The sequence below is a fragment of the Bradyrhizobium sp. 197 genome (genome assembly GCF_023073375.1).
GTDB lineage: Bacteria > Pseudomonadota > Alphaproteobacteria > Rhizobiales > Xanthobacteraceae > Bradyrhizobium.
Genome location: NZ_JADPJJ010000002.1, coordinates 53,627 through 111,297 on the forward strand (window position 1 = coordinate 53,627; position 57,671 = coordinate 111,297).

General features: G+C 64.5%; 44 protein-coding genes and 1 pseudogene (2 of these 45 running past the window's edge). 18 read left to right on the plus strand and 27 right to left on the minus strand.

What is annotated here, in order from left to right:
• Positions 1-419, minus strand: the 5' portion of a protein-coding gene (locus tag IVB27_RS00490; protein ID WP_247440532.1) for a transglycosylase SLT domain-containing protein. It extends 376 nt beyond the left edge of the window; 419 of the gene's 795 nt are visible here — the first part of the coding sequence; it begins with the start codon at positions 417-419; its stop codon lies beyond the left edge, outside the window.
• A 204-nt stretch (positions 420-623) separates the two neighbouring features.
• Here IVB27_RS00490 and IVB27_RS00495 point away from each other — a divergent pair, with 204 nt between their 5' ends.
• On the plus strand, positions 624-1,631 hold the full coding sequence (locus IVB27_RS00495) for an acyl-CoA desaturase (RefSeq protein ID WP_247440534.1): 1,008 nt from the start codon (positions 624-626) through the stop codon (positions 1,629-1,631).
• Between the two features lie 32 nt (positions 1,632-1,663).
• Here IVB27_RS00495 and IVB27_RS00500 read toward each other — a convergent pair whose 3' ends face one another.
• The 4 genes from IVB27_RS00500 to IVB27_RS00515 all read right to left on the minus strand — a co-directional run bounded on the left by IVB27_RS00500 (position 1,664) and on the right by IVB27_RS00515 (position 9,467).
• Positions 1,664-2,692, minus strand: a complete 1,029-nt coding sequence (locus IVB27_RS00500; protein ID WP_247440536.1) for a hypothetical protein — start codon at positions 2,690-2,692, stop codon at positions 1,664-1,666.
• 166 nt (positions 2,693-2,858) lie between these two features.
• Positions 2,859-3,374 carry a ParB N-terminal domain-containing protein gene (locus IVB27_RS00505; protein ID WP_247440537.1) on the minus strand — a complete coding sequence of 172 codons (516 nt, stop codon included), beginning with the start codon at positions 3,372-3,374 and terminating at the stop codon, positions 2,859-2,861.
• 172 nt (positions 3,375-3,546) lie between these two features.
• On the minus strand, positions 3,547-5,349 hold the full coding sequence (locus IVB27_RS00510; RefSeq protein WP_247440539.1) for a helix-turn-helix domain-containing protein: 1,803 nt from the start codon (positions 5,347-5,349) through the stop codon (positions 3,547-3,549).
• A 356-nt stretch (positions 5,350-5,705) separates the two neighbouring features.
• Positions 5,706-9,467: a vitamin B12-dependent ribonucleotide reductase gene (locus IVB27_RS00515; protein ID WP_247440630.1), complete on the minus strand. Its 3,762-nt coding sequence runs from the start codon at positions 9,465-9,467 to the stop codon at positions 5,706-5,708.
• 755 nt (positions 9,468-10,222) lie between these two features.
• Between IVB27_RS00515 and IVB27_RS00520 the strand changes: the two genes are divergently transcribed.
• Positions 10,223-11,119: a DMT family transporter gene (locus IVB27_RS00520; RefSeq protein WP_247440541.1), complete on the plus strand. Its 897-nt coding sequence runs from the start codon at positions 10,223-10,225 to the stop codon at positions 11,117-11,119.
• A gap of 1 nt (position 11,120) precedes the next feature.
• On the opposite strand, the gene IVB27_RS00525 is transcribed toward IVB27_RS00520, so the two are convergent.
• The 3 genes from IVB27_RS00525 to IVB27_RS00535 all read right to left on the minus strand — a co-directional run bounded on the left by IVB27_RS00525 (position 11,121) and on the right by IVB27_RS00535 (position 14,711).
• Complete coding sequence (locus IVB27_RS00525; protein ID WP_247440542.1) at positions 11,121-13,379, minus strand: CHASE3 domain-containing protein; 2,259 nt, start codon at positions 13,377-13,379, stop codon at positions 11,121-11,123.
• Positions 13,376-13,792 carry a response regulator gene (locus tag IVB27_RS00530; protein ID WP_247440632.1) on the minus strand — a complete coding sequence of 139 codons (417 nt, stop codon included), beginning with the start codon at positions 13,790-13,792 and terminating at the stop codon, positions 13,376-13,378. Before IVB27_RS00530 ends, IVB27_RS00525 begins: the two co-directional genes overlap by 4 nt.
• Before the next feature lie 232 nt (positions 13,793-14,024).
• On the minus strand, positions 14,025-14,711 hold the full coding sequence (locus tag IVB27_RS00535; protein ID WP_247440544.1) for a BA14K family protein: 687 nt from the start codon (positions 14,709-14,711) through the stop codon (positions 14,025-14,027).
• Between the two features lie 248 nt (positions 14,712-14,959).
• On the opposite strand from IVB27_RS00535, the gene IVB27_RS00540 reads away from it, so the two are divergent.
• Positions 14,960-15,367 (plus strand): NADH:ubiquinone oxidoreductase subunit NDUFA12, encoded by a 408-nt coding sequence (locus IVB27_RS00540; protein WP_247440546.1) that lies wholly within the window; start codon positions 14,960-14,962, stop codon positions 15,365-15,367.
• Positions 15,368-15,848: 481 nt separating this feature from the next.
• On the opposite strand, the gene IVB27_RS00545 is transcribed toward IVB27_RS00540, so the two are convergent.
• Positions 15,849-16,535, minus strand: a complete 687-nt coding sequence (locus tag IVB27_RS00545) for a DJ-1/PfpI family protein (RefSeq protein WP_247440547.1) — start codon at positions 16,533-16,535, stop codon at positions 15,849-15,851.
• A 92-nt stretch (positions 16,536-16,627) separates the two neighbouring features.
• Between IVB27_RS00545 and IVB27_RS00550 the strand changes: the two genes are divergently transcribed.
• Together IVB27_RS00550 and IVB27_RS00555 are read left to right on the plus strand one after the other, a co-directional pair.
• Positions 16,628-17,566, plus strand: coding sequence for a GlxA family transcriptional regulator (locus IVB27_RS00550; protein WP_247440549.1), 939 nt, complete (start codon positions 16,628-16,630; stop codon positions 17,564-17,566).
• 139 nt (positions 17,567-17,705) lie between these two features.
• Positions 17,706-18,098 (plus strand): response regulator, encoded by a 393-nt coding sequence (locus IVB27_RS00555; RefSeq protein WP_345946794.1) that lies wholly within the window; start codon positions 17,706-17,708, stop codon positions 18,096-18,098.
• A gap of 90 nt (positions 18,099-18,188) precedes the next feature.
• On the opposite strand, the gene IVB27_RS00560 is transcribed toward IVB27_RS00555, so the two are convergent.
• Together IVB27_RS00560 and lipP1 are read right to left on the minus strand one after the other, a co-directional pair.
• Complete coding sequence (locus tag IVB27_RS00560) at positions 18,189-19,217, minus strand: bile acid:sodium symporter family protein (RefSeq protein WP_247440551.1); 1,029 nt, start codon at positions 19,215-19,217, stop codon at positions 18,189-18,191.
• 13 nt (positions 19,218-19,230) lie between these two features.
• Positions 19,231-20,178 carry a LipP1 family hormone-sensitive lipase gene (gene lipP1 / locus IVB27_RS00565; RefSeq protein ID WP_247440554.1) on the minus strand — a complete coding sequence of 316 codons (948 nt, stop codon included), beginning with the start codon at positions 20,176-20,178 and terminating at the stop codon, positions 19,231-19,233.
• 217 nt (positions 20,179-20,395) lie between these two features.
• On the opposite strand from lipP1, the gene IVB27_RS00570 reads away from it, so the two are divergent.
• Positions 20,396-21,442 (plus strand): DUF2155 domain-containing protein, encoded by a 1,047-nt coding sequence (locus IVB27_RS00570; RefSeq protein WP_247347204.1) that lies wholly within the window; start codon positions 20,396-20,398, stop codon positions 21,440-21,442.
• A gap of 36 nt (positions 21,443-21,478) precedes the next feature.
• Here the strand turns inward: IVB27_RS00570 and aat are convergent, their stop codons facing one another.
• From aat to IVB27_RS00620, 10 genes are all read right to left on the minus strand, one after another.
• Positions 21,479-22,159 (minus strand): leucyl/phenylalanyl-tRNA--protein transferase, encoded by a 681-nt coding sequence (gene aat / locus IVB27_RS00575; protein WP_247347203.1) that lies wholly within the window; start codon positions 22,157-22,159, stop codon positions 21,479-21,481.
• Between the two features lie 50 nt (positions 22,160-22,209).
• A complete protein-coding gene (locus IVB27_RS00580) occupies positions 22,210-23,313 on the minus strand; it encodes a sensor histidine kinase (RefSeq protein ID WP_247440556.1) in 1,104 nt (367 codons plus the stop codon).
• The gene (locus IVB27_RS00585) at positions 23,310-23,750 is read right to left on the minus strand and encodes a response regulator (RefSeq protein ID WP_247347201.1); all 441 of its coding nucleotides are present in this window, start codon (positions 23,748-23,750) and stop codon (positions 23,310-23,312) included. Before IVB27_RS00585 ends, IVB27_RS00580 begins: the two co-directional genes overlap by 4 nt.
• Positions 23,747-25,264 carry a sensor histidine kinase gene (locus IVB27_RS00590; RefSeq protein ID WP_247440558.1) on the minus strand — a complete coding sequence of 506 codons (1,518 nt, stop codon included), beginning with the start codon at positions 25,262-25,264 and terminating at the stop codon, positions 23,747-23,749. Before IVB27_RS00590 ends, IVB27_RS00585 begins: the two co-directional genes overlap by 4 nt.
• A 104-nt stretch (positions 25,265-25,368) precedes the next feature.
• Positions 25,369-26,727 carry an acetyl-CoA carboxylase biotin carboxylase subunit gene (gene accC, locus IVB27_RS00595; RefSeq protein WP_247440560.1) on the minus strand — a complete coding sequence of 453 codons (1,359 nt, stop codon included), beginning with the start codon at positions 26,725-26,727 and terminating at the stop codon, positions 25,369-25,371.
• 57 nt (positions 26,728-26,784) lie between these two features.
• Positions 26,785-27,273: an acetyl-CoA carboxylase biotin carboxyl carrier protein gene (gene accB / locus IVB27_RS00600; protein WP_247347195.1), complete on the minus strand. Its 489-nt coding sequence runs from the start codon at positions 27,271-27,273 to the stop codon at positions 26,785-26,787.
• Positions 27,274-27,310: 37 nt separating this feature from the next.
• Positions 27,311-27,778 (minus strand): type II 3-dehydroquinate dehydratase, encoded by a 468-nt coding sequence (aroQ, locus tag IVB27_RS00605; protein WP_247347194.1) that lies wholly within the window; start codon positions 27,776-27,778, stop codon positions 27,311-27,313.
• Between the two features lie 259 nt (positions 27,779-28,037).
• Positions 28,038-28,847 (minus strand): DUF1236 domain-containing protein, encoded by an 810-nt coding sequence (locus IVB27_RS00610; protein ID WP_247347193.1) that lies wholly within the window; start codon positions 28,845-28,847, stop codon positions 28,038-28,040.
• A gap of 219 nt (positions 28,848-29,066) precedes the next feature.
• Positions 29,067-29,834: a DsbA family protein gene (locus IVB27_RS00615; protein ID WP_247440561.1), complete on the minus strand. Its 768-nt coding sequence runs from the start codon at positions 29,832-29,834 to the stop codon at positions 29,067-29,069.
• A 97-nt stretch (positions 29,835-29,931) separates the two neighbouring features.
• Positions 29,932-31,335, minus strand: a complete 1,404-nt coding sequence (locus tag IVB27_RS00620; protein WP_247347191.1) for a M48 family metalloprotease — start codon at positions 31,333-31,335, stop codon at positions 29,932-29,934.
• A 219-nt stretch (positions 31,336-31,554) separates the two neighbouring features.
• Here IVB27_RS00620 and IVB27_RS00625 point away from each other — a divergent pair, with 219 nt between their 5' ends.
• From IVB27_RS00625 to IVB27_RS00635, 3 genes are all read left to right on the plus strand, one after another.
• A complete protein-coding gene (locus IVB27_RS00625) occupies positions 31,555-32,742 on the plus strand; it encodes a pyridoxal phosphate-dependent aminotransferase (RefSeq protein ID WP_247440562.1) in 1,188 nt (395 codons plus the stop codon).
• A gap of 103 nt (positions 32,743-32,845) precedes the next feature.
• Positions 32,846-33,400, plus strand: a complete 555-nt coding sequence (locus IVB27_RS00630) for a biotin transporter BioY (RefSeq protein WP_247440636.1) — start codon at positions 32,846-32,848, stop codon at positions 33,398-33,400.
• 82 nt (positions 33,401-33,482) lie between these two features.
• Complete coding sequence (locus tag IVB27_RS00635; protein ID WP_247440563.1) at positions 33,483-34,817, plus strand: dicarboxylate/amino acid:cation symporter; 1,335 nt, start codon at positions 33,483-33,485, stop codon at positions 34,815-34,817.
• A gap of 35 nt (positions 34,818-34,852) precedes the next feature.
• Here the strand turns inward: IVB27_RS00635 and IVB27_RS00640 are convergent, their stop codons facing one another.
• Positions 34,853-35,731 carry an SDR family oxidoreductase gene (locus tag IVB27_RS00640; protein ID WP_247440564.1) on the minus strand — a complete coding sequence of 293 codons (879 nt, stop codon included), beginning with the start codon at positions 35,729-35,731 and terminating at the stop codon, positions 34,853-34,855.
• A gap of 103 nt (positions 35,732-35,834) precedes the next feature.
• Here IVB27_RS00640 and IVB27_RS00645 point away from each other — a divergent pair, with 103 nt between their 5' ends.
• Positions 35,835-36,671 (plus strand): helix-turn-helix transcriptional regulator, encoded by an 837-nt coding sequence (locus tag IVB27_RS00645; protein WP_247440565.1) that lies wholly within the window; start codon positions 35,835-35,837, stop codon positions 36,669-36,671.
• Between the two features lie 99 nt (positions 36,672-36,770).
• On the opposite strand, the gene IVB27_RS00650 is transcribed toward IVB27_RS00645, so the two are convergent.
• A complete protein-coding gene (locus IVB27_RS00650) occupies positions 36,771-38,003 on the minus strand; it encodes an NAD(P)/FAD-dependent oxidoreductase (RefSeq protein WP_247440567.1) in 1,233 nt (410 codons plus the stop codon).
• Between the two features lie 65 nt (positions 38,004-38,068).
• Positions 38,069-40,423 (minus strand): Rne/Rng family ribonuclease, encoded by a 2,355-nt coding sequence (locus IVB27_RS00655; RefSeq protein ID WP_345946795.1) that lies wholly within the window; start codon positions 40,421-40,423, stop codon positions 38,069-38,071.
• Here IVB27_RS00655 and IVB27_RS43155 point away from each other — a divergent pair.
• The 7 genes and pseudogenes from IVB27_RS43155 (at position 40,370) to IVB27_RS00685 (ending at position 50,391) form a co-directional block, all read left to right on the plus strand.
• Positions 40,370-41,206: a hypothetical protein gene (locus tag IVB27_RS43155; RefSeq protein WP_345946796.1), complete on the plus strand. Its 837-nt coding sequence runs from the start codon at positions 40,370-40,372 to the stop codon at positions 41,204-41,206. The genes IVB27_RS00655 and IVB27_RS43155 overlap by 54 nt on opposite strands.
• 615 nt (positions 41,207-41,821) lie before the next feature.
• On the plus strand, positions 41,822-43,117 hold the full coding sequence (locus IVB27_RS00660; RefSeq protein WP_247440570.1) for an N-acetylmuramoyl-L-alanine amidase: 1,296 nt from the start codon (positions 41,822-41,824) through the stop codon (positions 43,115-43,117).
• A 255-nt stretch (positions 43,118-43,372) separates the two neighbouring features.
• Positions 43,373-45,874, plus strand: coding sequence for a penicillin-binding protein 1A (locus IVB27_RS00665; RefSeq protein WP_247347175.1), 2,502 nt, complete (start codon positions 43,373-43,375; stop codon positions 45,872-45,874).
• Between the two features lie 113 nt (positions 45,875-45,987).
• A protein-coding gene (gene prfB / locus IVB27_RS00670) for a peptide chain release factor 2 (protein WP_247440572.1) occupies positions 45,988-47,119 on the plus strand; the annotation gives its coding sequence in 2 pieces (ribosomal slippage) (positions 45,988-46,056 and positions 46,058-47,119; 1,131 coding nt in all).
• A pseudogene (locus IVB27_RS00675) lies at positions 47,119-48,001 on the plus strand (NAD(P)-dependent oxidoreductase). Before prfB ends, IVB27_RS00675 begins: the two are co-directional and overlap by 1 nt.
• Positions 48,002-48,137: 136 nt before the next feature.
• The gene (locus IVB27_RS00680) at positions 48,138-49,049 is read left to right on the plus strand and encodes a DMT family transporter (RefSeq protein ID WP_247440574.1); all 912 of its coding nucleotides are present in this window, start codon (positions 48,138-48,140) and stop codon (positions 49,047-49,049) included.
• Positions 49,050-49,155: 106 nt separating this feature from the next.
• The gene (locus IVB27_RS00685; protein WP_247440575.1) at positions 49,156-50,391 is read left to right on the plus strand and encodes an ABC transporter substrate-binding protein; all 1,236 of its coding nucleotides are present in this window, start codon (positions 49,156-49,158) and stop codon (positions 50,389-50,391) included.
• 53 nt (positions 50,392-50,444) lie between these two features.
• On the opposite strand, the gene IVB27_RS00690 is transcribed toward IVB27_RS00685, so the two are convergent.
• Positions 50,445-51,806 carry a M23 family metallopeptidase gene (locus tag IVB27_RS00690; protein WP_247440577.1) on the minus strand — a complete coding sequence of 454 codons (1,362 nt, stop codon included), beginning with the start codon at positions 51,804-51,806 and terminating at the stop codon, positions 50,445-50,447.
• A 110-nt stretch (positions 51,807-51,916) separates the two neighbouring features.
• Complete coding sequence (locus IVB27_RS00695; RefSeq protein WP_247440638.1) at positions 51,917-52,609, minus strand: peroxiredoxin; 693 nt, start codon at positions 52,607-52,609, stop codon at positions 51,917-51,919.
• Positions 52,610-52,813: 204 nt separating this feature from the next.
• On the opposite strand from IVB27_RS00695, the gene IVB27_RS00700 reads away from it, so the two are divergent.
• Positions 52,814-56,611, plus strand: coding sequence for a YhdP family protein (locus tag IVB27_RS00700; RefSeq protein ID WP_247440639.1), 3,798 nt, complete (start codon positions 52,814-52,816; stop codon positions 56,609-56,611).
• Between the two features lie 53 nt (positions 56,612-56,664).
• On the opposite strand, the gene IVB27_RS00705 is transcribed toward IVB27_RS00700, so the two are convergent.
• A protein-coding gene (locus IVB27_RS00705) for a methyl-accepting chemotaxis protein (RefSeq protein WP_247440578.1) crosses the window boundary here: on the minus strand, positions 56,665-57,671 show its 3' portion. Its footprint extends 688 nt past the window's final position; only the last 1,007 of its 1,695 coding nucleotides appear in the window; its start codon lies beyond the right edge, outside the window — the gene reads right to left on this strand; the stop codon is at positions 56,665-56,667.

Genomic DNA, 57,671 nt, shown 5'->3' on the forward strand with positions numbered 1-57,671 from the left:
ATCTGGAAAAGGCCGACGGCGCTGGAGGCGGGCCGGTAGATCGCGAGGGGATTAAAACTCCATCGCCAGCGCCAGTAGGTGCGCGCCACCGGATTGCCTGAACTCTCGACCTGCGCCAGCGCGGCCAGCAATTCGGGCGTGATCGTCGCGGTGGAATGCTTGCGGAACAGCGGCCCGTATTGGCGCCAGGTCTCTGATGGATCCTTGTCGAGGGCATTGCCGACAAGGACGAATAGCTCGGTCGGCTTGCGCATTGTTTGATAGGCGAGGTTCACCAGCACGACGACCGCAAGCAGCATCGCCACGCCGCCCGCGATCCGAACCATTCGCGGTGCGCGCGCGAATGTCTTTCGTGCCCACCGCGCGCCGCGCCGGAACTTGCGAATGCGAGGGAGGAGGCGCTTGCTTTTTCTGGGCATCGGTCTCGTGGGAGTGCATTGCGGAGACTGTGTACCTGGTTAACGCTGTCACCAGGCCTTGAAATCCGGCTTCTTTTCCTTCTGATCGCGTCTTTTCAGATGTCGGCTCCGTCTCCTACGGGAGCTCGAATCCTTGATGGAAGTAACCCGAGGTTGTACGCTGCGCCGCAGCAGGGTTAATTTTGTGTGAATGGATCGGCTGGGATGACCGTAATTGAAAGCGTGGTGTCGGCGGAAAGCGCGGACCGGAAAATGCCACCGGGCGTGCTTGTCGACGGTCCGGTGGTCGACGCCAAGTTTCGCGATTCCTACATCTCGTTCGTCATCATGATCGGAGGTTCGCTCGCGGCGCTGGTCTGGGCCTTCTGGCAAGGCATCGGCCGGGTGGAGATTGCGGTCTTCGCCGGCACGTTCGCGCTGTCCACGGTCGGGATCGGCTTCATGCATCGCTACTTCGTCCACCGCAGCTTCCGCTGCGGTCCGGTGATGCGGACGTTATTCGCGGCCATCGCCACGATGGCGGTGCAGGGCTCGATCCTGAAATGGGTGAGCAATCATCGCCGGCATCATCTTCACTCCGACAAGCCCGGCGACGTCCACAGCCCTTACTATGACGGCGACGGCAACCGCTATGTCACCTTCGCCAAGGGGATGATGCATGCGCAAGGCGGCTGGGTGTGGGACCAGGCCACTACCGACGCCGGATACTACGCCAAGGATATTCTGGCCGACCCGATCGCCATGTTCTTCACCAGGACACGCTGGTACTGGTACGCGCTCTCGGCGGTGATCATTCCGGGCGCGATCGGCTACGCGTTCGGCGGCGTGCACGCGATGACCGGCTGCATCCTGTTCTCAGGTCTGTTCCGCAGCTACCTCATGACGATGGCGACCTCGCTGGTCAACTCGGTCTGCCATAGCGACGGCCGCTACGGCTACCGCCGCTTCGCGCTCGAGGATGGCACGACCAACGAGCTGGTGACCACGATCCTCACCTTCGGTGAAGGTCTCCACAACAACCATCACCGGTTTCCGCGCGACGCCTATCTTTCGCACGCCTGGTACGAGATCGACATCAACGGCCTGATCATTCTGGGGCTCGGGAAACTCGGCCTCGTGCACGACATCTTTGCGGCCGGAAGCCGGACGCTTCGCTCTGGAGATTCCGACGGCGGAAAACGTCCGATACCAGACACGGAAGCTATGGTCTGACTCCGCGCCGTCGGCTCATCCGCCCTGCGGGCTCACCAATCCGGATCGCCGTAGTAGGGATCGACCATATAGGGCGGTGGCATCCAGGGCCCTCGCGACGGCCTGGGCCGCCGAGGTGCGGCCGCTTGGACGTGCGGCCGTGCAGGCGCAGCGGTATCGTTGTTCATCACGCTCCGCGCGGCGGACTTCGCGGATGCAGATGCGGATGACGTCGTCAGTTGCGTTTGCAGCGCCTGGACCTGTGCGGCGAGGCGCGCATTGTCCGCCGCATCCTTCTCCTGCGCCGCCTTGAGGTGTTGAATGGTGTCGGCCTGCTCGCGCAGTGTCTGCTCGTTGCGGCTTTTCAGTTGCTCGAGCTTTCCGTTGATGCTCGCAAGCTCGTTGGTGATGGTCTTGAGCGATTGCGCGAGATCAGACGACGACGGGTCAGGCGTTGTGGCGCCAGTTCTTGAAGCGTCGGATCTTGAAGCGTCAAACCCTGCAGCGCTCTCCGTGTCCTGGCCGACCGACGGCGCGGGCACCGTGCCGGGCTCATCCGCGGCAGCCAGCTGCACCGCCGGCGGTTGCGTCGGACTTTCAACCGCGGAGGCTTGCGGAGGCCTGGCGGCCGGCGGAGCCCATCGCGCCATGATCGACCTGGTCATCGACTTGGCCTCATCGCGATAGTGCGAAGCGAAGGCGGCACCGAGAATGCCGATCGCCAGCACGAGGCCGACCAAGACGCGCAGCATGGGCCGATTTCTTTTCAGGCCGTGATCGCGAACCTTGCTATCCGGCGCCGGCGCCGCGGCCTTGGGGGTCTTGTCCTCGGAAGTCTTGTCCCCAGGAGCCTCGACAGCCTCAGCCGCCGCGCCTGCTCGCGAGGACCGCGGGCCTTCGTTGCCGCGTTCCATTCCGGAAACCATCCGGTCCAGCCGGGCAAGGTCTTCCTCGGCGCTCTTGATCTTGTCGTAGGCCCGCGCCAGCCCGCCATCGGCGCGCACCGCGTCCGGCTTGGGGGCGTCAGGCTTCTGGTCATCAGGCTTCTGGTGATCAGGTTTGGGGTCGTTCGCTTCGGGCACCGATGCGCTCTCGATCCAGTCGGGCGTCAATGGGAGTGCGGCAGTCCGATCGTTGGAACGATAGGTCGCGCCGCTGCACCACACAACGCGCATGCGGAGGAGAAATTATGGCGGCTCATAGGTTCGGGGGCCGGCTCTGCCGCGATCGTAATTGTGGTGGCGGCCATCAATAGCGGCTGCCGCTGCACTTTTGCTGCGTGATCCAGTCCGACAATGTTTTCGGTCTGGATTTCTCGGTCCGGCCCGGTGGTGCCTTTGGATTGTCGCGGATGCCTTTGGTCGGACGGGTGCGCGGCGCATCCGTTGCGTGGACGCTCCTCAAGGCAGTCGTCGATGCCTCAGCGGCTTCCTTCTCCAGGCGCAACTGCTTCAATCGCGCCATCTTGAGGCGCTCTGCCTCGACTTCGGGTCGTTCGGCGAGCCCTGGCTTGTGTTGAGCAAGCTCGGCCGGGACCAGGACACCGAGAATGGTCGTCTCGCCGAGCGCCTTGCAGGCTTCGAGCCGATGCAGTCCCTCGACCAGAACGAGGCGGTCTCCGTCGCGCCGAATGGAAATGGGGGCCTGTTGTCCGATGTCCAGAATACTTTCCGCAATCTCCCCGACGATCTCGGGCTTGATGGCTTTCTTCTGCTTCGTGGGAACGAAGATCTTTTCGATCGGGAAGCTTTCCGGCTTGGGCATAACTCGACTCCGCTTCTACCGGGTCCGTCGGAACCCATGCCGGTGGTGTCCTGAGTTTAGGAGGGAAGGGCGCGAGCGCAAAGGCAATTCAGCTCGTAGGATGGGTTGAGCTCTTGCGAAACCCATCAACAGTCTTGGTGGAACGATGGGTTTCGCAAGTGCTCAACCCATCCTACGGGCTATTGTGTGGGAGAGGTTGACGGTTCTCGGACGCCTCTTGTGGATTCCGAAGATCGTTCAAGCGAGCCTTCGCTGCCTTTTTTGCAGATTTGACCTTGTTGAGATGATCCTTGTTGTCTTCAACCTTGTAACCCGGAATGGCGAATTCGTAGTATTTCAGGGCCATCTCAAGATCGGAAATTGCTGTATCTTTCTCGGCTACCTCAGCGTGAAGAAAGAATGCCAAGCCAATACAAAATTGGGCATCGGATGTGTAGGCGCCTCCTTCCTCCGAGATCGCCAACACTACCTCGTGTGCCTGAATTGACCGGGTCAGATAGATTTCTCTCCGGCTGTCTGTAATGAACCTTGCCTGATCGAGCAGGACCCGACCTAGCGACATTTGTGTTCGCATTGTATGTGGATGAAGCAGCGTCTCTGGATAAGCTTCTAAGGATGCCCTAAAGGCCGCTATCGACTGTATCCTTAGGAAGCGAGCTGACGCCGGATCCGTAGTCTGAACTTCTTCGGCACTTTCGGCAAGCGCGGCACCCAAATTGTAATGGCAAGCAGACCACAGATCGATTTGGCCTTCTTGGGCGCTTAATTCGAGCGCCCGGCGAAGCGATTTCTTTGCTAGCTCTGCGAATGCCTTGCGGTCGCTACCATCACTTGAACGAGAGAGCTGCGAGTAAGCGGCTGACAGACTGCTTTGCAGGTAAGTGTGAGATCGCGCATTATCGACCCGGGCATCTTGGGCGGCGTGCTCATAAGTTCGTATAGCCGAGCGCAGGTCGTCTATTGCGTTTTCGCGATTGCTTTCGGCGCGTGCAAGATAACAATTTCCAACGAGAATTTGTAAATTGGAATAGTCCTCATTCTCGATATCGCTATCCGCGTACTCGATCGCTTCTTTGGAAGTCTGTATTGCAGCATCATAAAGGGATGCGTCATTTATAGCGCGAGCTTGAACTTGTTGCAGTGTTGCTAGCCGATATTTGGCCACCACCCATTCTGCTTTATGCTCTTCTAGAATAGTAAGTCCAATTGCTCTTTCAGCCAGCAAAATGGCATGCTCAAAATTCGGCGATAACGTTCTTCTCTCGTACTCGTAAATTTGACCGGCAGACAATTCCAGAATTGAGGCGACGCGGCGCTTGTCGAAACCATAAAAATACTCCGCCGCCTTATAGTAGTGGTCAGCTGCAGCAGATCGCTGGCTATTAAAGAGGGCTGCGTCTCCCCGAGCAAAGCGTATATCTGATTGGGCCTCGACTTCCTCAAGAGTTCGCTCTTCCTGCTGAATATCTTCTGCTGCCGCAAGGAGTTCATCTGCCTTGTCAAAGCTGCCCGCTTCAATCTCGCTGTTGGCTGCCGCTATTTGATTGTGAATGGCCTCTGTCAGTCCATCAATCTTCCTCAGGCGAGCTTGAAGGACTTTCAGCTCTTCAGCTTTGCTCTTCAAATAGTTGAACAACTCGCCGTCCGAAGCATTTGGATTTTCATGACCAAAACGCAACGAAAGGTTTTCTATTAATTGTCGAGAGAGGCCGATTTCAGCCGCCTCTTGGCTGGTGAAGAGCTTGTTGAGCCGACAGGCTGCAAGTTCGTCTTCGCGGATATCGAGCGCTACGACCAGCGCGTCGATTGTTTTCGCGTGGGGGCGATTTACCGTACCCGTTTCCAGGTCGTTAATCCGGCGTACCTTGCTCTCATCGTCAAATGCGCGGATTGCAAGTTCTTTTTGGGTTAGTCCCTCTTGGCCCCGTTTTTTTCGGACGAGCTCACCAAAAGCCTGTCCATATGTCCGATCCATCCGAGCCCCTCTAAATCGTCGTCCTTCAGCTTATGAATCCGCGCTATTCGGCAGTCCCCAAAGAGCTCGCATCGCTAAAAAACAGATGTCGCCATTTGGCGGGTTGCGAGAAATCGGAGGTGTAACGGCATGCAATTAAGGGTTGATATAATATACTTAGGCATGGGGATTGCCTACCTTTTCGCCATCCTTGGTTTGGAAAAGAACGTGGTTTTTGGGCCCTTGGCTACCAGCTATCTTCTTCTCGCCACCAGACACAGAGGTTGGAAATGCTAAGAAAAGGGCGGCCTCTCGGCCGCCCTTCGTGGATGCACGGGACAAGCCCGGCATGACAATCGTTGCAATGCTCTACGCCCTCACGAACACCCCGTCGTGCTGCCACAGGTATCGCACTTCATACACGTCCCATTCCGCACCAGCGTGAAGTTGCCGCACTCGCCGCACATTTCGCCTTCGTAGCCTTTTGCTTTCGCTTCCGCGCGGCGCTCGGCCTTGCTGGGGAGTGCGACTTGCGCGCTGCCGGACTTGCTCCACTGGAGGGCTTCGAGCTTCTCCGTGGGAGACAAATCGTGGCTGGCTTCCTGCTTCAGCGCGACCGCGCCTTCCAGGGCATCGCGGGCGGTGGCGCCGTGGGAGGCGAGCGAGGTGACCTTGCTGCCGCCGGCGGGCGCGCTGTCATTGCCGGATGCGACCGCGGCGGAGCCGCTGCGCATCACGAACAAATTGTCGGTGCGCGAGCGGGTGAGGCCGCGCGAGACCAGCCTGGTCGCCTGGTGGTTCGCCTCCTCCGGCTCCTTGCCTTCCTCGACGCCCTTGCCCAGCGCGTCGAAGTTCGACTCGGTCGGATCGACATGGGCGAGGTCGAAGCGCGACATGTAGCTTACCGCCAGCTCGCGGAAGACGTAGTCGAGGATCGAGGTCGCGTACTTGATGCTGTCGTTGCCCTGCACGGGGCCCGCGGGCTCGAAGCGGGTGAAGGTGAAGGCGTCGACATATTCTTCGAGCGGCACGCCGTATTGCAGGCCCAGCGACACCGCGATGGCGAAGTTGTTGATGAAGGAGCGCAAGGCCGCGCCTTCCTTGTGCATGTCGATGAAGATCTCGCCGATCCGGCCGTCGTCATATTCGCCGGTACGGAGATAGACCTTGTGGCCGCCGACGACCGCCTTCTGGGTGTAGCCCTTGCGGCGATCCGGCATCTTCTCGCGCTCGCGCATCACGATGATGCGCTCGACCAGCTTCTCGACGATCTTTTCCGAGACCTGGGCGGTCCGCGCCGCCATCGGCTTGTCGTAGAGATTCTCGACCGCATCGTCCTCGTCCTCATCGTCGCTGATGAGCTGGGAGTTGAGCGGCTGGGAGAGCTTCGAGCCGTCGCGATAGAGCGCGTTGGCCTTCAGCGCCAGCTTCCACGACAGCATGTAGGCGGACTTGCAATCCTCCACCGTGGCGTCGTTCGGCATGTTGATGGTCTTGGAGATCGCACCCGAGATGAAGGGCTGCGCCGCGGCCATCATGCGGATGTGGCTCTCGACCGAGAGATAGCGCTTGCCGACCTTGCCGCAGGGATTGGCGCAGTCGAACACCGCGTAATGCTCAGCCTTGAGGTGCGGAGCACCTTCCACCGTCATCGCGCCGCAGATGTGGACGTTGGCCGCCTCGATCTCGCGCTTGGTGAAGCCAACGGCCTGGAGCAGGTCGAAGCCGGGTGCTGCGATTGCCTCGGCACCGATGCCGAGCTGGTCGCGGATGAAGTCTTCGCCAAAGGTCCACTTGTTGAAGGCGAACTTGATGTCAAAGGCGGTCGGCAGGGCCTTTTCGACCTTGGCGATCGCCTCATCCGTAAAACCCTTGGACTTCAGCGTCGAGACGTTGATGCCCGGCGCGTTGGAGAGCGAGCCGTGGCCGACGGCGTAGGCCTCGATCTCGGCGATATCAGCTTCGCGATAGCCGAGCGTGCGCAGCGCCGCGGGAACCGCGCGGTTGATGATCTTGAAGTAGCCGCCGCCGGCGAGCTTCTTGAACTTGACCAGCGCGAAGTCGGGCTCGATGCCGGTGGTGTCGCAATCCATGACCAGGCCGATCGTGCCGGTCGGCGCGACCACCGTGGTCTGGGCGTTGCGATAGCCGTGCTTCTCGCCGAGTTCGAGCGCCCCATCCCAGGCCGCTTGCGCATGCGTGACGAGGTCGGCCTGCGGGCAGGAGACCAGGTCCATCGGCACCGGGTTGACGCTGAGCGCCTCGTAGCCGGAGGTCTCGCCATGCGCGGCGCGGCGGTGGTTGCGGATCACGCGCAGCATGTGCGCGGCGTTCTTCTTGTAGCCGGGGAAGGTGCCGAGCTCGGCCGCCATTTCCGCAGAAGTCTTGTAGGTGATGCCGGTCATCACGGCGGTCAGCGCGCCGCAGAGCGCGCGGCCTTCCTTGCTGTCATAGGAGAGACCCATGGTCATCAGCAGGCCGCCGATATTGGCGAAGCCGAGACCGAGCGTGCGGAACTCATAGGAGAGCTCGGCGATCGCCTTCGACGGGAACTGCGCCATCATCACGGAGATTTCGAGCACGACGGTCCAGAGCCGGCAGAGGTGCTCGTAGCCCTCGACGTCGAACCGCTTCGTGGTGGCGTCGTAGAACGTCAGCAGGTTGGCGGACGCCAGGTTGCACGCGGTGTCGTCCAGGAACATGTATTCCGAGCACGGATTGGAGGCGCGGATGTCGCCGGACGCCTTGCAGGTGTGCCAGTCGTTCATGGTGGTGTTGAAGTGCAGGCCCGGGTCGGCCGACGCCCAGGCGGCGTAGCCGATCTTTTCCCAGAGATCGCGCGCCTTCAGGGTCTTGGTCACCTTCTTGGTGGTGCGGCCGATGAGATTCCAGTCGCCGTCGGTTTCGACCGCGCGCAGGAAATCGTCCTTGAGCGAGACCGAATTGTTGGAGTTCTGGCCGGACACCGTGAGATAGGCTTCCGAATCCCAGTCGGTGTCGTAGACGTCGAACTGGATGTCCTTGTAGCCCTGCTTGGCGAACTGGATGACGCGCTTGATGTAATTGTCAGGCACGAGCGAGCGGCGCGCGAGCTTGATCTCGCGGCGCAGGGCAGGGTTCTTCTCGGGGTCGAAGCAATCGTCGCCCGAACCTTCGCAGTTCACGCAGGCCTTGAGCACCAGCTTGAGGTGCTTCTGGTTGATCTTGGATCCCGTGACGAGAGCTGCGACCTTCTGCTCCTCCTTCACCTTCCAGTCGATATAGGTCTCGATGTCGGGATGGTCGGCATCGACCACGACCATCTTGGCCGCGCGGCGCGTGGTGCCGCCCGACTTGATCGCGCCCGCCGCGCGGTCGCCGATCTTGAGGAAGCTCATCAAGCCGGACGAGCGGCCGCCGCCGGAGAGGCGTTCGCCTTCGCCGCGCAGGCGCGAGAAGTTGGAGCCGGTGCCGGAGCCGTACTTGAACAGGCGCGCCTCGCGGACCCAGAGGTCCATGATGCCGCCCTCGTTGACGAGGTCGTCACCGACGCCCTGGATGAAGCAGGCGTGCGGCTGCGGATGCTCGTAGGAGGATTTCGACCGGGTCAGCTTGCCGGTGAAGGGGTCGACGTAATAATGGCCCTGGCCGGGGCCGTCGATGCCATAGGCCCAATGAAGCCCGGTGTTGAACCATTGCGGCGAGTTCGGCGCGACCATCTGCATGGTCAGCATGTAGCGGAGCTCGTCGTAGAAGGTCTGGGCGTCTGCGTCGGAGGAGAAGTAGTTGCCCTTCCAGCCCCAATAGGTCCAGCAGCCGGCGAGACGGTCGAACACCTGCTTGGCCGAGAGCTCGCTGACGAAGCGCTCTTTCTCGGGCAGGAGGGCGAGCGCCTCGGTGTCGGGCACGGAGCGCCACAGGAACGAGGGGACGGACTCTTCCTCGACCTTCTTCAGGCGCGCGGCAACGCCGGCCTTGCGAAAGTACTTCTGGGCGAGGACGTCGGAGGCGACCTGCGACCACTCGGTCGGGACCTCGACGCCGTCCAATTTAAACACGACCGAGCCGTCGGGATTCCTGATCTCCGACGTGGTCTGCCGGAATTCGATTCCCGCGTAGGGTGACTGTCCTACCGTGGTGTGGCGCCGCTCAATCCGCATGGTCTTGCCCCGTCCTATTTTTAGCCGGACCGCCTCCGCAAGGCGACCGGATCGATATTTCATTTCGCGAATCCCCGAAGGCGTTTCCGCCCCAAGGCTTCGCAGTTCAGCCGGTGGACCCGGCCCTTTTTCTCCCGGCGATGGTGAGGTGCGTGCACCTCTCACCGGCCGGCATGTCCGGATCCATCCGCCCCCAAGGGGATGAGCCTGACATGCGTTCAACGCCCCACAACGCCACTTCAACCAATTGCCATGCGAGCCTGTTGCCGGCCCGTTCTGGCGCCCTGGGAGACCGCTATCGCGGGCAGACAAGCCCTCATCCCGCTGCCTTTGGCTGGCTTGGCGGAGTGCTGTTTTGCAGACCCTTCGGGGAGTGCCGGCGGGACGCAAACACACTCGCGCCGAACGGATCGAAAACTAAGACTCTCCATTGCGCCCGTCAAGAACTAGTGCGAGTTCCTGAATCAAATACTAAATATGGTGGATTGTCGGGGATAACAGGGGGCAAGCCCGCACCTGTTCTTGAGCCAAGTATCGGTGAGTCCTCAGGGATTCCCAACCGAAAAAATTTGCATCCGGTGGTGCTGCGGAGGCTTCACCCCGCTGTTCACAGGGCAGGTATATTTTTGAGGACCGGGCTTGCCTCAACGGGACTCACGTGGGGTTACGGACGGTGAGGGCAGGCATGCCCGCCGGGGTGGTGGTGGAGCGCGCGAATCCGCGCCAAGCTGACCTCGATTTTGCCGGACACCCACATGCTTGATTCGACGCGACCGGGCTTGCGACCACGCATCGCCCCGGCCGGCCTGATGTTCCTCGCCATCACCTCGGTGGGCTGGGGCTTCAACTGGCCGGTGACGAAATTCCTGCTTTCCGAGCTGCCGCCGCTGACGCTGCGCGGGGTGACGGGGGTGCTGGGCGCAGTGCTGCTCGCAGCCCTCGCGCTGATCCGCCGGCAGAGTCTGAGGGTCGAGCCTGCGATCTGGCCGCGCCTGGTGACCGCCGCAATCCTCAACGTCACCGGCTGGATGGTGCTGATGGGCCTGGCGCTGCTCTGGCTGCCGGCCAGCGAGGCGGCGCTGATCGCCTACACCATGCCGGTCTGGGCCTCGCTGATCGCCTGGCCGGTGCTGGGCGAGCGGCCGACCTTGTTGCGCACCATCGGCCTGGTGATGGCCTTTGCCGGGCTTGCCTCGATCATGGGCGGCAACGGCGTTGCCGCCAGCGCGGAAAAGCTGCCGGGCATCATCATGGCGCTGTGCGGCGCGATCGGCTTCGCTGTCGGCACGGTGTTTTCCAAAAGGTACCCCATCCATCTGCCGCCGATCACGGCCGCGGCCTGGCAGATCGGGATCGGCTGCCTGCCGATCTCGATCATCGGCCTCGTCATCGAGACGACGCATCTGGAGCAGGTGACGCCGGTCGGCTGGTGGCTGCTGGTCTATTCGACCGTGGTGCAGTTCTGCATCGCCTATGTCAGCTGGTTCGCAGCCCTCGCGCGCCTGCCGGCCTCGGTCGCCGCGATCGGGACGATGGCGGTGCCGGTGATCGGCGTGGTGGCGTCGGCGCTGGCGCTGGGGGAGCCGATGGGAGCGGGGCAGATCGCCGCGCTGATCTTCACGCTGGCAGCCGTGGTGCTGGCGACGCGCTAGTTTAGCTTGCAGTCATCCCGCTGCCGTTCAGCGCTTTCCTGATCATCTCGGCGAGCTGGTTGCGGCGGTAGGGTTTTGTCAGCAGTATCACGCCGTCGTCGAGCTTGCCGTGGTGGACGATGGCGTTGTCGGTATAGCCGGAGGTGTAGAGCACCTTCAGGCCGGGGCGCCGTTTTGCCACTTCCTCGGCGAGCACGCGCCCGCTCATGCCGCCGGGGATGACGACGTCGGTGAACAAGAGATCGAACGGCTGGCCGGTCTCGATCAGCTCCAGCGCTGTCTTGCTGTCGGACGCCGCCACCGTCTTGTAGCCGAGGCTCTGAAGCTGCGCGGTGACGAAGTTGCGCACCAGCGGATCGTCCTCGACCACGAAAATGGTCTCGGCGCCGCCTTCGGCTTGCGGCGTCGCGGCGGCGACCACATCCGTCATGCCTTCGCCCGGCGGCAGATAGAGCTTGATCGTGGTGCCGTGGCCTTCCTCGCTGTAGATCTTGATGTGGCCGCCGGATTGCTTGACGAAGCCGTAGACCATGGAGAGGCCGAGGCCGCTTCCCTTGCCGACCTCCTTGGTGGTGAAGAACGGCTCGAACGCCTGCTGCTGGACCTCGGCCGGCATGCCGGTGCCGGTGTCGCTGACGGCGAGCATCACGTAAGGGCCGGGGCGCACATCCGGATTGTTCTGGGCATAGGCCTCGTCGAGCACGACCCGATGGGCCTCGAACAGCAGCTTGCCCCCGTTCGGCATGGCATCGCGGGCGTTGATCGCCATGTTGAGCACGGCATTGGTGAGCCGGGACGGATCGATGTGCGATGTCATCGGCCCCTTTTCCAGCACGGTCTCGATCTGGATCTGCTCGCCGAGGGTGGGGCGCAGGAGTTTTGCGATATCCGCGACCGCAGCGTTGATCTCGACGTTGCGCGGCTGGAGCGGCTGCCTGCGCGCAAAGGCAAGCAGATGCTGGATCAACTCGGCGCAGCGCTCGGCGGCCTCGTCGATCAGCCGCGCCGTGCGCTGGAGCTCGGGCTGGGCCTTCAGGCTCGCCACCAGCGTCTCGGTGTTGCCGGAGATGACGGTCAGCATGTTGTTGAAGTCGTGCGCGACGCCGCCGGTCAGCTTGCCGATGGCATCCAGCTTCTGCGACTGATACAGCTGCCGCTCGGTCTCGCGCGACATGGTCGCGTCGTGATACACCAGCACCGCGCCGGAAATCCTGCCTTGACCGTCCAGCATCGGCCGGCCGCTGATCATGAGATGGCGGGGTGAATTGCTGCTGTGCGGGCGGACGATCATCTCCATGTCTTCGAACTGCTCGCCGCGCAGCACGCGCGCCGACGGCAGCTCGTCGGGCTTGAGCGGGGTGACGCCGTCGCCCTGAAATACGTCGGACAGCGTGCGCAGATTGCGCAGGTTCATGCCGGTCCGGTGCAGCAATATGCGCTCCGCGGCCGGATTGGACAGAAGGACATTGCCCTCGGCATCGATGACCAGCACCGCCTCCGCCATGCTGCGGAAGGTGCTCTGAAGCACGTTGACCGACAGGCGCAGCTCGTCATGCGCGGTGACCAGATGCTCGGTGCGCTCGGCCACCGCGGCCTCGAGTTGCTGATTGGCGGCCGTGGTCTCCAATAGCGTGCTCTTGAGCGCGCCCTGGGTGCGCTGGCTCTCGCGCATCACCATCACGACCAGCAGCATGATCACGAGCGCGCCGGCGATATCGATGCCGAGCAGCACGATGCCGGTGCGGCGCGAATCCTGCGAGCGCGCGGCGAGCAATTGCTCTTCGCCCGCGCTCAGACGATCGAGGTTGCCCATCACCGTGTCCATCAGGCCGCGGCCCTCGCCCTTGCCCTGGAGCGTGGCAATGCCGGATTGGTCGTTGCCGGCGCGCAGGCGCATGGCCTCGGCGGCGATCTCCATCCGGCGCAGCGCCAGCGGCTCGGTGCCCTCCAGCAGCATGACCTGATCGGGATTGTCGCGCACGCCGCGCTTGAGATCGGCAAGTGCCGGCGCGATCTGGGCGTGTGCCGCCTGGAACTCCTCGCTGAAGCTCGGGCTGCCGTAGATTTCGTAGCCGCGTGCGGCACTCTCGGCGCGGCGCATCAGCAGGCGCAGATCGGAGATCTTCTTCAGCACCTCGATGGTGTGATTGACCCAGGCCGCATCGGACCGTGACTTGACGTCGAGGCCGATCGAGGCTGCGGTGATGATCAGGAGGATGGCAAGTCCAGTACCGAGAATGATGCGCTGCGTTGGGATCAAGGGGCTTCTTTCTTGTCCTTCGGCTGTGCACTTTCGCCCCCGAGGCATTCCCGGATGGTGGTCAGCAGCGCGTCCGGCGTGAACGGCTTGCGCAGGCAGCGTGTTGCGCCGAGCTCCAGCGCCATGCGGAGGAAATCAGGAGAGGGCGACGCGGATGACGCGAAGGCGTAGCCGGACATCGCGATCAGCGGTACCGCCGGCGCGCGCTCGTGAAAGATGCGGACGGACTCGAAGCCGCGCATGTGCGGCATGAAGATGTCAACCAGCATCACGTCGAAATTCTGTGTTTCGAGCGCAGCCAAACCCGTCTCTCCGCCGTCGGTCAACGTGACGTCGAAGCCCTGACGTTGGAGGAGGACCTCGATGGTCGCGCCGACCATCGGATCGTCATCGACCACGAGAATACGCGGCATGACATTTTCCAGTAATCGAAATCCCCATAGCCAAATTGATACAGGTGAATCGCGCGTCGGGTCAATTTTGGATTGGGTCAGGGTAGGTATGCACGGTGCGGTGATTAAAGGTCCGCGCGCCTCATCGTGGCGGACAGCGACCACGATGCGCTCGAAACAGTTGAGGTGCTCGACATGCGCGAAAAAGGCGCCGCATCGCTGCGGCGCCTCTCTTCAAGCGTTGTCGGTGTGCTTACGGGCAGGGATGACGCTGGCCGTCATAGCCGAGATAGGTGCCGGACGCCGGATCGTAGGATTTGTAGCGCTGTGCGCAATAGGCTGCGGAGTCGCCGCCGCTGTCGGGGACCACCGCCACTGACGGCTCATCATAATAGCTGTCGTCGCCATAGTAGTAGGGATCGTTGTAATAGCCGCCGCCGTAATAGGCGTACGAGCCAAGGCCGCCGATCGCAGCACCCGCCGCGACACCGGGCCAGAAGCCGCCGCCGCGATGGCGCCAGCCGCCGCCATGCCAACGGCCGCCGCCGCCATTCCAGTTGTGGCCCCCGGCTGCTGCGAAGCCGCGGCCGCCGCCGGTGAAAGCAGCGCCGCCACCCGGACGCACAGTTGTACCCGCCGCGAAGTTACCGCCGCCGCCGCCGATCCGCGCGCCGCCAAAGCTGCCGCCGCCCATTCGCGCGCCGCCGCCGCCGCCGCCAAAGTGTGCGCCACCACCGCCGCCACCAAAGTGTGCGCCACCACCGCCGCCACCAAAGTGTGCGCCGCCGCCGCCGCCACCAAAGTGTGCGCCGCCACCGCCGCCACCGATGTGTGCGCCGCCTCCGACCACCGCAGCCCGACTTTGTGCAAAGCTCGGCGTCGCCAACGGGATAACCAATGCCACTGCCGCAGCGGCGCTCAAGACTTTCAGACTTTTCATGATCAAAACTCCTTTTCCCGGAAGCAAACCCAATGAAGGGGCTGTAGTTCCTGGGATCACGGCGGTTTGCGTGCGCGGCAAGGGTCTCATGGGAACGCTGTATCCGGCATGAACGGATCGCGTCCGATTTGCGGCAGCGTCCGTGCCCGGAGCCGCATCCCGCAGCGGGGGGCGCCGCCGCACCCGCCGAACTGGACATTTCGCCGTCCGGATGGCATCAGGACCCGACGAAGCAGGGCCCTTGCCGTATGAAACAATTCTTCCTCAAGTTCTTCACCTGGTGGAATGGCCAGACTTTTGGCACCCAACTCTGGACCAGGCGGTACGGGGAGCTGGTCGGCCAGGACGAGCAGGGCAACCTCTATTATCGCACCCGCGGCGGGGTGATCGACCCGACGCTCGGCTTCGAGCGGCGCTGGGTGATCTACAACGGTTATGCCGAAGCAAGCCGGATCCCGCCGTCCTGGCACGGCTGGATGCATCATACCGTCGACGTGCCGCCGACGCAGGAGAACTATCAGCCGCGCGAGTGGGAAAAGCCGCACCAGCCGAATCTCACCGGCACGGCCAACGCCTACCGCCCCTCGGGTTCGACGCTCGCCAGCGGCAAGCGGCCGAAGGCGACCGGCGACTATCAGCCCTGGACGCCTGGCTAGGCTTCCGATTCCCGTCCGATTCCTTCGTGGGAGTGGATGCACCCGCATCCGCCTCACCCTGCTGTGGACAACGCGAACAGCGGGGATGATTCCTGCGCGCTCGTTGCAGCCATGCGAGCGACGCGGCTCAATGGCGCATCTTACGGAGATGGGAGACCATCGCGTTCGGTTCGGGCAACAGTTCGCGACTGTCCCGAGATGCAGCGGCCGCCGACCAGGACTCGATCGGGAGATAGGCCCCCGGTCTGGAAGCTCCGAAATCGCCCGATGAAATGTGCAGCCGCCGTAAGGCAGGAAAGGCCGCTTGGGAAACCGAGCGGCCTTTTTCTGGTGTGACGAGTTGCGTGTCCCGGACGCGCTGCAGCGTGTAACGCTGCAGCGCTGAGCCTGGACCCATGTAGCAGCGACACGTGTGGTTTCCTGGGGCCCGGCTCTGCGGAGCGTCACTGCATGCCGCACCGCGTCCGGGACACGAGAGGGGCTACATCACCCGTTCGGCGGCGCGCTTCACCGCTTCCAGGCGGCGGGCCTGGTTTGGGGCGCCGCGCTCTTTCAGCAAGGCCAGCACTTCGGCGGGCGCGGTATCGGGCGAGCCTGCATTGAACGGCGGAGCGGGATTGTATTCGAGCTGAAGCTGGATCGCTTCCGCCGTGGTGCGATCGACCAGGATCGACACCAGGGTCAGCGCGAAATCGATTCCCGCGGTGACGCCGCCGCCGGTGATGCGGTTGCGGTCGATGCAGACGCGCGTCTTGGTCGGCGTTGCGCCGAACTGGCCTAGCATCTCCATCGCGCTCCAATGGGTGGCGGCGCGGTAGCCCTTCAAGAGGCCGGCAGCGCCCAGCGCCAGAGATCCCGTGCAGACCGAGGTGACGTATTTGGCGCCTTCGGCCTGCCGGCGCAGGAAATCCAGCACCTCCTCGTCATTGAGCAGATCGTTGGTGCCGCCGCCGCCGGGCACGCAGATCACGTCGAGCTGCGGGCAATCGGCGAAAGTCGTGGTTGGCGTCAGCGTCAGCACGGAATCGCTCGGCACCGGCTCGATCCGCTTCCAGATCAAATGCAGTTTTACGCCTGGGACCGACGAGAACACCTGCAAGGGGCCGGTGAAGTCGAGCTGAGTGACGCGCGGGAACACCAGAAGTCCGATCTGGAGCGGTGTCGACATGAGAGCCTCCAACTATGTGCTTGACGTCGGCAAATTGGCATGATGCCGTCCTGTCCAAAATGGCATTTTTCCCTCACTTTCGGACATCACCGATGATCGGCATCCTGATCTTCCCGGATTTCCAGTTGCTCGATGCGGCCGGCCCGATCTCGGTGTTCGAGATCGCGGCACGTGCCACCGGCAAAGCACCCGCGATCCGGGTGCTCGCGTTGAACCCAGGGCCTGTGCGCAGCTCGTCCGGAGTTGAAATGATGGCGCGCGATTTCAAGTCGGCGAATGCGATCACGACCCTGGTCGTGGCGGGCGGCGCAGGCGTCACGGATGCGGCGCGGTGCGAGGTCACGCGCGGCTTCGTGCAGCGGCTGGCACGGCGCGGCGTGCGGGTCGCCAGCGTCTGCTCGGGCGCCTATGTGCTGGCCGAGGCGGGCCTGCTCGACGGCCGCCGCGCCACCACGCATTGGGGCCGCACGCGAGATTTCGTCGCGCGCTATCCCAAGGTGAAGTTCGAGCCGGACCAGATTTTCACCCGTGACGGCAATGTGTGGACGTCCGCCGGCATCACCGCAGGTATCGATCTCGCGCTCGCGATGGTGACCGAAGACCATGGCGAGGAGATCGCGCAGGCAACCGCGCGGCAGCTCGTGCTGTATCATCGCCGCAGCGGCGGCCAGTCGCAATTCTCCTCGCTGCTGGAGTTGAAGACGCCGAACGGCCGGTTCGGTGCATTGCTGTCCTGGGCGCGCGAGAACCTCGATGCGCGCTTGACGGTCGAAGATCTCGCCGACCGCGCCGGCATGAGCGCGCGGCATTTTGCCCGCGCCTTTGCCGCCGAGACCGGCACGACACCCTCCAAGGCCATCGAGCGCTTGCGGATCGAGGTGGCGCGCGAACGCGTGCAGTCCTCGCGCGAGGCGATCGAGCTCGTCGCAGAGGCGACCGGCTTCCGCGACCCCGAGCGCATGCGGCGCGCCTTCATCCGCGCCTTCGGCCAACCGCCGCAGGCGCTGCGGCGTGCGGCAAGGGCCAACTAGTTTCGCCGGAAGCTGGAGTTCGTGGCGGGCGGCTGCGCCCCATCCCGGCAGTACCTTGTGTGCATTTTTGCACAGATCAGGGAACCAAAGCTCCCGCTTCGGCTTGATGTGCGCCACCCGAAGTGGATGGAGGTAAGCGGTGAATACTGAGTTGCTCGTCATCATGGTTGTGGAAGACGATCCGCTTATCCAGACAATCGTAGAAGAGGCATTAGCCGAGGGTGGCTTCCACCCGGAGGTTGCTTCATCCGGGGAGGAAGCGCTCACACTTCTCCAAAACGAAGAAAGCAAATATCTGGCCCTGATCACCGACGTGAACCTCAGCGGTGCTCTCACCGGCTGGGACGTTGCCAGGCGCGCAAGAGAACTCAATCCCCACATTCCCGTGGTCTACATGACCGGTGCCGCCGCCGATGATTGGCCGTCCCTTGGCGTTCCTCACAGTATGCTCCTGCAAAAACCCTTCGCCCCGGCACAGGTCGTGACCGCGACCTCACAACTCCTCAACCAAGTTCCGCCAACACACGAGTAAGGTCGCAGTGACACGTCAGTAGCGCGCCGCGCTCGGCTTCACGGGCGCCGGCAGTTTCCATATTCTCTGGCAACGCCGTGCGGCCGTGCATCAGCTGATAATTTTCATCTCATCGCCAGGTCGTGGTCTCTTTTTTGCAGTTGCAGGAGTCGCCCGCGCTGTCAGCCGCCGCGCGATCGGCGTCAGCATGTATGGCGCCATGTGAATTGGAAACTGCGTCATCGCGAAATAGAGCCATGTGGTGGGCGGCAGCGCGCCGGCGGTCGCGGCCAGCATCAGGCCCAGATTGCGCTGTGACACCATCAGCCCGAGCGCCAGCGCGCGCTCATAGCCGATGCGGCGGAACAGCAGCGTGGTGATCGCGAGCAGCGTGAAATAGATCGTGAAGGACAGCAGCGCCAAGCCGATAGTGAACACCGGCTGGGCCACGAGGTCGCTCGCAACGTCGCCCATGATCGCGGCCGCGAAAATCAGCAGGATGACGATGTTGAAGCCGTCGATCGGCCGCCTGTGGCGCTGGATCGCGGCCGCGCCGAAGACCCAGCGGATCACGGTCGCTGCAAGCAGCGATGCCGCGAGGATGCCGATCAGTTTCAGGCCGAGCGTGGCCGGCGTGACGCTGAGCATGTCGCCGAGGAACAGGCTCGCGAACAGCGACGCGGTGAACGGCACCAGCGCGGTCGCGGTCACCAGCGTGACCAGAACGAGCGTGGCATCGAGGCCCATCAGTGCGGCCAGCGCCGGCGAGGCCATCATCGGCGAAGCCATGCTCTGGAGCATCAAGGCCAGCGCAAGGCCGGGCGAGCGCGCGGTGAGACCGGTGACATGGACGATCAGTCCGACGATCACAGGCACGCCGATCACGGTCCAGGCGGTCGCGGTCGCGACCAGCGCCGGCCGGCGCAAATGGCCGGAGAGCGCGGCGAGATCGACCCGCATGAAGGAGATGCAGAGCAGGACGAAAATCGCCTCGGTGACGTAAGGGCGCAGCAACGCCCCGAGCGGCGGCACCGCGAGCGCGATGAAGACGACGGCAGCCACAGCGCGGGTGCCCTGGCCGCCGAGCCATGTCAGCCCGCGCAGCGGGAAGGCGAAGAGGTTTTGAAAGACGAATGGCATGCGGGAGGCGGCGTCAGCCCAATCCCTTCAGCCACGCGCCGATCTCGCTCACGGCGACATTGGCCTCGCGCAGCAATTTGCCCATCGTGAAGAAGCCGTGGAATTGGCCGGGATAGTGCGTGGTGGCGACGGGCACGCCGGCTTGCCTGAGGCGCTCGGCATATTCGTCGCCTTCGTCGCGCAGCGGATCGGCGCCGGCGGTCAGCACATAGGTCGGCGGCAGGCCGCCAAGGTTTTGCGCGCGCGCCGGCGAGGCGCGCCAATCGTCGACGTCGGCGGCGCCATTGAGATAATGGTCGCGGAACCAGCGGATTACCGAATGCGTCAGCAGCACGCTGGTCTCGGGCTCGCTGTGCGAGCCGTGCGTCATGGCGAAATCGACGGCAGGGTAAATCAACACCTGGCCCGCGATCGCGGGGCCGTTGCCGTCTCGCGCAGCAAGCGCGACGACTGCGGCGAGATTGCCGCCGGCGCTGTCGCCGCCGATCGACAGGCGCGCGGCGTCGACGCCGAGCTCGCGGGCGTTGGCGGCGATCCATTTGGTCGCGGCGATCGCGTCATCGGCTGCGGCGGGAAATTTGTGTTCGGGCGCGAGGCGGTAGTCGACCGAAATCACGATCAGCGCCGCTTCGACCGCGAGCTGGCGGCAGACGACGTCGTGGGAGTCGAGATCGCCGATCACCCAGCCGCCGCCATGGAAGAACACCAGCGCCGGGGACAAGCCGTCATGCCGGCGCGGGTCTTTCGGAACGTAGATGCGGACCGGGATCGTTCCGTGCGGTGCCGGGATCGCCAGCGGCGTGACGCGCGCAAGTTCCGGTGGCTCGGGATTGGTCGCAAAGCGCGCCTGCGTGTAATAGGCGCGCGCTTCCGGAGCGGTCAGGGTCTCGTAGGCGGGGCGGCCCGCCTCCTGAAAGGCCGTGTAGACGGCGGCGGCGTCGGGATCGAGCACAACAGGCATGGGGAAGCGACCTTACGGGTTTCCAGCGATCGTTGGATGTCGTTTTCGGGGAGCGGTGCCGCCTCTTCGGGGACGCCGCCGGCAAGGGGCGTTCGGACTATCCCATCCGGGGGCCGATCTGGCCAGACCGGGCCGGGAAGGGCAGGGATGCCGCCCTTCCCCCGCCGTATTCGCCGTGTTAACCGGATGGCCTGCGAGCGGCGGTATCCCCTGTAGAATGTCCAGCAAGCCCGATTCGCTGTTGAAGCCGCGCGAGATGTTTCGAACCTTTACCCTGACAGGTCTTGCGGCGCTTCTGGCCGCCACCGCACTGACGGCTGCGACGCCGGCTCAGGCGCAAATCGGCACGATCTTTTCCGATCCGCCGCCGCTGCGACCGCCCGGCAACATTCCGCGTGGCCAGCCTCAGCCGCAGCAGCAGATCCCCGATGACGATGAAGAGGTGCCGGAGCTGCCGCCGCAGGGCCGTGTGCTGCCGTCCCGCCCGATGCCGCCGCCGGGCCGGCAGGGTAATGTGATGCCGGGGCCGGTCGAGACCCAACCCCTGGCGCCGCCCCCTGGCTCGGCCGCCGCTCCGCCAAACCAGCCGCCGTCCGTTGCGGTCGCTCCGCCCAATCCGCAAGGCGCCCTGCAGCCGGGCGCGCCCGGTCAGCGCCAGCCGCAGCAGAAGGGCGGACCGGGTGGTACTGTGCCGCAGACGCCGGCGACCCTGCAGCCGGGCGACGAGGTCGTCACCGAACCGCCGGCCCAGAAGATCGTGAACAAGAAAGCGACTTTCTCCGGCCTCGACAAAATCACCGGCCGCATCATCAATTTCGACGAGGATATCGGCGAGACCGTGCAGTTCGGCGCGCTGCGCGTCAAAACCGACGCCTGCTACACGCGGCCGGCGACGGAGGCCGCCAACACCGACGCCTTCGTCGAGGTCGACGAGATCACCTTGCAGGGCGAGGTGAAGCGCATCTTCTCGGGCTGGATGTACGCGGCAAGTCCGGGCCTGCACGGCGTCGAGCACCCGATCTACGACATCTGGCTCACCGACTGCAAAGAGCCGCAGCAGACCATCGCGACCGCGGCGCCGGATCCCGGCACCAAGCCGGCTGCGCCGCCGCCGCCCGCGCAGAAGAAGTCCGCGCCCAAGCAGGTGCAGCAGCGTCCGCCGCAGCCGTTGCCGCCGATTCAGCAGCAGCAACCGGCACCGCCGCCACCTCCGCCGCCCGAGCAGCGGCCGGGTCTGTTCGGTATCCCGGGGTTTGGCCGCTAGGCCAAATCCCCCGGATTCGGCCGGTGATATCCCTGATTATTGCCGTGAGGCGATGATCTCGAGCGCGCGTGCGCCCGGGATCGCTTCACCGGCGGAGAGCTTCAGGAAATCGCCAGGCTCGCCCGCGAGCGCCTTGTCGAGCAGCGCGGTGTAGCGCCGCCGCGAAATCTCGGCCGCACCAAAACTCTTCAAATGCTCGGTGACGTATTGGGTGTCGAGCAGTTCGAAGCCGCCATGGATCAGCCGCGCGACCAGATGCACCAGCGCGACCTTCGAGGCATCGCGCGCGCTGTGGAACATGCTCTCGCCGAAAAAGGCCCGCCCCAGGCTGACGCCGTAAAGCCCGCCGACGAGGTCCTCGCCCTGCCAGGCCTCGACGCTGTGGCAATGGCCAAGCTCGTACAGGCCGCCATAGAGGTCGCGGATGCGCTTGTTGATCCAGGTGTCCTCGCGCCCGGCCTGCGGCGCGGCGCAGCCCGCGATCGTGGCCTTGAACGCAGTGTTGACGGTCACGCGGAACGAATCCGAACGCACGGTGCGCGCGAGCCGCGAGGCCACGCGAAATCCCTCGAGCGGGATGACGCCGCGCAACTCCGGCTCGACCCAGAACAGGGTCGGATCGTCGGCGCTTTCGGCCATCGGAAAGATGCCGCAGGCATAGGCGCGCAGCAGTACGGCTGGCGTGATTTCAGACGGGGCAGAGTCGCGCGAAGTCATGGCTCGCGACAATAGCAGGATCGCAATGCGGTTGCGATGGGCGGTGCGGGTCAGCTCGCTGCGGCAGTATTGGGCTTGACGGGGCCCGCGGGCACACGGCGGAACCTCAACATGATGCGGGTTCCGGAATGGGTGGGGTCGCTCTCGACCGAAGCGTCGAGCTTGGTGGCCATGGCTGCGACGATGCGCTGGCCCATGCCGGTGGAGCGCGGATCGGCCTTGACGTTGTCGCCGACGCCGTCATCCCTGATCGCCAGCAGCAGATCGTCGCCCTGCGAGGTCAGCTCGACATGGATCGGGCCGGCGCCGTCAGGATAGGCGTATTTCACCGCGTTCATCACCAGCTCGTTGACGATGATGCCGACGGCGACCGCACGGTCCGGATCGATCTCGACCGGTTCGGCCTTCAGCGTCAGGCGCGACATCCGGTCGCCTTCGGCCGAGCGGCGGAGATCCTCGAGCAGCGAGTCCAGATACTGGTTCAGCACCACGCTCTTCAGGTCTTGCGAGGTGTAGAGGCGGCGGTGCACCTGCGCGACCGCGGCGACGCGGCCCATCGCATTGGTCAACGCCGCCTTGACCTCGTCCTGCGCGGCGGAGCTTGCCTGTAGATGCAGCAGCGAGGCGATGATCTGGAGCGAGTTGCCGACGCGGTGGTTGACCTCGCGCAGCAGCAGTTCGCGTTCGGCGGCCAGCGCTGCGTAGCGGTCGCGCGAGGCATGGATCTCGGCTTCGGCCTCCTCGCGCGCCTTCTGCAATTCGGCCTGGCGCAGCGCGCCCTCGGCCGCGACGTGAAGCAGGGGGATGAAGTCGCCCTTGACGTCCTTGACGAGATAATCGGCCGCGCCCGCCTTCAGCGCCGTCACCGCGATGCTGGAATCCTGCGAGGCCGTGACGAACACCACGGGGGGTGCGCCGGGGATCGCCATGATCTGCTCCAGCGTCTCCAGCCCGTCGAGGCCGGGCATGTACTGGTCGAGCGCGACGACGTCGATGCCGCCGGTCGTCCCCGCGCGGCGGATGAGCTCGAGGCCTTCCTCACCGCTTGCGGCATGAAGGACCTTGTAGCCGCGCCGTGTCAGGCCGCGATCGACCAGGCGCGCCAGCGCGCCGTCGTCGTCGATGTAGAGCAGTGTTGGCGTGCGCTGGTTCATGAGGCGGCGGACGGGACCTGGATGACCGAGAAGAACAAGCCGAGCTGCCGGATGGCATTGGCGAAATTCTCGTAGTTCACGGGCTTGGTGATGTAAACGTTGCAGCCGAGCTCGTAGCAGCGCTTGATTTCCTGGGAATCGTCGGTGGTGGTCAGCACCACCACGGGCGAGGCCTTCAGATATTTGTTCTCCTTGATCTGCTTCAGGATGTCGATCCCGGTCATGTCGGGGAGGTTGAGATCGAGCAAGATCAGGAGTGCATTGCCCTTCTGCACGAGCCCGCTGCCGTCGGCCCCGAACAGGTGCTTCACCGCGTCCGTACCGTTGGCGAAGGAGATGATCTCGTTGTTGACGCCGGAGCGGCGGATGTTCCGCTCGATCAGTCGCGCATGTCCCTCGTCGTCCTCGATCATGATGATGCTGACGGGTTGAGTCATTGATCCGCGTTCCGGTTGCTGGCGTTCCAGGAGATGGGCAGCGTGATGGTGAAGCTACTGCCCGTATTCAGTTCCGATGATACCGACATGGTGCCGCCAAGGCGACGCACAAGTGCACGCACATGCGCGAGACCGATGCCCTGACCGGGCTTGTCCTGGGTTCCCGCGCGGCGAAACAGGTCGAATATCCGCTGGTGATCCTTCGGATCAATCCCGCGGCCGTTATCGCTGATCTCGAAGATAGCGTAGCCGAGCTTGGTACGCCCGCGGATTCTGATCTCGCCGGGGACGCCGGGCTTGAGATATTTGATGGCGTTGTCGATCAGATTGGAGAAGATCTGCTCCAGCGCGAGGCGGTCGCTGACCAGATCCGGCAGGGACGCGATGTGGATCTCGGCCTGCGCTTCGGCGGCCTGATGCGCCAGCGTCGACACGATCGCTTCGATCAGCCTGCGCGTGTCGATCTTTTCCGGCTGGAACTCACGCCGGCCCTCGCGGGTGAGATTGAGGATCGCCGAGATCAGGCGGTCCATCTTGGCGATCGACGACTTAATGAAGCTCAGCGCTTCGGAGAAATCCGCTGAAAGCTGCGTGTCGGGGCCTTCGAGCGCGATCTCGCCACCAGTCAGCGGCGGCCCGTTGGCCGGAACATGGGTGAGGCCGCCGATACGGCGGAAAATGTCGCCGCCGAGCTCTTCGAGTTCGCTGGTGAAGCCCATGATGTTGACGAGTGGCGAGCGCAGATCGTGGCTGACGATATAGGCAAAGCGCTGGATCTCGTCGTTGGCTTCGCGCAGATCGGCCGTGCGTTCGTCGACGATGGTCTCCAGATTGACATTGGCATCGCGCAGGCGCGCCTCGGCGTCGTCACGGGCGCGGGCCGAGCGTCGCACCAGCCAGATCGAGATCAGGGCCAGCAGCACGACGAGGCCGGAGCCAATGCCGGTCATCGACGCGGCGAGGGACTGGCTGCGGTCCGAGTTGACCGTTCGGAGCCGGAACAGCCGTTCTTCTTCCAAAATCATTCCCGACGCGACTTCGGCGATCGCGGCCGTGGCGTCGGTGGAGGCGAGCTTGCGGACCAGCGCTGCGGCCTTCTCGGGCTCATTCTGGCGGACGAAATCCATCTCCTCCACGAACTGGCCGAGCCGGGTCTCGATCGCCGCGCTCAGCCTCTCGATGCTTTCGCGTTGCGCCGGATTGTCGCCCGTCAGGCGCGTGAGCTTGTCGAGAGCCGGGATGATTGCTGCCACGGCCTTGTCATGGTCGGCCTGGAAATCCGCCGCTTGCGTCAGAAGGTATCCGCGGGCTGCGCTCTCGGCACGCCGGATTTCCAGCAGAAGCGTGTTGATCTGGTTCTCCGCCTCGATGGTGTGAACCACCCATTTGCTGTCGTCTCTCGCCTTGTTGACGAGGTAGACCGAGCCGGCGCTGATCACGGTCAGCACCACAAGGCCCGCCGAGAACAGCAGGATCTGCCAAAATGCGCGCCGTCGCTGCGCTTCAGCGATCACGACGGTCTCGCCTGATCAGGTTTAGCGGAATTCAAAACGCCCCCTCGGAACTGTCCCCGCCGACCAGAACGCGATTGGGGGGAAAGGGTTCCGTGGGAGGCGGATTATTGCCGGCCGGGTTCCGTCTTGCCGGCGAGGTACTGTTCCAGCCAATGGATGTGGTAGTCGCCGTTGATGATGTCGTCTTCGCGGACCAGCGCGCGGAATAGCGGCAGGGTGGTCTCGATGCCCTCGACCACCATCTCGTCCAGCGCCCGGCGCAGTCGCATCAGGCACTCGCCGCGGGTCTTGCCGTGCACGATCAGCTTGCCGACGAGCGAGTCGTAATAAGGCGGGATCGTGTAGCCCTGATAGACCGCGGAATCGATGCGCACACCGAGCCCCCCGGGTGGGTGATATTGCGTGATGCGGCCCGGCGAAGGGCGGAAGGTCTCCGGATTCTCGGCGTTGATGCGGCACTCGATCGCGTGGCCGATGACCTGAACCTCTTCCTGCCTCGCCGGCAGGTCGCCGCCGGCGGCGATGCGGATCTGCTCGAGCACGAGGTCGATGTCGGTGATGCTCTCGGTGACGGGATGCTCGACCTGGATGCGAGTGTTCATCTCGATGAAGTAGAACTCGCCGTCCTCGAACAGGAATTCGATGGTGCCGACGCCGAGATATTTCATCTCGCGCATCGCCTTGGCGCAGGTCTCGCCGATCTTGGCGCGCGCTGCCGCGGCCAGCACGGGCGAGGGGCCTTCCTCCCAGACCTTCTGGTGGCGCCGCTGCAGCGAGCAGTCGCGTTCGCCGAGATGGATCGCACCGCCGCGGCCGTCGCCGAGGATCTGGATTTCGATGTGGCGCGGCTTCTGGAGATATTTTTCGAGGTAGACGGAGGCATCGCCAAAGGCGGATTTGGCCTCGTTGGCGGCCGTCGACAGCGCCATCTGAAGGTCGCCCTCGCTCTGCGCCACCTTCATGCCGCGGCCGCCGCCGCCGGCTGCGGCCTTCACGAGCACCGGGAAGCCGATCTTCCTGGCGATTGCCATCGCGTCGTCGTTGGGGCCGACACCTCCGTCGGAACCGGGCACCACGGGAATGCCGAGCTTCCTGGCAGTCCTCTTGGCTTCGATCTTGTCGCCCATCAGGCGGATGTGCTCGGCCTTCGGGCCGATGAAATGCAGATTATGCTCGGAGAGGATCTCCGCGAAGCGCGCGTTCTCCGAGAGGAAACCGTAGCCGGGATGCACGGCATCGGCGCCGGTGATCTCGCAGGCCGCGAGCAGCGCGGGCACGTTGAGGTAGCTGTCCTTGGACGCCGGTGGCCCGATGCACACGCTCTCGTCCGACAGGCGCACATGCATGGCATCGGCATCGGCGGTGGAGTGCACGGCGACGGTCGCGATCCCGAGCTCCTTGCAGGCGCGCAGGATGCGAAGGGCGATCTCGCCGCGATTGGCTATGAGGATCTTGTCGAACATGGTGTCCTTAAGGGACTGGCGCGCGGGAAGCGGCGAGGGCTTTGTTGGCCTCGACCGTCACTCAATGATGACGAGCGGCTCGCCGTACTCGACCGGCTGGCCGTCTTCGATCACGATCTGCGTCACCGTGCCGGCGCGCGGCGAGGGGATCTGGTTCATGGTCTTCATGGCTTCGATGATCAGCAGCGTCTGGCCGACCGCGACCTTGCTGCCGACCTCGATGAACGGCTTGGCGCCGGGCTCCGGCGCCCAATAGGCGGTGCCGACCATCGGCGAGGTCACGGCGCCGGGATGCTTCGACAGGTCGGCAGCGGCTGGCGCGGTGACAGCTGCGGCCGCCTGGAGGGCGGCGGGGGCGGCTGCCATCTGCATCGGCATGGTCGCAGCGACGCTGACGTTGCGGGCGACGCGCAGGCGCAGGCCGGAACGCTCGATCTCGATCTCGGTGAGGCTGGTCTCATCGAGCAGCAAAGCGAGCTCGCGGACGAGGGCGGAATCCTCGCTGGAAAACTTTGCGGCTGCTTTGTCGTCTGGCTGGCGCGCCATGTTGTTTGATCCGAATGTTCTGTGTGAAGAGGGAGCGTCAGGCTTTGGGCGTGATGCCGAGCTTCGCGGCAAGGCCCTGGATGGCGAGGCGGTAGCCCTCGATGCCGAAACCGCAGAGCGAGGCGAAGGCCGCGCGCGCGGTGTAGGAGTGGTGACGGAAGCTCTCGCGGGCGTGGATGTTGGTCACGTGCACTTCGACCGTCGGGATCTGCACCGCGAGCAGCGCGTCGTGCAGCGCGATCGAGGTGTGTGAATAGCCGCCGGCATTGATGATGATGCCCTTCATCTTGCGCCCATGCGCCTCGTGGATGAAGTCGATCAGCTCACCTTCGCGGTTGGACTGCCGGCAGTCGGCCTTGAGGCCGAACGTCGCCGCCGTCTCCCGGCACAGCGCCTCGACGTCGGCCAGCGTCGCATGGCCGTACTTCTCGGGCTCCCGCGTCCCCAACATGTTGAGGTTCGGCCCGTTCAGAACAAGGATCGTGTCGGTTGCTGGTTCGGCCATTCCAATCCCGCAAGAGGTGCTTCGGCGTGGCGGGGGTTATAGGTAACAAAGCGCGTGAGGGGAAGCCTTGAAGGACCTCCCAGGGGGCTTCAGATACCTCATCCGGGGTGCAAAAACCTGTGCGGAAGCTACGGAAATTGCTTGTTAACCAGTCCAAAGCATGGCTGCCGGGAGGGCCCATGGGCAGAAGCCAGCCAATAGAGCAGAAGCCCCTGCCGATCGCTCGGCAAGGGCTCACTTTGGGCTTCAGCGAAGTGGCTTAGCCTTCGATGATGTACACGATCTCACGCGTCTGGGGACGGACGATGACGTACTTGCCGTGCACCAAGATCACATCGTAGCCGCGCCATTCCGGATAGATTTCCACGATCTGGGGCGGCAGCGGGTGGAATCGGACGGACGCCGGGACGGCCGTGCCGACCGAAATGTTGAAGTTGACGTTCGTGGTCTCTTCGATCTTGGTCGACTTGATGGCCGTCGAGATCTGGCTCCGCTTCTCGGGAGGCGGTGCGGAGGCGGTGGCGGAGGCGTTACCGGTCGTGGTCTGCGACTTGCTGTCCGCGCCCTTGGTCTCCGCGCCCTTGGTCTGGGCGTTCATGTTGCCGCTCTTGGTGTCCGTCTCCGTGCTCTTGGACTTATCCATCTGGGATTTGTCGGTCTGCGATTTGTCCATGGTGCTCTTGGACTTGTCCTGCTGGGACTTGTCCTGCGCGCGTTCGTCGGTGCGCTGGCCCTTGGTCGCGCCGGCCTTGTCCTCAGCCGCGTTCTTGTTCATCTCGCGGCCCGAATGCTCGTCCTTGGTCGCACCCGAGGACTTCTCCTCCGCGGACGTGCCGGACTTCATGCTGCTGGAGCCGCCGGCCTGGCCAACGGTGCCCTTCTCCTGGGTCGACTCGCGGCCCATCGAACCGCCGCGCTCGGCGGCGCCGCCGGAAGGCTGCGAATGCTGCATCTGCGCACCACCGGCGCCACCACCGCTGTCGCGGTTCGTGGTGCCCTGTGCGTTTGCCAGACCCGTGCCCGCGACCAGCGCGAGCGCGGCAACCGAGATCATAAAGCGGTTAGACATAGAATTCTCCTCACGTGTCTCTTTGCGTCATTGCCCGCGCCGACAACGAAAGGAGATTTGAGTTGTTCCGGAACATCGGGGGTTCCGGGGCATTTGTTTCCTAAACGCGAGATGAACGCGTACGTCGGATTCGCGCCACGTTCGCGATGAAAGCAGTGCCAACAAAAAAAGCCGGCTCATCAGCCGGCCTTTTCTCATCGTGTCGTTGTAAATGCGCGCTCAGCAAGTCGCCTTGCCGCAGCGGGCAATGCCGATCTTTTCCTTGAGGCCCTCGACACCGACGGCGCCAACAACGATCTGCTTGCCGATCACATAGCTCGGCGTGCCATTCATGCCCATCGCTTCCGCGAGCTTGAAGTTCTCCTCGATGGTGGTGCGCACCTCGGCGCTGCCGATGTCCTTCTCGATCTTGGCGGTGTCGAGACCGGCTTCCTTGGCCGCCTGAAGCGCGCGCGCCTTGTCGGCCGCGCCACGGCCGCCGAGCAGCTTCTGATGGAAATCGAGATATTTCTTGCCGGAGGGATCCTGCATGCGCACCGCGACCGCGACCTGGGCTGCTTCGACCGAGCCCTGGCTCAGCACCGGAAACTCCTTCAGCACGACCTTCAGCTTCGGATCGGCCTTCATGAGGTCGAGCATGTCGCCCATGGCGCGCTTGCAGTAGCCGCAATTGTAGTCGAAGAACTCGACGAAGGTGACGTCGCCGTCCTTGTTGCCGAGCACGACCTGGCGCGGCGAGTTGAAGATCGCATCGGAATTCTGCGCGATGCTGGCCTCGTGCTTCTGCGTCTCGGCCGTGGCTTGGCGCTTGGTGAGCTCGGTCATCGCCTCCTCGAGCACCTCGGGATGAGTGACGAGGTAGTTCTTGAGGATCGCCTCGATGTCGGTGCGCTGGGCATCGGAGAAGCTGTCGGCCGACGCGGGCGAGGCCGCGCCGAACAGGGCGAGCGCGAACAGCGCGGGAGCAAGCAGGCGCAGCGAAGGCATAGGCAAATCCTCTTATCCAAAGCAGGTTTCGGAAAACGTCCCGGCTGACTTAAGCTCGGTGTCGTGACGTGGTGGTGTAAGGCGTAGCTTGGTCGATTTAGTTGCGCGACGGTTTTGACGCCACGATGTCGTCGGCCTTGACCCATCCGGGCGTGCCGACGGCGAAACGGGTTTTCGCGCGCGTCGCAAGCTCGCGGGCGGTCTTGTTGTCGCCGCGCAGATAAGCGGCCTGTGCCGACGCCAGATCCGCCTCGGCATAGTCTCCCTTCCGGCCATAGGCCATCGCGAGCTGCATGTAGCCGAGCTGGGCCTCCGGTTCCCGTGCCACCGCGCTCCTGAGAATCCGAACGGCGTCATCGGTGTAGGCTTTATTATCGGACCCAACCAGCGCCTGCCCAAGTAACATCTCGATGAGGGGCGCGTTGTTCGAGAGTGCGACAGCCTTGCGCAGGGCGGGAATCGCCTCGGCCGGCTTGCCACCTTCCAGCAGGGCCTGGCCGCGCACCTCGTAAAAATACGCATTGTTGGGCTGGACCTGGATCAACGCGTCGATCTGGGCGAGCGCGCTGCGCAAATCCCCGTGGAGATAGGTGCTGATGGCGCGGGCATAGCGCGCCGGCATGCTGTCGTTCGTCTGGGGATAGCGGCGGTAGACCGTCTCGGGCCGCTCCATGAAGGCGGAGATCTTGGCGCGCACCATGTCGTGGCGGAGCTGGAGCGCGGGATCGTCCTTCTTGTCCCAATAGGGGCTGGCGCTGGCGAATTGCTGGAGTGCAGCGACGCGCTCTGCGGGCATCGGGTGCGACTGGAGATAGGGATCGGTGCCGCGTGCCGCGAACAGGCTCTCGCTGGTGAAGCGCTTGAAGGTCTCGTACATGCCCTTCGGCGACTGCTGGGTCGCAGTCAGGAATTTCACGCCGGCGCGGTCGGCGTTCTCCTCCTGCTGACGCTGATAGGACAGCAGCGTACGGCGGATCATCTCCTGCGGTCCGGCGATCGCCGCCGCGCCGGCATTGGCCAGCCCATTGTTGCCGGCGCTGCCGCTGCCGCGTGTGCTGCCTGCGACCATCGCACCGGCGCCGAGCAGCATCGCGATGATCATCTGGGTCTGGGCGTTGGCGAGCTGCTCGCGCAGCTTGGACAGATGGCCGCCGGCCAGATGCCCGGTCTCGTGCGCGAGCACGCCGATGATCTGGTTCGGCGTCTCCGACTGAAGGATCGCACCGTAATTGACGAAGATGCGGCGACCATCGGCGACGAACGCGTTGAACGAGCCCTCGTTGACGATCACCATCTGGATGTTCTGCTTCTCCAGACCGGCGACGCGCAGGATCGGGCGCGTGTATTCGCGCAGGAGCTGTTCGGTCTCGGTGTCGCGCAGCACCGGCGGCCCCTTCATCTGCGCCTGCGCGGCCGGCAACGGCAGCAGCGCAATCGCAGCCGCCGTGACGAGGGCGGTGAGAACGGTGGCCTTCTTGCGCAATGCGATCTGGAGCAACATCAAGCGGTCTGGGTCAAACGGACTTGTTCAAGCAGCCTTGGTCAAGCATTCTTGGTCAAGGAGCTTCGTGATTGGTTTTGTCGATTGGCGGCGGACCGGATACGCGATATGCCCTTGTGCGCCTTACCCCTTATGAGCCGTACAATGCGGCCAGTCTGGGGCGCAAGCGCCCCGTTTCCGGACGGGACGGACCAGTCCGCCAGCGAATAGCAGAAATCGATGAACGATGGGACATTGAGGAACCGGTTGGGGCAGTGGCTCGAGCCCTCCCGCCGCAGCGATGTTCCCCCGTTCATGGTCATGGACGTCATGGCCGCGGCGGCCCGAATCGAGGCGGCCGGGGGCCACGTCATCCACATGGAGGTCGGCCAGCCCGCCGCCGGCGCGCCGAAGACCGCGATTGCGGCCGCCCATGCGGCGCTCGATGCGGGTCGGATCGATTATACCTCCGCGCTCGGCATCCCCAGCCTGCGCGAGCGCATCGCGCGACACTATCGCGACGCCTATGGCTGTGACGTCAGCCCCGAGCGGGTCGTGGTGACCACGGGCTCCTCCGGCGGGTTCATTTTGGCTTTCCTGGCGATGTTCGAGCCCGGCGACCGCGTCGCCGTGACGGTGCCGGGCTATCCGCCATACCGTCATATCCTCACCGCGCTCGGCTGCGAGCCGGTGCTGATCGAGACCACGAACGAGACGCGCCATGCGCTGACCGGCGAGGCCTTGCTGGCCGCCCACCGCAAGGCGCCGCTGAAGGGCGTGCTGGTCGGCAGCCCCGCCAATCCGACCGGGACGATGATGTCCCGCGAGGCGCTCGCTGGCCTGATCGCGGCGACGGAAGACGCGGGCATCCGCTTCATCTCGGATGAGATCTATCACGGGCTCGACTATGCGTTTCCCGCGGTGACGGCGGCAGCGCTGTCGGACCACGCACTCGTGATCAACTCGTTCTCGAAGTATTTTTGCATGACGGGCTGGCGCGTTGGCTGGATGGTCGTGCCCGAAACTCTGGTGCGGCCGATCGAGCGTCTCCAGCAGAACTTGTCGATCTCGGTGCCGTCGCTGTCGCAGATCGCGGCCGAGGCTGCCTTCGACGGCGCGGCCGAGATGGAGGAGATCAAGCACGGCTATCAGGAAAACCGGCGCATCCTGATCGAGGGATTGCCCAAGGCCGGCCTGACCAGGTTTCTGCCGGCCGACGGCGCATTCTATCTCTATGCGGACGTCTCGGACTTCACCTCCGACAGTTTCGAGTTCGCCAAGCAGATGCTGGAGCAGGCGCACGTCGCGGTCACGCCGGGCCTCGACTTCGATCCCATCCACGGTCGTTCATTCATACGGCTCTCTTATGCGCGTTCGGCAGAGGAGATGCGGGAAGCAGTTGACCGGATCGCTCACTGGCTTAAATAGCCGCGAGTTTTCGACAGCCTTCTTCGACAGCCTCCGGAGTTCAATTTTGTCTGACCGTTCCGTCCCGTCCACCGCCACTTCTCATTCTTCTCTCGCCGCATTGATGTGGCCGACCCGGCCGGGTGAAGCCGTCGGCGCACTTCGCGCTCTCGTGCTGATTGCACTCGGCACCGGCTTGATGGCGCTGTCCGCCAAGGTGAACCTGCCGCTGCCTTACGTGCCCATGACATTGCAGACGCTGGTCGTGTTGATGATCGGTGCCGCTTATGGCTGGCGGCTTGGCAGCGCAACCATGGTCGCCTACCTCGCTGAGGGCGCGATGGGCCTGCCGGTATTCGCCGGTCCGGTCGGTGGAATTGCACCGCTGGTCGGCCCGACCGCGGGCTATCTGTTCGGCTTCATTGGCGCTGCCTTCGTCACCGGCTGGCTCGCCGAGCGCGGTTGGGATCGCAGTGTGGTGCTGCTGTTTGCGGCCATGGCCGTTGGCCACATCCTCATTCTGGCCGCGGGCTTTGGCTGGCTGGCCTTCGGCCTCGGCCTGGGCGCCGCCAAGGCGTGGCAGGTCGGCCTGCTGCCGTTCGTTGCGGCCTCGCTGGTCAAGAACGCGCTTGGCGCGACGTTGATGCCGGCGATACGCCGGGTCGTCGATCGCCGGTAAAACGCGCAATAGCGAGCAGTTCCAATTGACAGGGCCGGCCAAGTTGATCTTGGCTGGCTGTGAGTTGAGGGGGAGTGAAACAATGACGACGACAACGATGGCGGGGGCGCCGGTCGCGCCGCCCGCCGCCAAGCCGTGGTACAAGGTTCTCTATGTCCAGGTGCTGATCGCGATCGTGCTCGGCGCCCTCGTCGGCTGGCTTTGGCCGTCAATCGCCACCAACGAATGGGTCAAGGCGCTCGGCGACGGCTTCATCAAACTGATCAAGATGGTGATCGCGCCGATCATCTTCTGCACCGTTGTCTCGGGCATCGCGCATATCCAGGACGCCAAGAAGGTCGGCCGCATCGGCGTCAAGGCGCTGGTCTATTTCGAGATCGTCTCGACCTTCGCGCTGGTGATTGGACTTATCATCGGCAATCTGGTGAAGCCGGGTGCGGGCTTCGGCAGCGCCGCGGCCAACGCGCAGGCCGTCGCCAACTACGCCAAGCAGGCCGAAGGCCAGAGGTCGGTCGACTTCGTGCTGCATATCATTCCGGACACCGTCGTCGGCGCCTTCGCGCAAGGCGAGATCCTGCAGGTGCTGCTGTTCTCGGTGCTGTTCGGCTTCGCCATCATGGGGCTCGGCGAGCGCGGTCACACCATCCGCAGCTTCATCGACGACGCCGCGCATGCGGTGTTCGGAGTCATCTCCATCGTGATGCGCGCGGCGCCGATTGGCGCCTTCGGCGCGATGGCCTACACCATCGGCAAGTTCGGCACCGGGGCGATCCTCAACCTGGTCGGCCTGATCGCGACGTTCTACCTGACCGCGGCGCTGTTCGTGTTCGTCGTGCTCGGTACCATCGCGCGCTTCGCGGGCTTCTCCATCTTCAAGTTCCTCGCCTACATCAAGGACGAGCTGCTGATTGTGCTCGGCACCTCGTCCTCGGAAAGCGCGTTGCCGTCCTTGATGGAAAAGCTCGAGCGCCTCGGCTGCTCGAAGTCAGTGGTCGGCCTCGTGGTGCCCACGGGCTATTCGTTCAATCTCGACGGCACCAACATCTACATGACGCTGGCGACGCTGTTCATCGCGCAGGCGCTGGGTTTCGATCTCACCTTCGGCCAGCAGCTGACCATCCTGGTGGTGGCGATGCTGACCTCGAAGGGGGCCTCCGGTATCACCGGCGCGGGCTTCATCACGCTGGCGGCAACGCTCGCCGTGGTCGATCCGCGCCTCGTGCCGGGCATGGCGATCGTGCTCGGCATCGACAAGTTCATGAGCGAGTGCCGCGCGCTGACCAATCTGTGCGGCAACGGCGTGGCCTGCGTGATCGTCGCCTGGTGGGAGGGCGAACTCGATCGCGACAAGCTCAACGCCAACCTCGCCAGGCAGATCGATCCGACCGACATGGAAACGGCTGTCACGACGGACTGATTTGCTGGTTGCCTGTGACGGCGCTAGCTGCGCCGTCAGGCCGCGAAATAAGAGGGCTGGTCGAGATCCTCGATCAGCCCTTTTTCTTTCGGCATCCAGCCGAGAGCAGCACGCGTCTTCGCGCTCGAGGTCGGAACGTCGGCGCCCGCGAACTGTGCGAACCAGCCGAAATGCGCGGCCGCTTCCTCCGGCGATTTGGACACGACGGGCACGCCGAGCCGTCGGCCGATCACCTCCGCAATCGCCTTGAACGGCACGCCTTCCTCCGCGATCGCGTGATAGTGCTTCGTGGTTGCGCCTTGCTCCAGCGCCAGCCGATAGACGCGCGCGGCATCGAAGCGATGCGCGGCGGGCCAGCGGTTGCTACCGTCGCCGACATAGGCTGACACGCCTTTCTGGCGCGCAAGGTTGATCAGGATCGGGACGAAGCCGTGATCGCCCTCGCCATGGGTGGACGGCGGAAGACGAACCACGGCTGCGCGGACGCCGGCCAGCGACAACGCAGTCGATTCCGACCGGCGTGGAAAGCCGTGCGCGGACTCGTCGTCCTCGGTCGCGAGGCGGCCGGGGGCGAGCAGCGCGACGCCGGAGGTGACGATGAGCGGACGATCAGAGCCGTTGAGCTCCTCGCCGATCGCCAGGATCGCGCGGCGGTCGAGCTCGCAATTGTCCAGAAACTTCGAGAAGTCGTGGTTGAAGCCGAGGTGCAGGACGCCGTCCGAAGCAGCGGCGCCGCTGCGCAGGGACGGATGGTCCTCCAGCGACCCGCGATGGACCTCGGCGCCCATCGCGGCGAGGGCGGCTGCGCCGGTGTCGCTGCGGGCAAGGCCGGTAACGCGATGGCCGGCGGCGATCAGGTCCCGAACCACGGCGGAGCCGACGAAGCCGGTGGCGCCGGTGACCAAAACACGCATGAGTAATCTCCAAGAAACCTTTGAGAGGTTGGTGGAGACGACCATCTGCGCTAAGATTATCCGGGTAAAGTAGTGATATTATCAGGGTATAAGAGCTAACAGGATGAGCGAGACCGCGACAGCTGAGAACCTTTTGGGGACCTACCTCAAAGACCGCCGCACCCGGCTCGATGCCGCCGCGTTCGGGTTCGCCGGCAGCCGCAGGCGTACGCCCGGGCTGCGCCGCGAGGAGGTGGCTCAGCGCGCCAATATCAGCCCGACCTGGTACACATGGCTGGAGCAGGGCCGCGGCGGCGCGCCGTCGGCCGACGTGCTCGACCGCATCGCGCGTGCGCTGATGCTGACCGATGTCGAGCGCGAGCACCTGTTCCTGATCGGCCTCGGCCGACCGCCTGAGGTGCGTTACCAGGCGCGCGAAGGCGTCTCGCCGCGGCTGCAGCGCGTGCTCGATGCACTCGAAGTCAGCCCGGCGCTGGTGCGGACCGCGACCTGGGATGTCGTCGCCTGGAATCGTGCCGCAAGCGTGGTGCTGACCGACTACGGCGCGATCCCGCCGGGACAGCGCAACATCCTGCGCTTCATCTTCTGCGATCCCCGGGTGCGCGCAGCAAATCATGACTGGGACAGCGTGGCGCGGTTCGTGGTGGCAGCCTTCAGGGCCGATGCCGCGCGGGCGGGCGCGGTCTCGCATGTCGCCGATTTCGTCGATGAGCTCTGCCGCACCAGTCCGGAATTCGCAGCGCTGTGGCGCGACAACGACGTACGCCATCATGGCGACGGCACCAAGCGGCTGCGGCACCCAGTTCACGGCACCATGTCGTTCGAATATTCGAGCTTCAATGTCGAGGGCCGCTCCGATCTCAGCATGATCGTCTACAACCCGGCGACACCCGAAGATGCCGAGCGGATCAAAAAGCTGCTCGCGGGGCACGTCGACTGACGAGCACAGCCCCTGGTATCCGACCATGCGGCTGATCCGTCAGCGCGCCCCACGCGAATGGGACGGCCGGCTCGCGGTCGTCGCCGCGAGCACCGAAGGTTAGAACCGCTCCGGCCGGTAAGGCGTCGGATCAATCGCCGGCGTTTCGCCGCTCATCATCTCGGCGAGTAATCGTCCGGTTGCGGGGCCCAGCGTAAAACCCTGGTGGCCGTGGCCAAAGTTCATCCAGAGGCCGGGATGGCGTGGGGCAGGCCCGAGCACCGGCAGCATATCGGGCGTGCAGGGGCGGGTGCCGAACCACGGATCGGGCTCGACGCGCCTGCCGAGGTCGATCAGTTCGCGCGCGTTGGCTTCGGCGCTGGCGAGCTGCACCGGCGTCGCGAGCGCATCCATGCCGGTCAGCTCCGCGCCAGTCGTGATGCGGATGCCCTTGGCCATCGGACCCATGGCGTAGCCACCGGCCTTGTCGACCAGCGGCAGATCGAGCGACGCGCCGCCGCTGTAATGCATGTGGTAGCCGCGCTTGCGCACCAGCGGAATGCGATAACCGAATTTGTGCAGCAGATCGGGCGACCACGGTCCGAGCGTCACGACGGCGTGGGCGGCATCGATGCGTCCCTGATCCGTATCGACCGACCAGCCGGTGGAGGTCTGCTGCAAGCTCTGGGCATCACCGAGCACAATGCCGCCGCCGAGGCGCTCGAACAGTTCGGCATAAGCCGTGACCAGCGCGCCGGGATCGGACACGGTCCAGGTGTCGAGCCAATGGATCGCACCGGGCAAATCATCGCGCAGGACCGGTTCGGCCTTGGCGAGCTCGGCGCCCGAGAGCGCCCGAAACCTCACGCCGAATTCGCGCTGGTCTTCTTCCGCCGATTTGACGGCGAGATCGAACGATGCAGCGTCGCGATGCAGATGGCGGTATCCCGCCCGGCGGATCAGATTGTCGGCATGGGCTTCGCGGATGAGGATGTCGTGCTCCACCGTCGCGTAGGCGATCAGCCGCGCCCAGGCGTCGGTCGCCTCGCGATGCCGCTTCGGCGCCGAATGCCACCAGTAACGGAGCAGGGGCTCGATATGGAGATGAAGCGACGACAGGCTGTAGTGCACGTCGTTGGTGCGACCCGTGGCGATCTTCAGGAGCGAGGCGATGTCGCGCGGCATCGGATAGGGGCGGACCGCTTCCGCCTGGATCATCCCGGCATTGCCGTAGCTGGTCTCGCGGCCCGGCTCCCTGCGATCGACCAGCGTGACGGACCAGCCGCGCTGCTGGAGGTGCAGTGCCGCGCTGACGCCGATCATGCCGCCGCCAAGTACGATCGCGCTTTGCATCGGAATGACCTCGCCAAATCGAAACCGCCCGGTTTGGCCGGGCGGTTTCAACAGTCTTGTTCGCTTTATTCGCCGCCGCCGAAGCGGCGCGACCACCAACCGGCGCGACGCGGTGCGGACGATGTTTGACTTTCTGCTTCCGGCGCGGGCTCCGGAGCCGGCGGGGCAACCGGCTCGGCCGCCTGCGCAACCGGTGCCGGCTCACTCGGGCTGCTTGACCCGAAGCTCACTTTTTCCCGAACCGTAGAACGGCGTCGTCCGGCCTTGTCGTCGGCGTGCTCTTCGTCCGCGGCAGCAGGAGCCGGCTCGGGCTGGGCGATCCGTGCCTCGGCGCGCGGCTCTGGCTGGGTGACCTGCGGCTCCGAGGTGTGCTCGGCCTGCGCGATCGAGGGCGCAGCCTCGCCGCCAAAACCGTCGAAATCGGCGACCGCGTCGGTCGCTTCCGACGGCGCATTGGCGGCGAGTTCGTCGCCAATGGAGCCGGCGAGACCTTCCTCGCCAGGACCGCGCCGGCGTCGTCCGCCACGGCGACCACGCCGGCGGCGGCGGTCGGCGCTGGCCTGTTGCTCGCCACGGGCTGCCTGCTCCTCGCCTTCCTCGCCGTCCTGCTCGGCCTCGACTTCCTCTTCGCCTTCGCCGGCCGCTACGGCCGTCTCGGCAACAGCGGGAGCGCCATCCTCGCGCGTCTCCTCGTCGCGCTGGCCACCGCGGCCGCGGCGGCGACGGCGACGCTTGCGGCGCTGGCTGTCCTGCTCGGACGCGGCGTCGCCTGCGGTTTGCTCTTCGACGAGACCTTCGGTCTCCTCGGTCTCGACCTCGGATTCGGTCTCCGGATCGAACTCCTCGTCGTCATAGGCCTCTTCGACCAGGGGCGGCGGGCTTGCGGCCGCCTGCGCCGCCAGCAGAGCCTTGGCCGCTTCCAGCGTATGCACCTGTTCGCCGCGGTCGATGACATAGGCCTGTGGTCCGCTGACGCTCGCGTCGGCGATGACCGACAACGTGACCTTGAAGCCGTTCTCGAGGTCGCGCAGATGGCCGCGCTTATGGTTCAGCACGTAGAGCGCGACGTCGGTGCGGGTACGGACCACGAGATTGTGGGTGGCGCCCTTCATCAGGATCTCTTCGAGGCCGCGCAGCAACTGGAGCGCAACCGAGGACACCGAGCGCACATGGCCCGTGCCACCGCAATGCGTGCAGGGATCGGTCGAGGATTCCAGCACGCTGGCGCGGATGCGCTGGCGCGACATCTCGAGCAGGCCGAAATGCGAGATGCGTCCGACCTGGATGCGCGCGCGGTCCTGCCGGAGGCAATCGGACAGCTTGCGTTCGACCGCGCGATTGTTGCGCTTCTCGTCCATGTCGATGAAGTCGATGACGATCAGGCCGGCGAGGTCGCGCAGCCGAAGCTGACGCGCAACCTCTTCGGAGGCCTCGAGATTGGTCTTGAGCGCGGTGTCCTCGATATGATGCTCGCGCGTCGAGCGTCCGGAGTTGACGTCGATCGAGACCAGCGCTTCGGTCTGGTTGATCACGATGTAGCCGCCGGAGCGCAACTGCACGGTCGGCGAGAACATCGCGTCGAGCTGGCTTTCGACACCCATGCGCGAGAACAGCGGCTGGCCGTCGCGATACTGCCTCACCGCGCTCACATTGGCGGGCATCAGCATCTTCATGAAGTCGCGCGCTTCGCGGTAACCGGATTCACCGGCAACTGAGATCTCGTCGATCTCCTTGTTGTAGAGGTCGCGCAGCGAGCGCTTGATCAGCGAGCCTTCCTCGTAGACAAGAGTCGGGGCCTGCGACTTCAGCGTCATGTCGCGCACCGTCTCCCACATCCGGATCAGGTACTCGAAATCGCGCTTGATCTCGGGCTTGGTGCGGGCGGCACCCGCCGTGCGCAGAATGATCCCCATGCCCTCGGGCACGTCGAGATCCTGCACCACTTCCTTCAGGCGCGAACGGTCCTGCGCGCTGGTGATTTTGCGGCTGATGCCGCCGCCGCGCGCGGTGTTCGGCATCAATACGGCGTAGCGGCCGGCGAGCGAGAGGTAGGTCGTCAGCGCCGCGCCCTTGTTGCCGCGCTCTTCCTTGACGACCTGCACCAGCATCACCTGGCGGCGCTTGATGACTTCCTGGATCTTGTACTGGCGGCGCGGACGGAAGGTGCGCTCCGGCACTTCCTCCAGCACATCGTCGCCGCCGACGGATTCAACGACGTCCTCTTCGGCTTCCTCGTCGTCTTCGTCGTCGTCGTCCTCGCCCGCCGCGTCGGATTCGTGATGCGGAGCCTCGGCGCTCTCGCCGGCGGCGTACACGGCGTCGGCCGGTTCGGCGGCTGACGTTACGGCCCCGGCGAGATTGTCGGCGTGTGCTTCGAAGGCAGCCGCCTGCTGCTCGGCAACGGCCTCGGTGGCGACCACGGGCTCGGCGCCGATCGCCGCAACAGGCGCCGGCGTCTCGTCGTCATGATCATGGTCGTGATGATCGTGTTCGCCGTGATGACCATGGTCGTCATGGTCATGGGCGTGATGATCGTCACCATGAGCATGATGATCGTGGTCGTGATCATGCCCTTCGTGGTCATGATCGTGATGATCGTGGCCTTCGTGCTCGCCGTGATGCTCCGCGCCGGCGTGCAGGTGCTCGCCCTCGTGCGAAGCGCCCTCGGGCAGGGCCTCGCCCTGGAGCGGCTGGGCTGCGGGATCGGCGCCTTCGACGACGTCGCTGCGGACGCGTTCGCCCTGGCTCCGGCGGCGGGAGTTGCGGTGGCGCGAGCGGCGGCGGCCGTGGGAACGGTTCTCGCTCTCTTCCTCGGCCTCGCGGTGGGCCTGCTCCTCGGCTTCGATCAGCGCCTGCCGGTCGGCAACCGGGATCTGGTAGTAATCGGGATGGATTTCGCTGAAGGCGAGGAAGCCGTGGCGGTTGCCGCCATATTCGATGAAGGCGGCCTGGAGCGAGGGTTCGACCCTCGTGACCTTGGCGAGGTAGATGTTCCCGCGCAGTTGCTTGCGTTGCGCGGTCTCGAAATCAAACTCTTCGACGCGATTGCCGCGGACCACGACGACCCGGGTCTCTTCCGGGTGGGTGGCATCGATCAACATCTTGTTGGGCATGTCTTAACTCTCGGCGGCGGCGGGCGCGATTCACCGTGGGCGCCATCAGCGCTGCCGGGTGACGCGACGGTCCACCTGATTCGGGGGTGAGGGGAAGGCCGAAACGCCGTCTCTCGCGCCTTGCCGAACCGGAAGCCGAAGGACCGAAGCGGCGCGCGGGATTGTTACTCCGCAGCGTCGCGAATGGTCCTTCAGAATTGGTCGGCACAGTCTGGCGCATCAAGCGTCGGCCCGTATGAAACATTGGGCGGCGGGGCCGCCCCTCAATCAGTTGCTGCTGGCCAGGCATGGCGCGAGCGCGCTCGCCTTGGGGTATACGAACCGCTCCCTCGAGATTAAGGGACCGGGTAATGGGTTGCGCCGCTGTCAGAACCGTCCCGGAAACGTGGTGGTAACCGGGGACCGTCCCGCCGCCGGGGCTTGCCCCGCCCCACCTCGCTGCCGCGCACCGCGCTGGACTTAGAGGGGAACGGAAAAACGCTGGAATTCCCAAACCTTGAGAGTTCCGGCGCTGCACCGGGAGGCTGAATGCGACACAACCGGAAATATCGGCCGTCAGCATTCCGTACATACGTGGATTGGGTCATCCGTGCAAGGAGCGTCGCACGGCGGTCACAGTCAGCGAGTTTCGCGTGCCTGTCATTAAGGATCGTTTAACCCTGTGGTTCTATTGCGTTAAAGAGGCTGCTCGGAGGCACGGAATCGGTGGCGAGCCGCGCAAATCAAAGGTTTTTGCTGGGATGCGCGCTGCTCTGCGCCGCGGCATTGCCGTGTGCTGATTCCTCGCGCCTGAAGGCGGCGGAAAGCCAGCCCCAATCCTCTGTTGCATCAGCGAATTTCCCAATCGCCTCGGCCGCCCGGCTGGCCGGTGACGGCAAGCAGACTCGCTTTATCCTCGACATCGACCAGACCGTTACCTTCCGCGCCATCACGTTGGCTGACCCGTATCGGGTGGTGGTCGACGTCCCCCAGGTCAATTTTCAACTCCCCGCGGGCACCGGGGCCGGGGGACGGGGGCTGGTCAAGGCTTTCCGCTACGGGCTGGTAATGCCCGGCGGCTCGCGAATCGTGTTCGACCTGGCGGGCCCGGCCAAGATCGCCAATTCCTATGTGGTGGAGGCCGCCAACGGTCAACCAGCCCGGCTGGTGCTCGAACTGGAGGAGGTCGATCGCGCCGCCTTCGTGCCGTCGCTCGCTCCGGAAAACCGTCCCGAGCTGCGGCCCGCAATTGCCGATCCGCCGCCCGCAACGGTTCCCGGATCCATCCCCCCTGAGTCAGGGCAGCAGAAGGCCGATGGCCGTGCGGTGGTCGTGATCGATCCCGGCCATGGCGGCATCGACAACGGCACGCAGTCGAGCGGCGAGAGCGAGAAGAACCTGGTGCTGGCGTTTGGGCTGGCGCTGCGCGAGCGGCTGGAAAAGACCGGCAAATATCGCGTGGTGATGACGCGGGACGACGACACCTTCATCCCGCTTAACGACCGGGTCAAAGTCGCCCGCGCTCTCAAGGCCGCGTTGTTCGTCTCTATCCATGCCGACGCGCTGCCGCGTGCCGAAGGCGATGCGCAGGGCGCCACGATCTACACGCTGTCGGACAAGGCCTCCGACGCCGAGGCGCAGCGGCTGGCGGACGCGGAAAACCGGGCGGACGCCATCGCCGGCTTCAACCTTGCGGAGGAGCCGACCGATGTCGCCGACATCTTGATCGATCTTACCCAGCGGGAAACGCGTACCTTTTCAAGCCGCTTTGCCCGCCTCTTGATGGGCGAAATGAAGTCGACGGTGCGGATGCACAAGCACCCCCTGAAGTCGGCCGGCTTCCGCGTGCTGAAGGCGCCCGACGTGCCGTCGGTGCTGGTCGAGATCGGTTACGTCTCCAACAAGGGCGACCTCGAGCATCTGGTCTCCGAGGGATGGCGGTCGCGTGCCGTGGGCTCGATGGCGCAGGCGATCGACGGGTTCCTGGCCAAGCGCATGGCCATTGCGGGATCGTCAAATTGACGACCCGGGGGTCGTCGAATTGAGAGGGGATTTTCCGCCCCGCCGCAAAAGCCCTAGTTTGGCCACAGCGGGCGCTTTATAAAAACGCGGCAGGGGGTTCTGGAATCGGCGAGAATCCCGCTCGGCAAGCGTCTTGGGTCCGGCACGGACGGTATCGAGTAAGGCCGGTGAATTCGCGACGTGAGGTTGGCGCCAATTTTGGGTGCCAAGGGGCTGATACTGGGTTGATCCAGAGTTTGAACGGATAAACAGATAATGCGCTTGCTGGTGCGGTTCATGGGCTTCCTGTTCGCCGCGGGAACGGTGTTGTTCCTGGTCGGTGTCGGTGCCGTCGCAGGCCTGATCTGGCATTTCTCCAAGGACTTGCCGGACTACTCTCAGCTCCAGGATTACGAGCCGCCGGTGATGACCCGCGTGCACGCGACCGACGGCTCGCTGCTCGGCGAATACGCCAAGGAGCGGCGGCTTTATCTGCCGATCCAGGCAGTGCCGAAGCTCGTGATCAACGCGTTCCTCGCGGCCGAGGACAAGAATTTCTACGAGCATGGCGGCATCGACTACACCGGCATGGCGCGCGCCGGCGTGGCCTACATCCAGAACTACGGCTCCAATCGCCGTCCGCAGGGCGCTTCCACGATCACCCAGCAGGTCGCCAAGAACTTCCTTCTGACCAACGAGGTCTCCTTCGCGCGCAAGATCAAGGAAGCCTTGCTGGCGATGCGGATCGAGAAGACCTACTCGAAGGACAAGATCCTTGAGCTGTATCTGAATGAGATCTATCTCGGCCTCGGCGCCTACGGCATCGCGGCCGCGTCGCTGGTCTATTTCGACAAGTCGGTGAACGAGCTGACGGTGGCGGAAGCGTCCTATCTCGCGGCGCTGCCGAAGATGCCCGCGACGCTGCATCCGGTTCGCAACCGCGACCGCGCGATCGAGCGCCGCAACTACGTGATCGACCGTCTGCTGGAGAACGGCTGGATCAAGCAGGCCGACGCCGACAAGGCGCGCAAGGAGCCGCTGGCCGTCACCAATCGTTCCAACGGTGCCCACACCTTCGCCGGCGAATATTTCGCAGAGGAAGTCCGCCGCGACATTTTCGAGCGCTACGGCGAGAAGAAGCTGTACGAGGGCGGCCTCTCTGTCCGCACCACGCTCGATCCAAAGATTCAAGTCATGGCGCGCAAGACCATGGTCTCCGGCCTGGTGAACTATGATGAGCAGCAGGGCTATCGCGGCGCCATGAGCAAGCTCGATATTTCGGGCGATTGGGGCGTGAAGCTCGCCGAGATCAAGTCGCTCTCCGACATCTCGCCATGGCGCATGGCGGTGGTGCTGGAGACCAGCGACCAGTCGGCGCGCATCGGCTTCCAGCCGAGCCGTGAGCTCGGCGGCGCTGTGAGCAAGCAGCGCGAGACCGGCCTCATCACGCTCGACGGCATCAAATGGGCAAAGGCGGCCACCGGGGCTGCGAAGGGCAGGGCGGCGAGCGCGGTGTCGCAGGTGCTCCAGTCCGGCGACGTGATCTATGCCGATCCACTGTACAAGGACGGCCAGCCTGTCGAGGGCCAGTACCGACTGCGTCAGATTCCCGAAGTGTCCGGCGCGATGGTGGTGATGGACCCCTGGACCGGCCGCGTGCTGGCGATGGTCGGCGGCTTCTCGTTCGACCAGAGCCAGTTCAACCGCGCCACGCAGGCCTATCGGCAGCCCGGTTCGTCGTTCAAGCCGATCGTCTATTCGGCCGCGCTCGACAACGGTTATACGCCCTCGACTGTCGTGCTCGACGCGCCCATCGAAATTGACCAGGGCCAGGGCGCCGGCGTCTGGCGGCCTGAAAACTTCTCCTCGGGCAAGTTCCAGGGACCGGTGACGCTGCGCAACGCGTTGCGGCAGTCGCTCAACACGGTGACGGTGCGCCTCGCGCAGGACATCGGCATGCCCCTGATCGGCGAATATGCCCGCCGCTTCGGCGTCTATGACGAGCTGCCGAATTATCTGTCCTACGCGCTCGGCGCCGGCGAGACCACGGCGATGCGCATGGTCACGGCCTATTCGATGCTCGCCAATGGCGGCCGCCGGGTGAAGCCGACCCTGATCGACCGCATCCAGGACCGCTATGGCCACACCATCTTCAAGCACGACCAGCGCGAATGCCGTGGCTGCGACGCGCCGGGCGGCTGGAAGAACCAGAACGAGCCGCAGCTGATCGACCGGCGCGAGCAGGTGCTGGATTCCATGACCGCCTATCAAATCACCGAGCTGATGGAAGGCGTGGTCCAGGCCGGGACCGCGACCGTGGTCAAGGCGGTCGGCAAGCCGATCGCCGGAAAGACCGGCACCACCAACGAGGCCAAGGACGCTTGGTTCGTCGGCTTCTCGCCCGACGTCGCCGTCGCGATCTACATGGGCTACGACAAGCCGCGTCCGCTCGGCAAGGGTAACGCCGCGACCGGCGGCCATCTCGCAGCCCCTATCGCGCGCGACTTCCTCCAGCTCGCGCTCGCCGACAAGCCCGCGGTTCCGTTCAAGGTGCCGGCCGGCATCAAGCTGGTGCGCGTCGTCTCCAAGACCGGCATGCGCGCCGGCCCGGGCGAGACCGGCGGAACCATCCTCGAAGCCTTCAAGCCGGGCACGGCACCGCCGGACAACTACTCCGTCATCGGCGTTGCCGATGCCGACGGCCGCATGCCGGCCTCGCAGCAGCAGCAGCCGGATTCCGGCTTCTTCATGCGTCCGGGCACCGGCGGGTTATACTAAGGCTTAGGACAAGACGGACGTTCCTCGCGGCGGCGGTTGCGCTTTGCAGCCGCCGCCGCTACATCCCGATCTCAATGACGCGCGGGACCAATTCCGCGAGACCAGAGAACCATATGCGCGCCGAAATCGAACGGTTGGTAGAAGAGATCAAGCAGTCAGTCGGGCTGCTGAGGAGGCATCTTTGACGTCGAGAAATCGACGGCGCGCCTCGCTGAGCTGAACAAGCTCGCAGAAGATCCCAACCTCTGGAACGATCCCCAGAAGGCCCAGAAGCTGATGCAGGAGCGGACCTCGCTTGAGGATTCGCTCTCGGGCATCGGCAAGGTCATGCAGGAGCTCGAAGACGACATCGGCATGATCGAGCTCGGCGAAGCCGAGGGCGATGAGGGCGTCGTGGCTGAAGCCGAAGCCGCGCTGAAGAACCTCAAGAAGGAAGTCGCGCGGCGCGAGCTCGAGGCGCTGCTGTCGGGTGAAGCCGATGGTTTCGATTCTTATCTCGAAGTGCATGCCGGCGCCGGCGGCACCGAGAGCCAGGACTGGGCGCAGATGCTGCTGCGCATGTACACGCGCTGGGCGGAGACCCACGGCTTCAAGGTCGAGGTCATGGAAGAGTCCGACGGCGAAGAGGCCGGCATCAAGTCGGCAACGATCCAGGTCTCCGGCCGCAATGCCTATGGCTGGCTCAAGACCGAGGCCGGCGTGCATCGCCTGGTGCGCATCTCGCCATTCGATTCCAACGCGCGGCGGCACACCTCGTTCTCGTCGGTCGCGGTGTTTCCGGTGATCGACGACAGCATCAAGATCGACATCAAGGAATCCGACGTCCGCGTCGACACCATGCGCTCGGGCGGCGCCGGCGGCCAGCACGTCAACAAGACCGAATCCGCGGTGCGGTTGACGCATATCCCGACCGGCGTTGCGGTGGTTTGCCAGGCCGGCCGCTCCCAGCACAAGAACAAGGCGCAGGCCTGGGACATGTTGCGCGCACGGCTTTACCAGATCGAGCTGAAGAGGCGCGAAGAAAAAGCCGCCGCCGACCAGGCCGCCAAAACCGATATCGGCTGGGGCCACCAGATCCGCTCCTACGTGCTGCAGCCCTACCAGATGGTGAAGGATCTGCGCACGGGTGTGCAGACCTCCGACACCTCCGGCGTGCTCGGCGGCGATCTCGACGACTTCATGGCCGCGACGCTGGCGCAGCGCGCCTTCGGCACCACGGGCGCTGACATCGAGGACGTCGACTGATGCCCCGGACCGCTTTCATCGGGCTTGGACGGATGGGCCACGGCATGGCCGGCCGCTATCTTGATGCCGGTTTTACGGTGACGCTGTGGAATCGCAGCAAGGCCAAGGCGGAAGACCTGATCGCGCGCGGCGCGCTCTGGGCGACCTCGCCTGAGGACGCCGCGATCGATGCGGACGCGGTGGTGACCATGGTCGCCGACGACGAAGCCTCGCGCGCAGTCTGGCTCGGCCCGAAGGGCGCGGCCAAGACCGCGAAGGCCGGCACCATCGCGATCGAATGCTCCACCGTTTCCTATGACCACGCCCGGGAGATGGGCCGCGAGCTCAACGCGCGCGGCCTGATCTATATCGATTGCCCCGTGACGGGTTTGCCGGATGCGGCAGCGAGCGGAAAGCTGACGCTGCTGGTTGGCGCTGACGCTGCCGATCTCGAACGCGCGCGGCCCTATCTCGAACCGATCGGCTCGACCATCCGCCATTTCGGCGCGGTCGGCACCGGCACCGTCTACAAGCTCGTCAATAATCTGATGGGGGCCATCCAGATCGCCGGCCTCGCCGAAGGCCTCGCCATCGCCGAGCAGGCCGGGCTCGACATGAACCTCGTGCTGGAATCGATCCAGGCGGGCGTCGCCGCAAGCCCACAGGTGCAGCGACACTCCAAGCGCATGGTCCGCCCGCGATTTCAGCGGCGCGACGTTCACGGCGGCGCTGCGGCACAAGGATGCCGCCTACGCCGTGAAGCTCGCCGAAAGCCTGCTGGCCGACAAGCCACTGGTCTCGCGCGCCGCGGTCGAGTCCTACGCGCAGGCAAAAGCTACGATGCCGGATGGCGATGAAGGCAAGATGATCGAGCTGGTGTCGCGGCCGAAGAAGCCGTCCTAGCGGATCCATCGACATCGGTAGCCTCGTTCGCACCGTTAGAGCATCGGCTTCGTAAACCGGTGCTTCATCGGAAATCGGGTGGCGCTGTTCGCTGTGCTGTCCTAGGCGGCAAGCTCGGCCGCAGAGGTGAGACGCCATGCTCCCAAACGACAATCGGATCGACGCGCGGGACTGGTCGCTGCTCGCGCTGCTCTCGGTCCTCTGGGGCGGCTCGTTCTTCTTCAATGGCGCGGCGTTGCGGGAGTTGCCGCCGCTGACATTGGTGTTTTTGCGTGTCGCGCTGGGCGCGGCCATTCTGCTGCCGCTGCTGCACGTCCAGGGAATCCGTTTTCCCAAGGGCATGGCGGGCTGGAAGCCGTTCGTTGCGATTGGATTCCTCAATAACGTCATCCCGTTCTCGTTGATCGTGATCGGACAGACTTTCATCCCGAGCGGCCTGGCGTCGATCCTGAATGCCACCACGCCGCTGTTCACGGTGATCGTGATGGCGGCGGCAGGCGAAGAGGCCTTACAGCTGCGCCGCGTCGCCGGCGTGGCACTGGGCCTCTCCGGCGTGATCATCCTGCGCGGATGGGGCGTTGAAACACGGGCAGGGCAGGGGCTCGGCATCTTGCTCTGTCTCGGCGGCGCCTTCAGCTATGGCTTTGCGGCGCTGGCGGCGCGGCGGCTGTTGAAGGACGCAGCCCCGCTGGGAACGGCAGCGTTTCAACTGATGGCATCCACGGTGATGATGGCACTCGTCGCCGGCGCAATGGAGCAGCCATGGCGGTTACCGATGCCGGGCGTGACGATTTGGCTCGCGGTGCTTGGCCTTGCCGGCCTGTCGACGGCGCTCGCCTATATCGTCTTCTTCCAGATCCTGCGGCGCTCGGGCGCGACCAATGTGATGCTGGTGACGCTGCTCATTCCCGTCACCGCCGTTCTTCTGGGATCGCTCGTGCTGGGCGAGCCGATCTCCGCACGCGAGATCGCGGGCGCCGGCGTCATCGGCAGCGCGTTGCTGGTGATCGACGGACGCGTTCTAAATCTACTGCGGCGCGTCACGTAAGTTCCGGATCGTCGTTTCACGTCGCGGAAAATCGAAGCGCTTGCCAGCGGCAAGTCCGCTTGCGACACTCCCGGCAAAACAAGACTACAAAATAGGGGAGAGAACGATGCCGGGTCGTCGCGAAAACCTTGTTGCCCTCGCCATTTTTGCTGCCGGAGTGTTGGTCACGACACCGGCGCTGGCGCAGAAGAAATACGATCCCGGCGCCACCGACACCGAAATCAAGCTCGGCAACATCATGCCCTATAGCGGACCGGCGTCATCCTATGGCGTGATCGGCAAGACCGAGGCCGCGTTCTTCAAGATGGTCAACGACCAGGGCGGCATCAAGGGCCGCAAGATCAATTTCATCAGCTATGACGACGCCTATTCGCCGCCGAAGGCGATCGAGCAGGCGCGCAAGTTGGTCGAGAGCGACGAGGTGTTGCTGATCTTCCAGCCGCTTGGCACGCCTTCGAACTCCGCGATCATGAAATATATGAATTCCAAGAAAGTGCCGCAGCTCTTCGTCGCCTCCGGAGGCACCAAGTTCGGCGACCCCAAGAATTTCCCGTGGACCATGGGATTCCAGCCGAACTACCAAAGCGAAGGGCGGATCTACGCAAAGTACATCCGCGACAAATTCCCCAACAGCAAGATTGCGGTGTTCTGGCAGAACGACGATGCCGGCAAGGACCAGTTCAAGGGCCTGAAGGATGGGCTTGGCGACAAGGCCAACATGATCATCGCAGACAAATCTTATGAGGTCAGCGATCCCTCGATCGATTCGCAGATCGTCGCCTTACATGATTCAGGCGCCGACATCTTCTTCTCCTGGGCTGCGCCCAAAGGCTCCGCGCAGGCGATCCGCAAGGTCGGCGAACTTGGCTGGAAGCCAAAATTCTTCCTCGCCAACACCGCGACCTCGGTCGCCTCGGTGCTCAAGCCCGCCGGGCTCGACTATTCCAAGGACATCATCTCGACTGTCTATCTCAAGGACCCGACCGATCCGACCTGGGACAAGGATCCCGCGGTGGTCAAATGGCGCGAGTTCATGGACAAATATTACCCCGACGGCGACAAGGCCAATGCCAACAACGTTTACGGCTACGTCCAGGCCGAGGCGATGGCGCAGGTGCTGAAGCAGTGCGGCGACAACCTCACACGTGACAACGTCATGAAGCAGGCCACCAGCCTGAAGGATTTTCACACCGACCTGATGCTGCCCGGCATCCTGGTCAACACCTCGGCCGATGACTATTTCCCGATCGAGCAGATGCAGCTGATGCGCTTCAACGGGCAGGCTTGGGAGTTGTTCGGCGACGTCATCACTGGCGAAGTCGGCCACGAGCGCAGTCAATAGTCAGGGCTGGCGGCCAGAGCTAAGCGCGTGCGCCCAAAGCGAGAAGCGCAGGCCTAGCCGGCGCTCAGCCGCACACCGGCGCGCAAAAACTTCTGCGGATCGACCGCTTCGCCGTCGATACGGGTTTCGTAGTGCAGATGCGGGCCGGTCGACCGTCCCGTCGAGCCGACGAGACCGACGACCTGGCCGATCTTCACGATCTCGCCGACCCTGACGTTGATCTCGGAGAGATGGCCGTAGCGAGTCGCAAGTCCATTGCCGTGATCAACCTCGATCATGCGGCCGTAGCCGCCGGACCAGCCGGCCGAGACGACCTTGCCGTTGGCGGTGACGCGAACGGGATCGCCGGTTGCGGCGCGGAAGTCGAGCCCGGTGTGCATCGCGGGTCGGCCAAGAAACGGATCGCTGCGCACGCCGAAGCCGGAGGTGAACTCGACCTCGCCGATGACGGGCTTGCGATAGGGCACGAGGGAGAGCGTGCGATTGAGCCGATCCATCTCGGCGCGAGTGATGTTGATGCGAGAGAGCTGCTTCTCGAACGGCCCTGAACTGGCCGTGAGTTTTACGGGGACGAAAGGCCCGCCCATCGCCGTGCGCGGCACGGCGGCTTCGAGATTTGCGAGGTTCAGGCCGAGGTCGCTGACGACGCCGCGCATCCGCCGCATGCGTGAATCCATGCCTTCCTCGACGGCGCTGAGCGCCGCCATCTGGCGACGCTCGACCTGGTCAAGCGAGGTCGTGAGCCGAACCACGACGTTGTCGAACCCCTGGTTCTTGGCGAATTGATTGACCGGCGGAGCCGCGAGGGTCGGCGCGCGCGATTCGAGCCGCGCTTCGCGATCCGGCGGCGCTACGAAAATCACGGTGTCGCTGATCGGCGAGGGTTTTGGCGTGCCCTGCGTCGCCTGGCTCGCCTCGCCACGCTGCGGGGTGGACCGGGGAATCGATCCGGTCACGTCGGGCATGGCGCCGAGCGCCGTGGCCCGGGACTCCAGCGCCGTCTGGCGCTTCATGATCTGGTCGAGCTTCTGGTCGAACTGCTCCTGGTCGAGCAGCTGCCGGCTGGTGGTGCGGTCGACCTTGGCGCGCAGCTCGGTGATGCGGTCCTCATAGGCGTATTGCATCTCGGCTTGCCGGGCGATCAGCCGGGTGAGGACGTCGTCGCGGAAGGCGAAATAGGTCGCGGTTGCGGCCGACCAGAGCCCGAGCAGCACGACGGTGCCGACCACGATCCAGAACACCACAGGCCCCAGGCGAACCTGCTTGCCGTGATGCACAATGGTGTAGGCGTCATCGGTGTCCGGAAGGGGAATCGCGGCTGCCGCCGTCGCGGCAGGACGGCGGTTGAAAGACCGTCCGTGGTCGTGCGGGTGATGTTGGGTGTACTGCGAATATTGGGCAGAACTTTTCGACATCGGCACTCCCGCGCCGGTCGGATGAGTCCGTACGGCTTAATTGCCGCAGCAATCTGGGCCGGTCATGGTTAATTTTCCGGAAATGGAACCCCTTGAATTTAAAGGATTGGTTAAAGGCTTCTTGCCGCTTCCAGCACCTCGTCGGCGTGGCCGTCGACCCGGACATTACGCCAGACCTTGGCGACCTTGCCGTCGGCGCCGAGCAATATCGTGGTGCGAAGAACTCCCAGGAAGGTCTTGCCATACATCGATTTTTCGCCCCAGACGCCGTAGGCCTCCAACATCTCATGCTTCTCATCCGAGATCAGGGGGACGTCGAGACCGTGCTTGTCGCGAAACTTCTCCTGGGCCTTTAACGGATCGGCGGAAATACCAAGCACCGCCGTGCCAGCCGTGGCGAAGGCGCCGGTCAGCCGGGTGAAGTCGATGGCCTCCCTGGTGCAGCCCGGCGTGTCGGCGCGGGGATAGAAGAACAGGACGAGCTTCTGGCCGGCATAATCCGATAGCGCAACGACACCGCCGCCGTCGCGGGGCAGGCGGAAGGCGGGAGCCTTCTGGCCCTCGGCCAAGGCGGCCTTCGCCGCCGTTCCGGGCGCGGAGGCGGATTTAGAAGAATTTAACCGCTTCGATGCGGCCTTATGCGATGCTGCTTTTGCTATCGTTCCAGTTGATTTGCTTGCCGGTGTCCGCTGTGTTTTCGCGGACTTTGTTTGAGTCGCGGCCCGCGTTTTCAGGGGCGCCTTTTTAGCCGTCGGACTGCCGGAGGGCGTTTTGGACGATTTCTTTCGGGATTTCTGGGACATACGCCTTCCTTTCGTCGCTTTCGGCGGGTCAACCAAAGCGGTATTACAGCCTTCGTCCGGTGTGCCGGAATCGCGCCCTCAGGTAGGCGAGTCTGACGACGCCGGAGTCTGGTTACAAGGAATTACACGCACCACCCCACTGCTCGTTGAACGCGCTCCCGGGGCGAAATGACGAACAGCAGGAACATTCGAGGTATGGCGGCAATGCCGGCGCAGGGAGCTTCGCTTCCGGTCGACGGCTGCGGTCCTGGCGGCGCTCGATCCCACGACGGGCGCCTGTATCGAGAGGCAATGGCAAGGAATACGTCGCCCCAGGACTACAATCGGGATTTGGATCGGCGCGGCGGCCAACAAGAGTCGCAGCAATGGGACGACGCCGATTGGGATTCGGATCAGGAAGCGGCGGCGGGCCATCGGGCGCGCCGGCTGTTGTCGCGTTCCAGTTCGGGCTTCCATCGTTTCGGTGACGGGTTTGGGAGGTTGCGCCGCTGGCTGGGTGGTGGGCGCTGGCTAAAGCGCACGGCCGTGGTCGTCGGCGCCCTGGCTGTCATCTTCGTCGGCTGTTTCGGCGCGCTGTGGTGGCGGCTCGGCGCCGGTCCCATCAATCTGGACATTGCGACGCCGTGGCTCGCCGCGGCGATCGAGGACAATATTGGCCACGGCAACACGGTTGAGGTCGGCGGCACGCAGATCGAGCGGACCGGGCGGATCCGCATCGCCGTGCGTATCCGTGACATCGTCGTGCGCGACCAGGATCACGCCATTGTCGCCACCGCGCCGAAGGCTGAGGTGAGGCTGTCGGGTGCGGGTCTGCTGATGGGACGCCTGCGCGCCGAAAGCCTCAACCTCGTCGATGCCGAGCTCGCGATCCGGATCGCGCCCGACGGCACCGTCACAGTGTCGGCCGGCGACACCGCAAAGCCGCTCGCAACCGGCGTTGCCTCCAAGAAGGACGCGGGCCTGCCACCGACATTCCCGCGCAACGGTGGCCCACCGCCGCCATTCGCAACAGTGCCTGCGAGCCCGGACGCATCGCAAGCCGCCGCCCAGGCCACGCCCCCGAGTGGGATTCTTCAGGGTCTCGACTGGCTCGACAGTCTGAGCATGACCGGCCTCGACGGCCAGAACCTCAACGAGATCGGCCTGAAGAACGGCAATCTGGTCGTTGACGATCAGCAGCGCGGCAGCAAATGGACGTTTGAGAACATCACGCTCAGCCTGCGCCGGCCGAGCCGTGGCGGCGTCGCGCTCAGCCTCGGCGAGGAGGGCGCGCGTCCGTGGTCGCTGCGTGCCACGATCGGCCCCGCCGAGAATGGCGTGCGCTCGGTCGATATCCGCGCCGACAAGGTCTCGACCGCCAACATCCTGCTGGCGTTGCGGGTGAAGGACCTCACCTATACCGCCGACCTGCCGCTCACCGGCGAGCTCAAGGGCGAGCTCGGCCGCGACGGCGTGCCGACATTCTTCCGCGGCAAGATTGCGATCGGCGCCGGCAACATCATCGACACCGACACGCCCGACTACCCGATGGCGATCGACTCGGCCGAGATCAATGTCGAGTGGGATTCGAACCGGCGGGTGTTGGTCGCGCCGTTCAAGATTCTGTCGGGCGCGAACCGCCTGACCCTTCTGGCCCATCTCGAGCCGCCCAACGGCACCATCAATGACTGGCAGCTCGGCTTCAGCGGCGGTTCGATCCTGCTGGGCGGCATCGACAACGAGCCGCCGCTGGTCTTCAACCGGATTGCGATTGGCTTCCGCTTCGACACCGACCACAAAAGGCTGCTGTTGACGCAGGCCGATATCTCCAACGGAGAGATCGGCGTCGCCGGCACCGGCGCCATCGACTATTCGGGCGAGCCAAGGCTGACATTGGGTTTTGCGGGAACGCCGATGTCGGCCTCCGCGCTCAAGCGGATGTGGCCGACGCTTGTCGTTCCCGAATTGCGCGAATGGGTGATCGAGCGGATCGAGCGTGGCACGCTGCAGCGCATCGAGATCGGCGTCAATTCGCCGGTCAAGAATCTTCCGCGCAGGGGTCCACCCATTCCCGACGACGGCCTGTCGGTCAATATCGTTGCAAGCGGTGTCGCGGTTCGCCCGGTGGATGGCATGCCGGTGGTGCACGATGCCGATTTGAAGGCGCGCGTGACCGGGCGCACCGCGACCGTGAATATCGGGCAGGGCATTGCCGATACCCCGGCGGGCCGCAAGATCACGATTTCCGACTTCGTGTTCGAGGTGCCTGATATGGTTCCCAAGCCGTCGCCGTCGCGGACCAGGTTCCGTGCCGATGGCCCAGTGCCTGCGGCCGCCGAAATGCTTTCCAATGATCGCCTGAGCGATCTGTCGTCGACCGTCATCGATCCCAACACCAGCAAAGGGACGTTCTCGGCGAACATCCAGCTGGGCCTGCCGGTCAAGGGCGAGCTGACCAAGGCCGACACCACCTATACCGTCACCGCCGATCTCAACGGTTTTGCTGCCGACAAGCTGGTCATGAACCAGAAGCTGGAAGCCAATAACCTCAAGATCGTCGCGAACAACCAAGGCTATCAGGTCAAGGGCGACGTCAAGATCAACGGGCAGGCGGCCTCGCTCGACTACCGCAAGCCGGCTGAGGGCGATGCGGACGTCAAATTGCAGGCCACGCTCGACGATGCGGGCCGCGCGCGCCTCGGATTCGATCTGAGCCCCGCCGTCAGCGGATCGCTGCCGATCAAGCTGTCGGGCAAGATCGCAGGAGGGCCCGACCAGACGACGAAGCTCGGCGTCGAGGCCGACCTGACCTCGGTCAGGCTCGACAACATCCTGCCCGGCTGGGTCAAGCTGCCGGGCAAATCGGGCAAGGCCAGCTTCAAGGTGGTGCCGACGGCGCAATCGACGCGTCTGGAGGACATCGTCGTCGAAGGCGGCGGCGCCTCGATCAAAGGGGCGCTCGAGGTCGATGCCAACGGCGACCTCATGAACGCGAACTTCCCGACCTACGCGCCCTCCGACGGCGACAAGGCGTCGCTGAAGGTGGAGCGAGGCCAGGACGGCGTGATCAAGGGCACGATGCGCGGGGACGTATTCGACGGCCGCGGCTTCCTGAAGTCGGCGATCTCAGGAAATTCCAAGGACGATGCCAAGAGCAAGACGAAGAACGTCGATTTCGACATCGACGTGAAGCTCGGCGCCGTCATGGGTTTCAACGGCGAGGCGATGCGCAGCGTCGACGCCAAGATGTCGCGCCGCAGCGGCGCGGTCAAAGCCTTCACGCTGAGCGGCAGGATCGGAAAAGACACGCCCGTGGCGGCCGATTTGCGCGGCGGCCGCGCCCAGGGCAACCGTGAGGTGATCTATCTCCAGACCAGCGATGCCGGCAGCTTCCTGCGCTTCACCGACACCACCAACAAGGTCTTCGGCGGCCAGATGGTGGTGGCGATGGAGCCGCCGACGTCAGAGCCTACGACAAGAGAAGGCCTGATCAACGTGCGCGACTTCTCGGTCAAGGGAATGGAGCAACTCGATCGCGTCGCGGCGGGCGCTGCTAACGGCGCGCAGAGCGGGGTGGCCTTCACGGCGTTGCGCGCGGAGTTCACGCGGCAGAACGGCGCGCTCACGATCCGCGACGGCGTGGTCAAGGGTCCGATGGTCGGCGCCACCATCGAGGGCTCGATCGACTTTCCCGGCAACCAGGTGTGCATGAGCGGCACCTTCGTGCCGATGTACGGGTTGAACAACATGTTCGGACAGATTCCGGTACTCGGGCTGTTCCTGGGTGGTGGCGATAAAGAGGGACTGATCGGCGTAACCTACGAGGTCGTCGGCACGCCGGCCGCGCCCGTGATGCGCGTCAATCCGGTCTCGGCCATGGTGCCGGGCGTGTTCCGAAAGATCTTCGAGTTCAACACCGGCAAGCAGAACACGCCGTTCGAGGAATTCCCCTCGCAGTCGCACGATGGTTCGACCGGATCGCCGCGTCAACTATCGAGCGGCTGCAGCATCGCGCGGCGATAGCGCGCTGGGCTGATTCGCCGAGTGCGATCAGGTCGGGCCACCGCCGAGTCAGCCTACGCCGCGCGCACGCCGGCCAGGAATGTCCCGACTTCGCCGGAGAGCTGCTCGGCCTGCTTGGAGAGGTTCGAGGCGGCTGCGAGCACCATGCCTGCGGCATTGCCGGTCTCGTTCGCTGCCGTGCTGACGCCGCCGATGTTGGTGGTGACTTCCTGGGTCGCCTCCGCGGTCTGCGAAACGCTGCGGGCGATCTCGGCGGTGGCGGCGCCTTGCTCCTCGATCGCAGCCCCGATCGAGGTCGCGATCCGGCTGACTTCCTCGATGGTGGCGGTGATGCCACCGATGGCGTCCACGGCCTCCTTGGTCGCGCCCTGGATCTGCGCGATCTTGTCACCAATCTCGCGGGTCGCTTCCGCGGTCTGGCTCGCCAGCGATTTCACCTCGGAGGCGACGACGGCAAAGCCGCGGCCGGCTTCACCGGCGCGCGCGGCCTCGATGGTGGCGTTGAGCGCGAGCAGATTGGTCTGCGCCGCGATGCTGGAGATCAGCTCGGCGACATGTTCGATTTGCTGGGCACCGTCGGAGAGGGCGCGCACGATGGTGTCGGTGCGGCGTGCGCTGTCCACGGCGCGGCCGGTGACCTCGGCGGATTGCGCGACCTGACGGCTGATCTCGGTGATGGAGGAGGAGAGTTCTTCGGCAGCGGCCGCGACCGTCTGAACGCGCTGGCTGGCTTCGGTGGCGGCCGAGCCGACCACGGCGGCGCGGCGGTTGGTGCCTTCCGCGGTCGACGACATCGACTTGGCGGTGACCTCCAGTTCGCCGGAGCCCGAGGCCATCAGGCCGACGAGCTGGCCGACGGAGGCATCGAACCGGTCGGCAAGCGAGATCAGCGCATCGCGCTTCTCCTGCTCGCTGCGGGTCTTGGTGGCGACCTGCTCGGCCTCCAGGTTACGCGCTGTCAGCGCGGTCTGCCTGAGCACTTCGAGGGTCTCGGCCATGCGGCCAATCTCGTCGCCGCGACCGGTTTCCTCGACTGGCTTGTCGATGGCGCCTTCGGAAA

Excerpts from the sequence above, each read along its gene's own strand:
- IVB27_RS00495 (WP_247440534.1), top strand. The coding sequence starts at position 624 with ATGACCGTAATTGAAAGCGTGGTGTCGGCGGAAAGCGCGGACCGGAAA.
- IVB27_RS00505 (WP_247440537.1), bottom strand. The coding sequence starts at position 3,374 with ATGCCCAAGCCGGAAAGCTTCCCGATCGAAAAGATCTTCGTTCCCACG.
- IVB27_RS00510 (WP_247440539.1), bottom strand. The coding sequence starts at position 5,349 with ATGGATCGGACATATGGACAGGCTTTTGGTGAGCTCGTCCGAAAAAAA.
- IVB27_RS00515 (WP_247440630.1), bottom strand. The coding sequence starts at position 9,467 with ATGCGGATTGAGCGGCGCCACACCACGGTAGGACAGTCACCCTACGCG.
- IVB27_RS00520 (WP_247440541.1), top strand. The coding sequence starts at position 10,223 with ATGCTTGATTCGACGCGACCGGGCTTGCGACCACGCATCGCCCCGGCC.
- IVB27_RS00530 (WP_247440632.1), bottom strand. The coding sequence starts at position 13,792 with ATGCCGCGTATTCTCGTGGTCGATGACGATCCGATGGTCGGCGCGACC.
- IVB27_RS00535 (WP_247440544.1), bottom strand. The coding sequence starts at position 14,711 with ATGAAAAGTCTGAAAGTCTTGAGCGCCGCTGCGGCAGTGGCATTGGTT.
- IVB27_RS00540 (WP_247440546.1), top strand. The coding sequence starts at position 14,960 with ATGAAACAATTCTTCCTCAAGTTCTTCACCTGGTGGAATGGCCAGACT.
- IVB27_RS00545 (WP_247440547.1), bottom strand. The coding sequence starts at position 16,535 with ATGTCGACACCGCTCCAGATCGGACTTCTGGTGTTCCCGCGCGTCACT.
- IVB27_RS00550 (WP_247440549.1), top strand. The coding sequence starts at position 16,628 with ATGATCGGCATCCTGATCTTCCCGGATTTCCAGTTGCTCGATGCGGCC.
- IVB27_RS00560 (WP_247440551.1), bottom strand. The coding sequence starts at position 19,217 with ATGCCATTCGTCTTTCAAAACCTCTTCGCCTTCCCGCTGCGCGGGCTG.
- lipP1 (WP_247440554.1), bottom strand. The coding sequence starts at position 20,178 with ATGCCTGTTGTGCTCGATCCCGACGCCGCCGCCGTCTACACGGCCTTT.
- IVB27_RS00570 (WP_247347204.1), top strand. The coding sequence starts at position 20,396 with ATGTCCAGCAAGCCCGATTCGCTGTTGAAGCCGCGCGAGATGTTTCGA.
- aat (WP_247347203.1), bottom strand. The coding sequence starts at position 22,159 with ATGACTTCGCGCGACTCTGCCCCGTCTGAAATCACGCCAGCCGTACTG.
- IVB27_RS00580 (WP_247440556.1), bottom strand. The coding sequence starts at position 23,313 with ATGAACCAGCGCACGCCAACACTGCTCTACATCGACGACGACGGCGCG.
- IVB27_RS00585 (WP_247347201.1), bottom strand. The coding sequence starts at position 23,750 with ATGACTCAACCCGTCAGCATCATCATGATCGAGGACGACGAGGGACAT.
- accC (WP_247440560.1), bottom strand. The coding sequence starts at position 26,727 with ATGTTCGACAAGATCCTCATAGCCAATCGCGGCGAGATCGCCCTTCGC.
- accB (WP_247347195.1), bottom strand. The coding sequence starts at position 27,273 with ATGGCGCGCCAGCCAGACGACAAAGCAGCCGCAAAGTTTTCCAGCGAG.
- aroQ (WP_247347194.1), bottom strand. The coding sequence starts at position 27,778 with ATGGCCGAACCAGCAACCGACACGATCCTTGTTCTGAACGGGCCGAAC.
- IVB27_RS00610 (WP_247347193.1), bottom strand. The coding sequence starts at position 28,847 with ATGTCTAACCGCTTTATGATCTCGGTTGCCGCGCTCGCGCTGGTCGCG.
- IVB27_RS00615 (WP_247440561.1), bottom strand. The coding sequence starts at position 29,834 with ATGCCTTCGCTGCGCCTGCTTGCTCCCGCGCTGTTCGCGCTCGCCCTG.
- IVB27_RS00620 (WP_247347191.1), bottom strand. The coding sequence starts at position 31,335 with ATGTTGCTCCAGATCGCATTGCGCAAGAAGGCCACCGTTCTCACCGCC.
- IVB27_RS00625 (WP_247440562.1), top strand. The coding sequence starts at position 31,555 with ATGAACGATGGGACATTGAGGAACCGGTTGGGGCAGTGGCTCGAGCCC.
- IVB27_RS00630 (WP_247440636.1), top strand. The coding sequence starts at position 32,846 with ATGTGGCCGACCCGGCCGGGTGAAGCCGTCGGCGCACTTCGCGCTCTC.
- IVB27_RS00635 (WP_247440563.1), top strand. The coding sequence starts at position 33,483 with ATGACGACGACAACGATGGCGGGGGCGCCGGTCGCGCCGCCCGCCGCC.
- IVB27_RS00640 (WP_247440564.1), bottom strand. The coding sequence starts at position 35,731 with ATGCGTGTTTTGGTCACCGGCGCCACCGGCTTCGTCGGCTCCGCCGTG.
- IVB27_RS00645 (WP_247440565.1), top strand. The coding sequence starts at position 35,835 with ATGAGCGAGACCGCGACAGCTGAGAACCTTTTGGGGACCTACCTCAAA.
- IVB27_RS00650 (WP_247440567.1), bottom strand. The coding sequence starts at position 38,003 with ATGCAAAGCGCGATCGTACTTGGCGGCGGCATGATCGGCGTCAGCGCG.
- IVB27_RS00665 (WP_247347175.1), top strand. The coding sequence starts at position 43,373 with ATGCGCTTGCTGGTGCGGTTCATGGGCTTCCTGTTCGCCGCGGGAACG.
- IVB27_RS00680 (WP_247440574.1), top strand. The coding sequence starts at position 48,138 with ATGCTCCCAAACGACAATCGGATCGACGCGCGGGACTGGTCGCTGCTC.
- IVB27_RS00685 (WP_247440575.1), top strand. The coding sequence starts at position 49,156 with ATGCCGGGTCGTCGCGAAAACCTTGTTGCCCTCGCCATTTTTGCTGCC.
- IVB27_RS00690 (WP_247440577.1), bottom strand. The coding sequence starts at position 51,806 with ATGTCGAAAAGTTCTGCCCAATATTCGCAGTACACCCAACATCACCCG.
- IVB27_RS00695 (WP_247440638.1), bottom strand. The coding sequence starts at position 52,609 with ATGTCCCAGAAATCCCGAAAGAAATCGTCCAAAACGCCCTCCGGCAGT.
- IVB27_RS00700 (WP_247440639.1), top strand. The coding sequence starts at position 52,814 with ATGCCGGCGCAGGGAGCTTCGCTTCCGGTCGACGGCTGCGGTCCTGGC.